The organism is Anaerosalibacter massiliensis, assembly GCF_024623155.1.
Lineage (GTDB): Bacteria > Bacillota > Clostridia > Tissierellales > Sporanaerobacteraceae > Anaerosalibacter > Anaerosalibacter massiliensis.
This window is the reverse complement of the sequence record NZ_JANJZL010000009.1, coordinates 57,672-110,197: the sequence shown is the minus strand read 5'-3', so window position 1 is coordinate 110,197 and position 52,526 is coordinate 57,672. Positions and strand designations below refer to the sequence as shown.

Below are 52,526 nucleotides of genomic sequence, written 5' to 3'. Positions count from 1 at the left end.
AACATGTGGACGAGGTATAACATGTACTGAAATTAATTCACCAACACGTTGTGCTGCAGCAGCACCAGCATCAGTTGCTGCTTTTACAGCACCTACATCTCCTCTTACCATTACTGTTACAAGACCACCACCAACATGCTCTTTACCAATTAAATAAACATTTGCTGCCTTAACCATTGCATCTGCAGCTTCAATAGAACCTACTAATCCTTTTGTTTCAATCATTCCTAATGCATCATATTTCATTTTTCTTTCCTCCTAATATTTATTTTATTATTTTAATTTTTGATACGTTATTAATGTTCATAGCATTTGCTTCCTCTATGTCAATATGGCATTCTAAAGCTGAAGTATCATTTGACCTAATAACTACATTATTGTAAATGCCACCACGTACTCCATTAACCTGAATACTCACTATCTGTCCATCATTTACACCAAAATGCTCTGCATCTTTAGGTGTCATATGAATATGTCTTTGTGCAACAATAAGACCTTCTTTTACTTGGATAGAACCCTTTGGTCCAACTAATGTAATTCCAGGTGTGCCATATAAATCACCTGACATCTTTACATGGGGAACCACACCTAACTTAAAAGAGTCTCCTGTTAATACTTCCACCTGTGTCTTACTGCGTACTGGACCAAGAATTCGAACTTTCTCAATAGCACCCTTTGGTCCACAAATTGTAACTGTTTCCTTACATGCATACTGTCCAGGCTGTGACAAATCTTTTAGCTTTGTCATCTGATACCCTTCTCCAAACAAACTGTTCAAATCTGATTGTGATAAATGTACATGGCGATTAGAAACTCCAACTGGGATTTCATATATATCTTCTTTTACTTCTGTAGAAGATATATTAGACTCAATAGCTTCCAATAAAAGCTTCATAATAGCTTCATACTTATCCATTTTAATTGGCTCCCTTCATTACAGCTACCAATTCATTCATAAGTTTCCTAAGTTTTTCATCATCAGCACAATTGTTATCAGTACAATTATCCTTTGCTACACTTTTTGCTGCATAGGATGCAGGACTTGCAAAACAAGATCCTAAATCATAATGAGATTCATGTCCACCAGAACATTGAGTTTGATTAAAGCTTGAATCATCTGAAACTAATGTACTGCAATCCTTAATTCCATATGCTACTCTCTTTATATTGATTAAATGCATTGGACTAACATTTTCAGAAACAGAACTTCCTCCCCATGTACCACAACCTAGTGTGAATGAAGGTAATAATCCTGTACTTATGCCAGTTCCTCCTTGGCTACCACCAGTGTTGACTAAAATACGAGACGCTGGCTTTCTAGCAAATTTCATCACCATATCTCTGTCTTCTGTATGAATATTCATAGTATGTCCAAGTCCATTTTGAAGAAGTTCAATACTAAGATCACATGCTTCATGCCAATCTCTCACTGTGTAGAAGGCAAGTACTGTTGTCAATTTTTCATAAGATAGTGGATAAGCATCACCAACTCCTTGTTGTTCTCCTATTAAAACCTTAGTTCCTTCTGGAATAGAAATATTAGCAGCCTCTGCAATAGCTTGAGGAGATCTACCTACAAACTTGGCATTCATACTATGTCCACCGTTTTTAAAAAGTAAAGTACAAACTTTATCAGTTTCTTCTGGTGTCATGAAATAGCCACCTTGTTTTTTGAATTCAGCTACTACCTGATCATGATTGCACTCTTCAACAATTACAGATTGTTCAGATGCACAAATAGTACCATAGTCAAATGTCTTACTTGAAATAATATCTTTAACAGATTTCTCAACATTAGCAGTTCTTTCAATATAGGCTGGAGAGTTACCAGCACCAACACCTAATGCAGGTTTTCCTGAACTATAAGCAGCTCTTACCATTCCAGGGCCTCCAGTTGCAATAATCATAGCAACTTCTTTGCATTTCATTAACTCATTTGTAGCCTGCATAGATGGTGTAGAAATACTACTTATTATATTTGCAGGAGCTCCTGCTTCTACAGCAGCATCACACATAAGCTTTATAGCTTTCAATGTACATTTCAATGCAGCTGGATGTGGTGAAAATACAATTGCGTTACGTGATTTAATTGCAATTATTGATTTAAAAATGGCAGTGGATGTTGGATTTGTAGAAGGTACAATACCCATTACCAAGCCAACTGGTTCTGCAATCTCAATTACTTTCTTCTCCACATCTTCTCCAATTACACCAATAGTCTTCATATCTTTAATTGCTTCATATACAGAAGTAGAAGCCATGTGATTTTTATAAGCCTTGTCCTCAACTTTTCCAAAACCAGTTTCTTCTACAGCCATCTCAGCTAAACAAAATTCATTTTCTTTTGCTACTCTAACCATATTACATAAAATTTTATCAATTTGCTCTTCAGTATAGTCAGCAATTTGATCTGCAGCGATTTTTCCTAAACGTGCAAGATTTCTCGCTTCTTGTACAGAACGTAAATCATAATCTATATTTTCCAAATGTATTACCCCCAATATATTTGTTATAAAGTTTTTATCATATACTGTTAAATTTCTACAACTATACTAATTATCCTTATAATATTGTTTGAATTCTTTAATCAATAGATCTTTTCCTGCATTGGCAATTTCTCTTCCTTTGATACCAAAATTCTCATATTTACGAGCTAAACTTCTAAGCTCTACTACTTTAAGTTCACCTAAAGCCTTCATAGTTTTTTCTAGACCATGTTTAAGTACTATTTTATCTACATAATTCTTATCATGTAGCTTATTTAAATCAATTTTCATAGAAGTATCTGTTTTTTCAGCTTTATTAGGAACGTCTTTAGTAGATTTAACTTCTGGTTTTTCAACTTTAGTAGAAACTTCTTTAACAGCTTCAGATTTTTTCTCCTTTTCTAATTGAGTTTTAGCTGAACCAATATCTATATCTTTCAATGGTACTGCTGATACAACTGTATTTTCTAATTCCTCATGTGGTCTAGGGATAACATGTTGTGAAACTAACAATTGACTACTTATTGTTTTAACTGCTGCACTACCAGCTTCTACGGCTGCTTTTACTGCAGCTACATCACCGGTTACAGCAATTGATACAAGGCCTCCACCTACATATGTTCTTTCCAGCAAATTTACATCTGAAGCCTTGAGCATAGCATCTGAACTTATAATAGCTGGAACAAGTCCTTCTGTTTCAATTAAACCAAGTGCTTGCATCACCTAATCCTCCTTAATTCTAACTCACAATTTAAGCCTTGTTAGATGGGTATGTAATATAAAACAATTTAACCTTGTCAGGAGAGCCCCAAACAACTCTAGACCCTGATGGTACATATATTACATCACCCGGATATGCAGTAAAAGTCTTCCCATTAATCATAATTGTCAAAGTACCTTCAATAACATAATCAATCTCTTCATAAGTTAAGTTCCGATTAAAACTAGAATCATCAATAGTTAAAAAACCAGCACTTATAGAAGAATCATCTTTATTGATTAATTCTTGGTAGAATACTTTATCATTAGGACTTCCAGTATCAAAGGTATCAAACTTTACTGAATTGCCACGAACTACCTTTAAACCTCCACAATCACTTTCAGCAACATAGGGCTTGTCAGAAAATAAATCAAGAATTTCATTTAAAAGTCCTTTATTCATCATGGTTTTAAATACTTTATAAATCATATCACTATCAATTCCACCCTCAAAATCCTTTGCTAGTTCAGAGGACTTCATTTCACAAGGATTTTTTAAATCACAGTCTTGGGATTTAGTAGAAAATTCTATTTCATAAATTTTTGCTGCATCTTTAGCTAATGGAGTAACGATAGTATCACAGTCAATATAAAATACTTTTTGACCTTGTTTTTGGGCAACCTCAACATCTTCTGCACAAATCAATTTCTTCATTTTTCACACCCTTTCATCTATAAGACCTGTTTTTTTAATATTGAACCTATTCAAAATTGCAGTCTTCGTCAATAATTCCAACAACAACTGCATCAACTGGAATATCATCATCTTCCAGCATCCTACGAGCTGATGAACCTGTGCAAATAATAACCCTATCTCCAATACCAGCACTGATGGTATCTACAACAATTAAACGCTGACCAGTACTACTACCACCAATTATTTCTGCTAGCATAAACTTTAGTCCATTGAGTGATTCTGCTTTTCTTGTTGCCCATACATTGTCAATAAGTCTTGCTACTAACATAAATCTTTCTCCTTTTTTAAACTATCTTTTATTTCATTAATAGCTGATTCAACAGATGCTGTATCGCCAAAAATTCCAATCATGATCATATTTTGTGGACAACTACCTCTAATATCTTTCACTGTAACACCAACCGCCTTTTCAGCAATATCCGCTGCACAAATCATATCTATCATCATACCTTGAACAAGACCAACTGCATCAGTAGAAATCAAATCTTTGTTATTACCTGTCCCCATCCGTCGTATAAGCATATCTAAAGTTCCTTTTGAAGGTGATTTAATAATTTGAAACTTCATATTCAATATTAATCGCCTCCCACTATATACTTTCTTGTGTACAACTAAGTGCTATACCTAAAGGAGTTACAAACATTGGATTTTGTGGCTTATAGGTAGGAATTCCTGTTTGTTTCTCTATAATTTTTTCAATGCCAGTTAAACAGCTTGTTCCTCCTACCAAAGAAATTTCTTTTACATTGTAATCTTTAATATGCTCATTGATAATAGAAGAAACTTTTTCAACTACTGGTTTCAATACAATCAACAATTCCTTGTAGTTTTCAGGATTACGCTTGTATAATTCTGCTTCTGAAAAAGGCATATTATATGCACCAGAAATAACCAAAGAAAAATGGGTACCTCCTGTTGGCTCATCTGCAATATAAACAACTTTTCCATCCTTTAAAATAGAAATTCCAGTTGTTCCGCCTCCAATATCTACAACTGCACCATCCTTAATTTTAAGAACTTTATTAGCAGCAGTAGGTTCATCAATTACATTTGTCAATTCGAATCCAGCAGCCTGAACTACATTCTTAACTGCTCCTGAGTCTAAGCCCTCTGTTCCTGGTGGAATAGCAACAGCAGCGTAAATCAACTCCGTATCTAATTTTTCTTCAAGTTCTTGTTTTAATTCTTTAACAATATTAATTGCACCAATATAATCTACAACCATACCATCACGAACTACATCAGCATATCTATAATTGCCTGCCACTGGTTTATAATTTTCATCTAAGACTGTTAAAACAACACATGCAGTACCTAAGTCAACTCCCGTATAATAAACAGAGGATTTACCTATAATAGGCTCCTTGACTACATCTTCAAAATCTTGCACAAGTTTTTCACAGAATTCATAGTTTAATTTTTCCTTTGACATTTTTCACCTCCTAAAATAGAACAAATTATTTGTGACAAAGTATTAATAATCTGATTAACCTTTCCCGTTATATCTTCACAAAGTTTTCTTTCATCTTCACTGCTTTCATATAGTTCTAATACAACTGGTTCAATTTCACGAAGACTACAACGTAGCCTATGCAAAATTATAATATCCCTACCCTTTTCTAACTGCATATGAAAATCTGTAATTTCAAAGCAGTCTCCTAAATCATGAGAAAAATTATTAGTGTTTATGCCTGTGCATTCCTTACAACAAATATCTTCAATAGGAACTCCACCATTTAAAGCATTCTTAATATTAGAAAACTGTTTACCTAAATTAATAATACTCTGTGCTAAAAAAACATCTCTACTTAAAAGTTCTTGTTCAGTAAGGAGAAATAATGCTTCTATTGACTTTATTTTGCTATAAACTTTCTTCTTTCGCCAATTATTCCTTTTTCCTGATGATGCAGATGGTTGTTCTTTATTTACAATATTTTTCTTCCTATCAGAACCATCATCAGACATTTTAATTCCTTGATCTGTTAGAAACTGACGTGCTCCCGGTGTAAGTTTTGAGCCTAGTTCTAGTTCATAAGTTGTAAAAGGTTCTTTTCTATATAAATCCCGCAAATCAATTTCGGTAATAAACTTCATCTGAATCCCCCTTTACTTTTCTTTTAAAAATAAATGTTCTTTTAAAGTTTTAATGCCTATTTCACTAGGAACACTAATCTTATAATAAGGCTCTGAAATTCCTATTTTTTTCAACTGTTGAATACAGAGATCCTCATTTTCTGCCATTAAATCAACTTTAGTTATTACGCCAATTACAGGACATTTAAATGCCTTGGCAAAACCAGGCGAATATACATCAACGCATTTCGACTGATCAACTAGAATCAAAATATGTGATGCATCTTGTGCAGTCGCAATTAGATGTTTATACATCCAAGTATTTTCTACATAAGAACCTGGAACATCTATTGTGTTTTTCCCGTAAATAATATCTTGTGTTTTTCTTAATGGCCCGTTGTAATCATTCAATGCATTGACCAATGTAGTCTTTCCACAATTTGTAGGTCCAATAACCATTATTCTTTTCTTTCTCATGTCCTCTAGCTCCTTTCTTATGTTCTTGTAATAGGAGCAGTCGTAAAGTTCATCAAGTTTTTCAATCTATCATTTATGGCAGTAAGTGCAGTTTCAACAGCCTGAACATCACCAGTTATAACTAGAGACCCTGTAAAACGGTCTAGAAATCCAATTTCAACATCTGCAACTTTTGTTGCAATATCAGCTGCAATAATAGCTGTTTCAAAGGGTGTTATTGTTAGAATTCCAATTGCTTCTTTATTATCTATTCCTAAGCGTTCATAAATATCTGGCATAGGAGAAGCAATAATATGAGCAATTGTAATCTGTTTTCCAGGCACTGACTCTTGTATAATACGTTCCATAGTCTTTCCACCAAGTTCTCCCATAAAAGATTCCTCTCAATCTATTTTCTAATCTAATAACTACTTGCTAATGCCTAATAACTTCAACTGGAAAATCATACTTTTTAATCCAACTTTCAATTCTATCTAAATCATCATTACTTAAGCTTGGATCTCCCTCTATTGGATATTCCTTACCTAATTGGTTGTACTTATTAACACCTAATTTATGATAAGGAAGCAAATCTATCCCCTTAAAGTTTTTATAATCACGGAAGGGCATTAAAAATTTAACTATACCATCAATCTCCTCTTGACTATCATTTATACCTTTTAACAAAGGCATTCTAATCTTTACATCATGTCTGCGGTGAAGAAGCTCCTTTAAATTTTCTAGAATTCTTTCATTGTGTACTCCCGTTAACTGATAGTGTCGTTCAGAATCAATATGTTTTAAATCAAAAAGGAATAAATCTGTAAATTCAGCAATATGAAGTATTGATTCCTTCTTTGCATAACCACAGGTCTCAATAGCAGTATTGATTCCTTCCTGTTTACATGCCATAAGCAAATTTGCTGCAAATTCTGGCTGCCTAGTTACTTCACCACCACCTAATGTAACACCACCACCTGAAAGATCATAAAAGCTTTTATCTTCTTCAATAATTTCCATAAGTTCAGAAATAGTCTTCATTTCGCCAACAATAGATAAAGCAGACTGAGTACAGACTTGCTCACATTTGCGACAACCCAAACAATCAATATTATGATTAACCTCATGTTTTGACTCTCTAGAAATAGTATGTATATTAACTGGGCAAACAGAAACACAAGCTCCACAATCAATACATAAATCTTTTTTAAACATAACTTGATATTTAGCTTCTAATCCTTCAGGATTTGAACACCATTTGCATCTTAATGGACATCCTTTAAAAAACACCAATGTTCTTACTCCTGGTCCATCATATATATTATATTTTTGAACATTAAAAATTAATGCTTTTCTTTCAATTACTCCTGCACTCATATTGTTCATAACATTTAATCTCCCATTTGATTCATTTTAGTATTTAAATATAATTTATACTGCACCCGCCCTCTAGCATATAAAGAACGGGCAACAGATAAATTAATTTTAAATAAATTGAATGTCATATTTATAAATGTGTCAACATAGTTCTACTAATAATCTCATCTTGAACATCTTTGCAAAGCTCAACAAAGAATGCACTATAACCTGCTACACGAACAATTAAATCACGATATTGTTCTGGATGTTTCTGTGCATCAAGTAATGTTTCGTTGTCTAAATAGTTAAACTGCATTTGTCCATTGCCAAATAAACAAGCAGTACGAAGTAGTGTAATAATACCTTCCTCACCTTGTGGTGTATCCAATAGTCCTGACATAAGCTTAAAGTTGTGAACCATACCTATATTCATATTATCGCAAGACATTTTGGAAACAGACTTAATAATAGCAGTTGGTCCTTTCACATCTGCACCTTGAGTAGGACTAATACCATCAGATAATGGTGTCCAAGCTTTACGTCCATTAGCAGATGCACCTGTCATTTGACCAAATGGTGTATTGTTGGAAATAGACAAAGTACCATGACTAAGAGTAGAATATAGAGTTCTGTGCTTACGATGTTCTGTTTCTGTAAAGTTGATCAAATCTGCAGCAATCAAGTCCGCATAGTCATCATCATTACCGTACTTAGGAGCCTTCAAACAATCATTTTTAATTTGTTCATAACCTACAAAATCAGCTTTCAATGCTTCATTTAGCTCCTGAAGAGTGTATTTCTTTTCATCAAATACTAATTTCTTAATAGCAGCCATAGAATCTACATATGTGGCCAATCCACTCCATACAACACCAGGACCAAAGTTATACATAGCTCCGCCAGCAGAAACATCCTTACCTTTTTCCATACAACCTTCATACATTATAGACATTAAAGGCTTTGGAGCTAATTCTCTATGGGCACGTTGAGAAATAACAGTAGCAACATTAGTCCATTTTGTAATATATTTAATTTCTTCCTTAACAGCTCTATCAAACTCTTCATAAGTTTTAAATCTGCTCAAATCTCCCATATCAGGACAAACTTGTTTTCCATACCATAGAGGAACTCCGTGATTTAGAACTAATTCAATACATATAGGCCATTGAGTATAAGCAGTAGAAGTCCATTGATATAGACGACCAGCTTTTTGAGGTTCTACACAGCCCATTAGACAATAGTCTCTAGCATCTTCTATAGAAACACCTTTTGCCAACATCATCTTAATATGTGCATCATCAAAATGACAAGCTGGGAATCCCATACCAGCACGGACAACATCAACAATCTTCTTTAAATATTTCTTAGGTGATTTACTATGGATACGGCATGCCAAAGATGGTTGATAAACCTTAACATGACGAACAGCATCCATAAGTAAATAAGTCAAATCATTTGTTGCATCAAGACCTTCACGAGTAACACCACCAACACACATATTGACAAATGGTTGATATCCTGCAAAGAATTTAGAACTATCTTCACTAGTGATCCACATCATTTCAGACATTTTAATCAACATACAACCAGCTAATTCAAATGCTTCATAATCAGTCATACGACCTTCTTCAATATCAGCTTTATAGAATGGATACATATATTGGTCAACACGTCCAATAGACATACCTGTTTGATTCTCTTCAACTACCAATAGAGATTCTACAGTCCAAACAGCTTGAATTGCTTCCCAGAAAGTACGAGGTTTATGTGCTGGGACATGTGCATTAACTTCAGAAATCTTTTGTAATTCTTTCTTACGCTTAGGATCAGTTTCCTTTGCAGCTAATTCAGCCGCATAGTCAGATAACCTCTTAGCGTAGATCATAACACCTTCTGTAGTATCAATAATAGATTTATAAAAATAAATTTTTTCAATATCTTCAGGATTATCATAATCCAATTTTTCTAAATGTTCCTTTGCTTCTTGTTGAATGTCTAACATGCCCTTTTTCATCAGTATTACATCATATCCAGGGTTTGAATCTCCACCACCGTTAACTGCATGGTAAGAACAATCTGAAACAAAAGATTCACCAGAAAGTTCCCAAACTCCAGCTTCACGATATTGATCTTCACAATATTCGTCAACGGATTTACCTTCCCAGAATGGAAAAAGTTCTTCACGCATAATCTTTTTATCTTCCTCAGAAATATAAAATGGATCTTGAGGACGTGTACCTATAGTATCAATTTCATCAACCATCCATCTCCATGCAATATCAGGAGAAAAAGCTCCAGCACGAGGTGCACCACAAGGAGACCCTACAATAAGCTCATCATCTTGAATTACTAAAGGTGCTGTTTCACAACAATAGCGGAAACATTTCGCACGTAATAAAATTTTAGGCATACCGGGATTTTCCTTAGCAATCTTTGTAATTGCTCTAGCACGATATGTTGTGATAGAAGGTTTCCATTTTAAATATCTTTCTTTCAACCTCTTTAAACGATCTGTCATTCCATTTGGAATTTCCTCATTTTTCATACAAGATGTTGCACAATTATTAAAACCTTGATCTGGTTCTTCTGAAATTTCTTTTGAAATGCCTTCAAACATTTTCATCAAAGTAGCTCGTTCTTCTACAGACATATTTTTAGTTGCTTCTGCAAACTTATTTGAAAACTCACGAATATCCAAATTTATAACCTCTCTTCTTTTATTATTTCAGATTTGGCTATCTGATATTTAAAACCTATTACTTGCCATACCCTATCTATAAATGTACTTTAACCAATTTCTTCGATAGCTTTTTTCAAAATACTTTGTATTAGCTTCATATCCTCTGAACTATAACCTTCCTGTGGTTTTGTCACGCTACAGAAGTCGGGTTTTTCTTCTGTAAATATTCCACGAGTAATTTCTTCTACTTTCCGCACGCCATATCCAACTTTGCGTATGTAGATAAGATTCATTGGTGAAACATTATCAGAGGTCATACCTTCACCTGCTGATCCACTGCCTAGAGTCATGGCAGGAAATAAATTAGTTGTAGCTCCCATACTGCCAAAAGAAGCTGGGGTATTAACAAGCACCCTTCCTACTGGTTTTCTCAATGCAAACTGGCGAATAACTTCTTCATCTTTTGAATAAATAACAAGAGTATGTCCATGTCTTTCACTTAGCAATAATTCAATACATTTTTCACAGGCATGCATCCAGTCATCTTCAATATAATAAGATAGTACTGGGCAAAGTTTTTCCCTTGAGTAAGGATTGGTCTCAGAAACATACTTCTGTTCTGAAATCAATAATATTGCGCTATCGGGAATACAGAAACCTGCTCTTTTAGCTAACTCCTGTGCTGATTTTCCAACCATCTCTGAATCCATGCTTCCATCGGAATGGAAAAAGAGAGAACCTATTTTTTCTGATTCTTCTTCTGTCATGAAATAGGCACCATTATTTTGCAGTTCATGTTTAACATCCGCTGCAATACAGCTATCTACAACAATAGATTGTTCTGCTGCTGACACCATTCCATTATCAAAGGTTTTACTGTCAATAATATCTCTCACCGCTTGTTTCACATCAGCTGTACGTTCTATAAATGCTGGTCCATTGCCAGCACCTCCATAAATAACAGGTTTTCCCGATTTATATGCTTCTTTAAGTAATTTAGGAACTCCTGTATTCATAATTAAAGAGGTTGCTTTATGGTTCATTAATTCAATTGCCCCGCTAGGTGTTACAGTATGCAAATGCGAAATAGCCCCTTCTGGCAATCCATACCCTTCTGCTGCACGAATCATAATATCAAGTGCCCTGCAAATTGTTTTCTTTGCTCTAGGATGTGGAGAAAAAACAATAGCATTGCCAGATTTAATTGAAATTAAAGTCTTGTATATAGTAGTAGAAACAGGACTGGTTGCAGGACATAATGCAACAATCGTCCCCACAGGTATACCTACATCCATAGTCTTGTTCTGACTATCTTCGTTAATAATACCTACGCAACGCATACCTCTAAGTTTGGTTGGTAAATACTCACAAACAAATCTATTTTTGATATATTTATCTTGCCATTTGCCATAATCAGTCTCATTACTGGACATCATAGCAAGTTCATAGGCATGCTTTCCAATTTCCTCTGCCATACGCTCAACAATCTCATCCAGTTTTTCCTGTGGAAAAGCTGCTAAAAGTTTTTGTGCCTCTCTGGCATTTTCCATAAGAATTCGTGATTCTTGGATGGAGAGCAAGTCATTGTCAATAATATTCATTTCTAACTCTCCTTTTATTTTTTATATTTATAGTATTTTTTTACAATATTGTCACGCTATATATATTAAGGGAGCAAATTCTCAAGAGAATAACGTGCAATAATTTTTTCAAGATCTGGATGTGGACTTGCAATAACAACTGAACTATAAACTTCTGCTCCCATATCTTCAACAGCTTTTACACCAGTTTCAACAGCTGTTTTACATGCTCCTACATCACCACTAACTAATACAGAAATATAGCCAGAAGCTACATTCTCATATCCAATCAATTCAACATCTGCAGATTTACACATTGCATCTGCAGCCTCCAAAACAAAGACTAGACCAAATGTTTCTATTAAACCTAATGCTGCAGAATTATACATTTGCATTTCCTCTCTCTCACTTTATTTTATGCATCAATATCATGTACTGAAACAATATCTCCAACGCTTTTAATTGGTCGTGGCATAACATTTTGTGCCGTCAATTTGCCTATTGCTGAAGCAGCAGCAGCTCCTGCTTCCACAGATGCCTTAACAGCAGCCACATCACCTTTTACCATAACTGTTACAAGAGTAGAACCTATATTTTCATATGATATGAGTTCTACATCAGCAGCTTTCAACATTTTATCTGCTGCCTCAAGTGCTGGAACCATACCTAGTGTTTCAATAAGACCTAAAGCTTCTTCTCCATAGTATCTCACTCATAGCTCCCCTCCTCTTTATAAAATGTGTGCTTTTTAAAAACCTTTTCAAACCAGTACAATCTTTTCAAATTGTTTCTCTTTAAAAATATCTATCTATTATTTAAACTCCTAGAATTTAAATAATAATCCAAATCATTAATCCTTAATATATTTATTAATTGTAGCTGCACCTTCTTCATGTGCATGATAGTAAATCCTCAATTGACCTGTTTGATCCATTTCAAATCTTGTTTCTTCAAGAAGACCATTAGCTTCAGCTGTCATTAAAGCTGCTACTACAGCATCTTTTTTAAGTGCTTTAAAATTGCCATATTCATCTTTCAAAGCTTCAATAACATCTTCTGCACATGCTTCTTTTACTGTTGTAAAGTATTTTAAAATAGCATAGTTGAGTGGCTTCATACTAATTAACCTCCTTTTTTCTGAATAAATCCATTGGATTCATTGCAATTACCAAGATACCAAGCATCATTAATATAGCAGAAATCCAAGCGATAGGAGGTAATGACCAACCATCTATACCACCAAATATTCCAAGTATTATCCAACAGAAGAATGGTCCCCAGAATGAATAAGTAGCATTACAAGCCATACCAAGAGCTGCACCACACATACTATTGCCCTTGTACCAAGTCATAAATGAAACAAATGCACAAAGACCACTTAAAGCAAACCAAATCATAGCAGGACCACTTGTGAATGCTTGACCAGCTAGAGCAAATGAAAGCTTAACGCTACCTGACATCTTGCCAAAGATAGGAACTAATATAAATAAATTTGCAAGTCCTGATGTTGCTTGGCGAATAGTAATACCTATTTCAGAGTCAATCATAGATGTACCATAACCAGCTATACAACCTTCAAAGCCCCAACCAAGAGCAGCAAAGAATGCAATACATAGACCTAGGAACATGCCGTCTGGAGCATCGTTACCAATGCTTGTACTGCCAATTAAGAAACTAGCAATAACACAAATAATAATACCGATTGTCACACGTTTACTTATTTTTTGCTTGAACAAAATCCTGCCTAAAATAGCACCGATGGCTGGACAAAGAGCAGTAATAGGAGTAACTATAGAACCGGCCATTTGAAGACCAACAACATAAGCTGTACTGGCTACAGGTCCTCCTGCAAGAGCCGCTAAGATCATCATACGACCTGGAGCAGTATTTAAACATCTTATGAAGTCTCCAAATTTACCTTTAATAGCTGCATTAATCATTGCCCAAATGGCACTACAGATATCGTTAACAGCACCACCAAGTGCGCCTAGTAAATACGCAATAGCGAAGGTAGATAAGCCAGCTGTATTAGGGCCATACCAGTCACTCCAAACCCCCTTAGTCATACCAAAAGTTAAAAATGCTGAATATAATCCATATGTAACGCCTGAAAATAAAGCTATCCTAACACCTTTTTTAAAAAATTGTTCTGATAATTTCTTTTTAGCAGCAACTGCAGATGGATCCGTTGCTCCCATTCCATCATTCATAAATAAAACTCCTTTCTCTATAAAATCAAATTTTGATGAAAACGTTTTAATACCTATTCAGAAACTTACCTTAATATATTGCTCTCAAGGACAGTATTACTGACTTTTTTTTAACAATACATTAATGCGGTATTGATTATAATATTAAATGAATTAGTTATTTTTTTATGGAATAAAGCAAAATATTTTATTGTATAATATATACGAACTTCATAATCCTTTTGTACTTTCATTACTTTTTTGTACTATTTACTTGTAAAATAATTATATAAAAATAGAACCAGTAAATTTACTGGTGAAAAAACTAAAATCATACCTTTCCTTAGCAAATATAAGAATATAAGTTCTAACCCCTTGAAATTTTACCTGCATGTATGATATACTGTAAAGGTTAGTTTGTTGATATGAGTATTTAATTAATGCAAAAGTAAATAATTTTTATAATAATCCTATCCTTATTCTCAAAACTAATTTTTAGACAGTTCTATTATTATATCCTTACTAATCTATGTAAAAAATTAGATATATTTCTTATTTTTTACTAATTATAGTATTTTAAAAAATTATATCCAAAGAGATTATAATAAAATCCTATTAAGGACAACCATTCCATAGGGTTTGAATATGTAAAAAGATATCAATTATATAGGCAGCAAAGAGGTGAGTTTTCTGTGTCTAATAATGTTAATCTAGATGATCCAGTTAAAATGTATCTGAAAGAAATAGGAAAAATTCCTCTTCTTACAAGAGATGAAGAAATTGAACTAGCAAAGAGAATGGAAGCAGGGGATGAATCTGCAAAAAAACATCTTTTAGAAGCAAACTTAAGATTAGTAGTTAGTATTGCGAAAAAATATATAGGAAGGCAGATGTCATTCTTGGACTTAATTCAAGAGGGAAATTTAGGACTTGCAAAAGCTGTTGATAAATTTGACTATAAAAAAGGCTATAAATTTAGTACCTATGCTACTTGGTGGATACGCCAGTCTATAACAAGGGCCATAGCGGATCAAGCAAGAACTATAAGAATACCGGTTCATATGATTGAAAATATAAACAAGCTTGTTAGGGTACAAAAACAACTTGTACAAGAACTAGGTAGAGAGCCTTTGCCTGAAGAAATAGCAAAAGTTATGGATATGGACGTAAACAAAGTTAGAGAAATAATGAAAATAGCTCAAGAACCTGTATCTTTAGAGACACCCATAGGAGAAGAAGAAGATAGCAATTTAGGAGATTTTATAGAAGATGAACAAATAGATACACCTGCAGAATCGGCAATATATACTATGTTAAAAGAAGAACTTCTTGATGTTTTGGAAACTTTAACTCCTAGAGAACAAGAAGTATTGATACTCAGATTTGGCTTAGGTGATGGAAGAATCAGGACTTTAGAAGAAGTAGGAAAAGAATTTAATGTTACAAGAGAAAGAATAAGGCAGATAGAAGCCAAAGCTCTAAGAAAACTTAGACATCCAAGTAGAAGCAAAAAACTAAAAGACTTTCTAGAGGAGTAATGTAATAAAAAATAGCCAAGATATATCTTGGCTATTTTTTATTTATTTATATTGAACAAGGACTGTATCCACAATCCTGACATTCTGCACAACCTCCGCTATGGATTAAAGTCCCTCCGCACATTGGACAAGTATCTGGATCCTCTTCTAATTGTTCTACTATTAACTCATCTATTTCCCTTTGTAATTCTTCAATTTTTTCTAATTTACTTAAACTAGGTTTATTTGAAATAAGTATTCCTTCTCTAGCACAACCATCTCTATAAATTGTAATGCCTTTAACACCTTTCTTCCAAGCATAAATATATAAATCTTCTACTTCTTCTACAGTAAATTCATTTGGTACATTGACAGTAGAAGATATACTAGCATCAATATATTGTTGCCAAACTGATTGTATATCTATTCTTTCCTTATAATTCAATGTTGAAGTAGTTACAAAGAAATCTGGCAATTCATCTTCTCTTGTTATATTATTTCTATCCATATATTCCTTCACTATTGGAGTAAATACTTTATAATAAGTATCCTCTTGATGCAATGATTCTGATTTCCTAGTATAGGATATTTGGAACATCGGCTCTAATCCATTGCTGCATCCAATTAAAGTAGATATACTTCCTGTAGGTGCTATAGTTAGAAGTTGGCTATTTCTAAGTCCATATTTCTTAATAAGTTCCAAAACATCTTCATTAACATTAGATAATAAAAATGGTGATTTTAATACCTTCTCAGCATTATACCTAGAATATGTTCCATGTTCTTTCGCCAATAAAGCTGATTCTCTTAAAGCCTCATTTATTAATACTTTTCCTATTTTATGAATTAATTCTATAGATTCCTCGCTACCATATTTTACTCCCAATTTAATGAACATATCTGCTAATCCCATAAGGCCTAGTCCAATCTGTCTTAATTCTCTAGACATTTCTCTTTGCTGTTCTAATGGATGTAAATTCATATTTTCATCTAATACTTCATTTAAATATATAACTCCCTCTCTTACCATTTCACCAAATCTTTGGTAGTCAAATTCAGCTTTTTCCGTAAATTCATTTTTAACAAATTCACTTAAATTAATAGAAGATAGATTGCAACTACCAAAAGGAGGTAAAGGTTCTTCTGCACAAGGATTAACTCCAGCAAATTCAAACTTTTCATCTTCACTCATCAAATGCCATGAATTAATACGATTTGTATATAATATACCTGGTTCTGCCATATTCCAATTATTTTTAGCTAATTTTCTAAATAGCTCTTTAGCATTAATCTTTTTCCTAATTTCCTCACCAGTAGCCTCTACTTTAAAATATAACTCAAAATCTTCATCCTCTACAACAGCTTTCATAAAATCATCATTTATATTAACAGATATATTAGCATAGTTTACCTTATCTAGATTGTTTTTTACATCAATAAAATCTCCAATATCAGGATGACTACAATCTAAATTGAGCATTAAAGCTCCTCTTCTGCCTTTCATACCAATTAGTCCTGTAACTAAGGAATAAAGATCCATAAATGAAACTGCCCCTGTAGTAGTGTTTGCAGCATTATTTACTTTAGCTCCTTTTGGTCTCAATTTAGATAAAGTAAGACCAACTCCACCACCATAAGAATAAGTTCTAGCCATATATTTAGCAGTGTCAAAAATAGCTTCAATATTATCTTCCACTTGAGGCATGACATAACAATTACTTAGAGTTATCTTTCTACCATATTTATCTAGTCCTCTACCTGCCAATATTCTTCCTGCTGGCATAAACTTCTTATCCTTTATGGCCTTTTTTATAAAACTATTTCCACCACTAACTCTTGTTAGAAAATCATCAAAACTTTCATTTTCAAATCTATATTTTTTCTCATAAATATCCCTTTGCAAATCTGTCATTTCCCAGCCATGTTTTCTAAGTCGAGCCCTTTCATCTCTATATAAAATGTATTTTTTAGCTACATCAGGCCTATTTTTCATTAGTTCAATTTCTACAAAATCTTGAATTTTTTCAATATGCACTATTTCTAAATTTTTAAAATCATTAAATGCCTTATCTGCAATTTCTTCAGCTAATAATTCGTCTACTCCTTTTTCCGTTTCTGACATAGCTTTGCAGATAGCATTTACTATTTTATCTCCTTCAAACTTTACAACTGCACCATTTCTTTTTTCTACTTTCAACATGAATTCCCCTCCACGTCTATATATAGTATATATTGCGATTATTAACACTACATATGTACAAGGTATCATATATTTATTTCAAAATCAAGCTGAAAATAAATAATAATTTTTAATAAATTAAACCTATCTTGTTTTCTACAGCATAAAGGATATAATTATTATATTATATACTAAGGGAGATGATTGAAATGGATAGAATAAATATTGAAAAAATAATACTTCATATTTTAGATAATTCCGTAGGAATACCTGCGTTATCTGAAGAAGAACATCCCTATAGTGGAGAGATAATGGAATTTTTAGAAATCCATATAGAAAAAGTTTTTGATGATATTAATATAAAAAAGGCTTTCTTTGATTCTGAAGAAAACCTTGTGAAAAATATATGTATAGATATTTCAAAAGACAATGACAACTTTATAGCGAAGACTAAAGAATTTGCTCAACTAATGTATAATATAATGGCTGAAAATCCCTCTATACCTTCTTGCGATTTAATTTGTGTTCTTTTTAATGGAGATGGTAGAAAGTATCTAGGCTTCTTTATATTAAATTATAAAACTTCTTACATACATTATATAGAAGAATCTGATGATAAAAGAGTTAATAAAGTAATAAAACAAAAAACAACATTACCAAATGTAAATCAAAAAATAGATGAATTTATAATAGTAGATTTAGAAGATTATTCAATACTGTTAAAGCAAAAGAAATATGAAATTAATGGTGAAAAGGAATATTATATCTCCAAATATTTATTGCACTCAAAGGATACATTATCAGACAAGGAAAAAATGGATATTGTGAATAAAGTATCTAAAAAAATAGTAAGGGACTATTGTGAAGATGATGTAACAAAAATGGCAAAAATTAAAAATGCTATAGTTGAATCTGTAGAAGAATCAGACACTATAGATATAGATCATATTAAAACAAAGGCCTTTAATGAAAATATAGAGCTTCAAAATATATATGAAGAAGAAATAGAAAAGAGAGGACTTACAGAAAAAACTATAGAGGTAAATGAACCACTATATAAGAAAATACCTAGAAAGCAAAAATTAATAATTGATGAAGATATAGAGATAAAAATACCTGTATCCTATTTAACTGGTAACGATAAAATAGAATTTATAAATAATACTGATGGAACTATATCTATTATACTCAAGAGTATCAAAGACATACAGGGAAAATAAATAAATATTAAATACAAATAAACTATTTCAAGTTCTTGAAATAGTTTATTTGTATTTAAAATAATTAAACTCTTACAATTTTCGTATATTTATTATAAACTTCAAACTGTTCATCTGTTAATTTATCATCTGTAATAATTGCATTTACCTGATTAAAATCAGCTATTTTATAAAAAGATGCTTTATCAAATTTAGTACTTTCACATAGAAAATAAATTTCATTTCCATACTCAACCATTGCCTGTTTGCTACTTGCTTCTATTGAGCCTGCCGTTGACAATCCTAATTTTAAATCTACCCCATTAGCACCTAAAAAAACTTTATCAAAATGCATCTTGCTAATTTGTTCTACAGTGGTAGTACCTTCAATCGTTTTAGCTGAATGTAAATAAATTCCTCCAAGAACTATAATACTGTAGTCTGTTTTGTCTGATAGTTGGTTTACTACACCAACAGAATTTGTAATAATACTAAGATTTTTAGCATCCAATTCCGCTGCCATTAAATATGTTAGCGTACTCGAATTTAAAGCTATGATTTCACCATCTTCAACAAGAGAAGCAGCATATTTGGCAATTGACTTTTTTTCATTAACATATTTACCCTGTTTGCTTGAGAAGTCATACTCATTTCCAATCTGCTCAACTAATATTGCTCCACCATGAGTTCTCTTAACTACTCCAGCCTTTTCTAATTCAGTCAAATCTCTTCGGATAGTTGAAGGAGATACATTAAAGGCTTCAGATAATTCTTTAATAGTAATACCCTTATTAACTCCCTTATCACTATTTATCTTATTTATTATTTTTAATAATCTTTCTTCTTTAAACATAGGCCCCATCCTTTAAATCATTTTATAAGTTTAGTTTAACAAGAAAATAAAACAAAGTCAAATTTATATGATTATTTATGCTTATATATGATAAATTATATTAGATATAATGATAATTTGTGATAGATTTTATTGACACAATACAGGAAATCGTTTATAATCAAAACATAGTTACCATAAATGAGCATAAAAGATTGGAGGAAATAAAATGTTAGTAAATAGTAAACAATTATTATTAGATGCAAAAAGAGGTGGATATGCAATACCCTCAACCAATATATTCAATTTAAATTCTTTAAAAGGTGTTTTAAAGGCTGCAGAAGAAAATCGTAGCCCATTAATTATTAGCTTGGCAGAAGTGCATACTGAATCACTATCCATTGGTGAAACTGCAAATATAGTTAACTATTATGCAAATAAAACGGATTTACCAATAGTACTACATTTTGATCATGGATTTACTCCATCTTTAGTAAAACAAGCAATAAATAAAGGTTTTACTTCCGTTATGATAGATGGTTCTAGTTTACCTTTTGATGAAAACGTAAAGATAACAAAAGAAATTGTAACATTGGCTCATGAAAAAAATGTAACAGTAGAGGCAGAAATTGGCCATGTAGGTGGTGGAGAATCCTATACTGATCCTGAAGATGATCATTCACAACTTACAACTGTAGAGGAAGCAAAACGTTTTGCAAAATTAACAAATGTAGATTCATTGGCAGTATCTATTGGTACAGCACATGGTACTTATAGAGGTACTCCTAAAATTGATTTTGAACGTTTGTCTCAAATTAATCAGGCAGTAGATATTCCTCTAGTTCTTCATGGAGGTTCAGGTTCTGGAAGTGAAAATTTACGTAAAGCTGTAGAATTAGGTATTTGTAAAGTAAATATTTTTACAGACCTTACTATTGCTGCCCATGATAAATTAGTAGATAATTTTAAAGATATAAATTATTATGATGCATGTTTACTTGCAGAAGAAGGAATTAAAGAATGTTTATTAAATTATTATTCAATTTTTAAAACGAAGAGAGGGATGTAAAATGGATTTAAAAGATGTTTTCTTTAAAGAAGGTTTTATATTTGATTTAAAAGGTAATGATAAAATAGAAGTTTTTGATGAAATGATTGAAGTTTTATACAAAAATAATAGGATTAGGGATAAAGAAAATTTTAAATATGCTATTTTAAAAAGAGAAGAAGAAGGTCCAACTGGAATTGGAAATGGAATTGCAATACCCCATGGAGTATCTGATTCTGTAAATGTTCCTACAATTATATATGGATATAAAGAAAGTGGTTTAGACTATGAATCATTAGATGATACAGATGTAAGTATGGTATTTATGATTGCTGTACCAAAAGGTTCTAATAATGAGCATTTGAAAATTTTAAGTCAATTAGCTAGAACTTTAGTTCACAAGGAAGTTGTAGAAGGTATTAGAAATGCCAAAAGTCCAGAAGAAATATTAAAAGTTTTTTAAAAGGGGGCATATAAAATGGCTAAAAAAATTGTAGCAATAACTTCTTGTCCAACTGGAATTGCACACACTTATATGGCTGCTGAAGCTTTAGAGCAAGCAGCTAAAAAAGATAATATTGAAATTAAAGTGGAAACTCAAGGGGCAAGTGGCGCTGAAAATATTTTAACAAAAGAGGATATTAGAGAAGCAGATGTGGTTATTTTTGCAGTAGATAAAAATATTGACACATCTCGTTTTGTAGGCAAACAAGCTATTACTGTTCCAGCAAATAAAGCTATTAAAGAACCTTCAGAACTTATGAAGAAAGCTCTAAATTATGAAGGAACAGAAATAGTAAAAGGAAAATCCGTAGATAATAATGAAAAAAGTATAGATTCTGCTACAGGAATATATAAACATATTATGACTGGTGTTTCTTATATGTTACCATTAGTTGTAGCAGGAGGTATCTTAATTGCTTTATCCTTTGCTTTTGGTATATATGCTTTTGAAGAAGAAGGAACTATTCCATGGGCCTTGTACCAAATTGGTGCAGGTTCAGCCTTTAGTTTAATGGTAGCTGTAATGTCTGGTTTTATAGCTCATTCTATAGGAGATAAATCAGCTTTTGCTCCAGGTATTATAGGAGGATTTATAGCTAATTCAATTGGTGCTGGATTTTTAGGCGGAATACTTGCTGGTTTAATTGCAGGATATTTAGTAGTCTTTTTAAATAAAAATATTAAACTTCCAAAATCCTTAAAAGGGTTAAAATCAATTATGATCATACCTGTATTATCTACTTTAATTATTGGATTGTTAATGTACTATGTAATAGGAAAACCAATTCACATAGCAACAGTTCATATTACAGAGTTCTTAAGCAGGTTGTCAGGTAGTGGAGCGATTATACTTGGTCTTATATTTGGGTTGTTCTATTTTGATTTAGGTGGACCAATGTCAAAAATTGTGTATACCTTTGGAGTAGGAGCTTTAGCAGAAGGAGTATATGGTCCAATGGGAGCTGCTATGGTATGTGGTATGGTTCCTCCAATTGGAATTGCATTATCTACCTTTGCTCGTCCAAAACTTTGGAATAAAGATCAGAAAGAAGCAGGTAAAGCTGCACTTTTCCTAGGATTAAGCTTTATTACAGAAGGAGCTATTCCTTTTGCGGCAGCAAATCCTAAAATAGTATTGCCTTCTTGTATGGCTGGCTCTGCAGTAGGATCTATTGTAGCACTATTATTAAATGTTGAAATAAAAGCTCCTCATGGTGGATTCTTCTTAATGTTTATACCAAATGCTATAGGTAATTTATTAGGATTTATTATTGCATTAATTGCAGGATCCTTGACTACAGCTATATTAGTTACAATACTAAAACAAATTCAATTTAAAAATAAGGAAACTGCTAATTAAAATAAATATTAAATAAAAATGGGAGGAATCTTATAATGTCTAGATTTACATTGCCAAGAGATTTATACTTTGGGGAAGATGCTTTGGAAGAGTTAAGAAATCTTAAAGGTCGTAAAAAGGCCATTATTCTTTCAGGTGGCTCTTCTATGGAGAAATTTGGTTTTCTAAATAGGGTTAGTAGTATTTTAAAAGAAACTGGATTAGAAGTTGAATATATTAAAGGTATTGAACCAGATCCATCAGTAGAAACTGTAATGAAAGGTGCAAAAGCTATGGAAGAGTTTAGCCCTGATGTTATAGTTGCTATAGGTGGAGGTTCAACTATAGACGCTAGTAAAGCTATGTGGGTGTTTTATGAACATCCTGAATTAGAATTTGATGATGTAAAAGAACCATTTAGTATTCCAAAACTTAGGAACAAAGCTATCTTTGTAGCTATTCCTTCAACTAGTGGTACTGCTACAGAAGTAACATCTGCTTCAGTAATTACAGATTATAAACAAAAAGTAAAATATCCTCTTGTAGATTTTGAAATTGTACCAGATATAGCTATTTTAGATACTAATATTCCTCAAACTATGACTCCAAAATTAGTTGCTCATACTGGAATGGATGCACTAACTCATGCTGTAGAAGCTTATGTAGCTACAAATAAATCTAGAATCTCAAATTCTGTAGCTAAAGAAGCCATTGCAACTATATATGATAATATTATTCCATCTTATAATGGTGATGCTAAAGCGAGAGGAGAAATGCACATAGCTCAATGTCTAGCAGGTATGGCTTTTAGCAATGCTGGCTTAGGTATTGCCCATAGTTTAGCTCACCAGATAGGTGTCCAGTATGGTATATCTCATGGATGCTGCAATGCTATTTTATTACCTTATATAATTGAGTTTAATGCTAAAACTTCCTTAAAAGATTTTGCAGAATTGGCAAGAATGCTAGGTTTATCAGGAGGAACTGAAAAACAATTAACTAATTCTTTAGTAAAATCTATACAAGACTTAAATGCTGAATTAAACATAGCATCTACATTAAAAGAAAATGGAGTTAAAGAAGATCTATTTAAATCTACAGTAGAATATATGGCCAAGAATGCAATAGTAGATGCAAATACACCAACAAATCCAAGAGAAGTTTCATATGAAGATATGAAGAATATATTAGAATGTGTATACTATGGAAAAGCTATTACATTTTAGAAAATAAATTAGTTTTAAAATAAAAACCTCTAATAATAACTAATACATTCCCCCTATGGTAAACAGATTAAATAAAAAAATCTTAATATCATAGGGGGAGTATTTTGATTTTAGACTACATGTTTAACTTTATTACTCTTTCTTAAAATAAAATCAACTAATGAAACAGTTCCACCAACTATAATACCAAAGTAATAATCTATAAATCGCCACAGTACCATGGCAAAGGTTATTATATTTTTAGGAAATATACTATTGTATAGAATATAAAATCCACCTTCAGCTGCACCTACAGTACCAGGTGTAGGCATAAGTGATACTGCCATATAATGTAGTGATTGGATTGCAATAATATCTAAATAACGTGCCTTAGAAAACCCAACCGCTAAGTACACGAAGTAAGTTATTGAAAAATAAAAGGTTAATTGAATAAAAGTAGCTATAATCAATATTAAAGAAGATTTCTTATCCTTTTTTATATTATCTATGCTAATCTTATAATCAGAAAGATGGGTATTTAATTTATCCTTTAATTTTTCAGTATCCTTTATTAACTTTAATTTATATCCAATAATAAAAAACTTATAGAATATCTTTCTTATTAATTCTTCATTATAAAAAAGTCCTATTATTAACAATACTGCAATAAAGTTAAACAAACATCCGGTTATTACAAAAGGTAAAGAAAGCTTTGCTCTTTGTGATAAAAAACTAAACTTAACTAAAAACATAAATATTGAATAAAATGTAACTGCAATCTGATATATTAAAAGTTTAGTTACCATTAATGAAGAAGCAGTTCCCACTTGAGCACCATCATTTACTAATGAATATACCTGAGCAGGTTGTCCACCAGTAGCAAATGGTGTAATAGCACTATAATACTGACCAATCATAGCCAGCTTAAATGCTGAACCAAAACTTCCCCCAATATTTAATGTACTTTTCATTTTATATATTATATAAGCATCACATGTCCAAAATAATACCATAGACAAAAAAGCTAATAATAAAAAAGTTTTATTTGTCTTAACTATCAATTGAGGAAAAACAGATAGATCATTATTATTTATTAATAGCCAAACTGTTAATCCTATTAAAGTTATTAATATAATATAGTTTAATGTCTTTTTCATATATTACTTTCCATACCTTCCTCTATAGTCTTAAAATAGAAATCTCTTTTTAATAGTGCTGGTATAATAGTCTCTAAAGCTTTTATAGTATTTTTAGGTGCATCTTTTTTATCATCTTTATGATTACTATCGTGCAAAACTATTATATCTCCTGATTCTACATTATCAAGAATCTTATGGACTGTGCTATCTACAGTAGCTTTAGGGTTCCAATCTTCGGTAATTATGGTCCAAAATATACTCTTTAGTCCGTTTTTACTTGAATAATACTGGGTAAACCCATTAAACACACCCCAAGGTGGTCTAAAATATTTTATCTCATAACCTAATTTATTGAAAATTGACATAGACTTTTCAAAATCCTTTTTAGTTTGCCATGGAGTAGACAGCCATGCACTTTTATGACTATAGGAATGCATAGCCAAAGTATGACCGTCCTCTACTATTCTATCAATTATTTCTTTATGTTCTTCTGCCTTTCTAGCAACTACAAAAAATGTTGCTTTAACATTATATTCTTTAAGTAAATCTAATATCTCTAATGTATAGGCAGGATTTGGTCCATCATCAAATGTTAAAAAAATGCTGTTATTACTAGAAAATTTTCTTTTTACAGAAGATGAATAATGCCTAAAATAAAGACTAGGCAAACCAGCATATAGAAATATTATAAAAGCTAACACTCCAACTATTGTATAAGCCTTCATTTAACCATCTCCTACTAAAAATTCTTCATTAACTTAATAGATTCTTTAGCCAAAACATTCATATTTATATCGTATCTAAGTTTAGCCATTCTTATTTCATATTCAATAATCTCATTTTGATTATTAATGAAATCTGTAATAATACATTTCAAACTTTCTATATTAAAAGCAATTCTACCTATTGCTTTTTCTTGGATAAACTTCATATTTTCTAACTCTTGTCCTAATTCTGGTTTATATATAATAAGAGGTAAACTAGAAGCAATAGCCTCAAATACTGTAATTCCACCTGCTTTAGTTATCAGCAAATCTGATTGTAACATCAAGGGGGCTACTTCATTGGTGTATTTAAGAGGTATAATATTTTCTAGATTCCATGCAGAAATAGATTCAAATAAATCATTATTTTTGCCTGTCAGTACTATGGCTGTAATTTTATTTAAACTATTGAGCCATTTATAAAAACCTTCATCTTCTGGTATTAACCCCATACCTCCTCCCATAATCATTAACAAAATATGTTCCTCAGGTAGGGAAATATTAAAAGAAGATTTTAGAGATTTTAAAAATTCTTTTCTCAATGGAATTCCTGTTACAACAATCCTTTCCCTCTTTATACCCATTTTTAACATTTCTTTTTCCACATCTTTAGTGGCTACAAAATATTTATCACAATTGGGAGCTATCCATTCCCATCCATTAACTACATCTGTAATGCAGGTAATCAATGGTATTGAAACATCATAAATATCCTTTATATCAGAAATATATTGGGATACTATTGGAAAAGTAGAAATAATAAGTTTAGGGTTAATATCTAGAATATAATCTTTTAGCCCGATTAAAATAGGTCTACTAAAAATTTTATTCATATTAGATCTTGGTTTTTCATTTCCTCTATAATGAAAATAGTTATATAGTTTTGGATTATTCCTAACTAAAACATTGTAACCTTTGTACATAGCTCTTGATAATTTAGGAAACAATACTTGAAATATATCTACAATTTCTATACTTATGGATGGATCTATTCTTTGTATCTGCTCCTTAATACCTAAAGAAGCCGATGCATGTCCAGCACCAAAACTAGCTGTTAAAATTAATATATCCACTTTAGAATCCATTGCTAAAAACCATTCCATAATTAAAATCTTCAATTAAATTTTCACCAAGATAAACAATATTGTCAGGACAAAATCCATTGCATGCTTTCTCCATATTTTTTTTGATATCATCTAATTTTTTAGGATCCCTCATGATAGATTTTATTAGTTCTTTTAAATTATCTATTCCATCTACATAAATAGCTAGTCCACTTTTTATTAAAAAATCAAGATTTTCCTTTTCATGACCTGGTATATAGTAAGGAACAACTATAGGAAGTTTCTTAGCTATTGCTTCAGAAACAGTTAGCCCTCCTGGTTTAGTTATGATTATATCTGAGCTTTCCATAATATCTGGAATATTTCTTGTAAATCCATAAAGTATAATCTTCTGCCTTTGTATTAAATTAGCATAATCCTTCTGTATAGACTCTCTTAGCTTTTCATTATTGCCACAAACTACTACAATACGATAATTATCATTTATATTAGTAATACCCTTCAATACCTTTTTCATATCCTTATGTCCCAAGCTTCCTGCCATTAATAATATTTGGAAGGCTTTTTTCTTAATAGGTTTTTTATCAGTTCTATTTAGAAATTCATTTTTAATAGGTATACCATATGAAAATATTTTATCTCTAGATATACCATGTCTGGCTAAAGATTCTTTTATATGATCGCTGCTCACAATATAAGCATCTACATTTTTATTTATATAAGTTTGATGAGCTTGAAAATCTGTTACTACAGAAATAAATGGTATATCTATCAATCCTTCTTCTTTCAAATATCCTATTGCTCCTATTACAAAACAATGAGTTGAAATAATCAAATCTGGCTTTTCTTCTAAAATTATATTGTATATTTTATTTTTAGAAATCTTCAAAACTAATTCAGTCATTAATTTATTAGTCTTCCTTTTATTACTAATATCATATAAATTTCCATACACCTTGGGAAATTTATCTATCAAAATTTTATAAGAGTGAAAAATGACAGATTCTAGTTTCCTATTTACCTCCCATAATGCATCTCTTTTCTTAGCTATGAAACCATGTTTAACAAATTCTTTTTCTAAACATGATGCAGCTTCATTATGACCTCCACCTATAGAAGCTGTAAATATAAGTACTTTTTTCATATATCCTCATCCTTTGCTAAATTCGGTTTAATGATTTGAAATTAATTTATGGATTTATACTATCTAAAAATTATCTATTAATTATCTATTAATTATCTATTAATTATCTATTAATTAGAACGAAATAAAATAAATTTCTACTGCATTATATATACATTATTTTTTGTATTTCTACATTTTATTATAAAACTTTAATCTTACTTTTAGCTTAATAAAATCTTACAATACGATTAAAATTTCATTTCTTTATTAAATATTATAAAAAAATAAGAGAAATCTTTAAATTGATTTCTCTTTCAGTTTCATATTATAACTTACAATTTTGTTAGGTACATAAATAATAATATAGGCTATGCAGTTTCTCCTTCATTATAATATTGAGCTTGAGAATACCATAGTTCATAATATTTCCCATCTTCATCTTTTAACAAATCTTCATGGTCCCCCCTTTGTATTATGCTTCCTTCATGAAATACTGCTATTTCATCACAAAACCTACAAGATGAAAGCCTATGGGATATATAAAAAGCAGTTTTTGTACCTACTATTTCATTAAATTTAGAATAAATCTCAAATTCTGCTATAGGATCTAATGCAGCAGTTGGTTCATCTAATATTATAATAGGTGAATCCTTGTATAAAGCCCTAGCCAATGCTATTTTTTGAGCTTCTCCTCCAGATATCTCTACTCCATCTTTATCAAAATCTTTATATAATGGCGTAGATATTCCTCTTGGCATAGTTTCCAATCTGTCAATAAAGCCAACATCTTCTATAACTTTTTCTACAAATTTTTCATCATAATCTACTGCTGCTGCTATATTTTGTCCTAATGAAAATGAAAAAAGCTTAAAATCTTGAAATACTATAGAAAATAGCCCCATATATTCTTCATAATCATATTTTTTTATATCTATACCATTTAGAAGTATCTCTCCTTCATCTGGATCGTATAATCTACAAAGAAGTTTAATAAAAGTAGTTTTTCCTGATCCATTCATTCCTACTATAGCTAAGCGTTCTCCTATATTTAACTTTACAGAAACATTTTTTAATACATATTCATCTGTTCCTGGATATTTAAAAGATACATTTCTAAATTCTATCTCATATTCATTATCATCCCTCTTTTCCACTGGTATTGTACCTTTGTACTTCTCCCCTTCTATATTTAAAAAATCTATGTACAATTGTAGATATTGATTATTGTTTATAATATTATTAATTGACGTTAAAATTTCTGTGCTTCCAGCCATAAATTGATTTATACTTCCTGTATATTGGACTATACTACCTGCTGATATACTTCCTGATATAGCTTTCAACCCTACAAAAATATATACCATCCCACCCAATAAGGAAGATATAAATGCATCTATTCCACTATATTTTGTATTCATACTTTCTATTTTTTTAAATAAGCCCTTTAAGCTCTGGATAAACCCTCCTACTTCCTCATTAAATATTTTTCTCTGATTATATAATCTTATTTCTTTGCCAGCATTATAGTCTTGAATTCTTTCATAATAGAAAGCAAGAATTCTATTAGCACTCATAATTTCACTAAAATGTTTAAAAAGTTTCTTATCTGATATAGTTTTTAGATGTAAATTAAATATAGTTCCTAGTAAAACTAATACTAAGAATCCATAGGAAAAAATTCTATTATTTATAAAATTTAAATATCCAACTCCTGTCATATCTAGTTTAAATAATCCTGCACCAATTATAATTGAAATAATAACTGTAGCTAAGCCCTTAACCAATTCTCCTAAATAGCGTACAAAAGCTATAATGCCACCACCATTCATATTTTCTGCTTCTGATATTTTTGTACGAAGAGTATGTGTTTTTGGATTTTCAATATGTTCATAATCCATATTTATTATTTTCTCATTAATTTTCATATCTTGGTTTTGAATCATTATATCTTTCAATATAGTATGTAAGTGCTCAAGACCATTAGATATAAGATGAATAATAAAATTCAATCCTATAGTTAAGCCTATTAAAAATATAATATTATTTATATCTTTTGTCTTTAACAATCTATCAATAATTTTTCCTACCATATATATATTGATAAAAGGAGCTATAGATTTGAAAACAGAATCAAATATAGTAATAGGTACTATCCAAGATTGAAGTTTATGAACTTCCATTAATCCAATTTTTAAAGTTTTTATACTATATTTAAGTTTATTCTTAGGCATAATTTTCACCACCTATATCATTCTTATAATAATATGATTGAGTGTCATACATTTTTCTATATTTACCATCCATTTTCATAAGGTCATAATGATTTCCTTCTTCTATTATTTTTTCATCTTCTATAAATACTATCCTGTCACAAAATCTAGTAGAAGATAGTCTATGGGATATAAAAATACTAGTATGATTTTCTGTTAACTCATCATATTTTTTATATATTTCATTCTCGGCTATAGGGTCTAATGCAGCAGTTGGTTCATCTAATATTATAATGGGCCCATTTTTATATAAAGCCCTAGCAAGCATTAACTTTTGCATTTCTCCTCCTGATAGTTCTATAGCTTTATCAGATATTGATTTGACTAATAGGGTTTTCTTACCCTCTGGTAAGGAGTTTATTTTTCCCATAAGTCCTGATAGATTTAAAACTTTATCTATCTTTCCATTATCAATATCTTCTTCTGGCTGTAACGCAATATTTTTTTCTATGGATATAGGCAATAAGTAAATATCTTGAAATACTACAGAAAACATTGTATAATATTCGTCCCTGTTGTAGAGAGTGCTTTTCTTACCATTAATATATATTTCACCTTTAGTTGGAGTATATAAACCACAAATAAGCTTTACTAAAGTAGTTTTCCCAGCACCATTAACTCCTACTAATGCTAATTTTTCTCCCTTTTTAATATGAAGATTTATATTTTTTATAGTATAATCTTTTGATTCAGGATATTTATAATAAAGATTTCTAAGTTCTATATCACAGGGTAATTCATAAGACTTTGGTAAATCAATTCCTATCCCTCTATTCATATTATCTTCCATCTCTAAAAATTCCCTTGAATCATTGTTCTGAAGACTAATAGCATTTAAAGAATTAAGATTTTTTACAATTCCAGAAAGCCATGTAGAGATACCAGATACTGCCCCAAAATATAGAACAAAATTTCCTATATTCATATTCTTATATAAAACTGAATATATGAGAAATCCATAGGTTATGCCATCCCTTAAAAGGATTAATATCCCATCAACAATATTAGCAAAATACCTATGGAGTATATTTTTCTTTTGGAAATATATTCTTTTTTTCAAAAGCTTATCATACATACCTTGAAACCAAGAAGACATATTATAAAGTCTCATATCCTTTGCTGATTGAAAGTCTCCTGTTTTATATCTTATATATCTAAGCTTTTTTTCTATAGGTGCTAAATTGTCTTTATTTTTATGCTCATAATTATTCACGTACTTTCCTATAAAATAATTTACAAAAGATGATATGATTATAAATATAATTATTAGAGGATGAATTGTAGATATTATACCTGTATATAGTATAAATCCTAGAATATTTGAAAAAAATTCTATACTAGTATCTATTATTTCCTCAGTAGCAGAACTATTAGAATTAGTAGCCATGCTTGCTTTTATAAATTTTTCCTGTCCTTTCGGACCATCTATATTTTCAAAATCTGTATCTATAGCTTTATCCATTTGTAAAATTGAATATTTCATTCTATGAAAAATCTTCTTGCCTAATATATTAGATGATGAAGCTTTTAATATAATATTAAGAATAATAATTCCTATAATAGGTGAAAAAAGATTTCCTATCAATTGTAAAGGAGATACTTTTTCCAAGACAGAATCAACTAATACCTTAGGTAAATAAATTTCTAATAATGGAATACACACTTTGGCGAGAACTTGTATTGCAGATAATAAAAATAATAACTTATCCCATCTCCATATATTTTTAAGTAAATAGATGGTATTTTCCCATGTTGAATATTTAGGTTTGGACTTCCTAGTATTTGTATCTATCATTTTTATCACCTCAACTATATAATACCATTAGAACTTATTTTATATATAAAAAAGCACCAGTGGTCACAATTATGACATCAATGGTGCTAAAATGGTAGAATTATTTCTGTTGCAAATACACCTTCTTCAGATTGCCTATTTATAAAACCATCATATTTACTAACTATTCTATCCACTCTTTTCAGTCCAAAACCATGATTTTTCCCTAGTTTTGTACTTATATATCTCATATTCACTTTTTTTGCTTTACCTTTTGCAGAATTAGTTATAGAAATATATAACTGGCTTTTTATTTCTCTTATGTATATCCTTATAAATCTATCATCTAGATTTTCTAGTTTGATTGCAGCCTCAATAGCATTATCCATTAGATTTCCAATGATAACACATAGATCTACTTCTGATATTTGAATATTTTCTGGTACTTTTGCCTTTGCATTAATATTTATATTTTGATTGATTGCTATAGACAATTTACTATTTAATATAGCATCTACCATTATATTTCCTGTTTTTAAAACTGTGTCTATTTCAGTTAAATCTCTATCTAAATCATTAAGATACTCCTCTATATCTTCATATTTACCCAAAGAAATATAAGCCTTCATTGTTTGTATATGATTATGATAATCATGTTTCCAACCTCTCATTTGTCTATATATATTTTCAACTTCGTTATAATGCTTTGTAATGAGATCTTCTTGATAGTTAGCAATACGTCTATCTACTAATTTAGATATTATATATTTAATTATGAAAAAAATAATGGCGATTAAAATTAAAATAATTCCAATAGTAATTAGTAGACTTTCCCTACTCATCTATTACACCTCTAAAATATTTTATAAATGCCATATTCGTTTTAGAGTACTGTCTTCTACTAATAGGAATTATATCACCATTATCTAGTTCCAATTCATTCTTGCTTATTCTTTTTATATGCTTTAGTCCAGCTATATAAGATCTATGGCATCTTATGAATATATCTTCATCTAATTCTTTTTCCATTATACTCAAACTTTTTCTAGTAATATATTTTTCATTTGTAGTATTTATTTCTAAATCATGACCGAAGGATTCAATATATATTATTTCATCCTGAACTAATCGATGAATCTCTCCTTGATCCTTTATGAGAATTATCTTCTCTAATTTTGGAACTCTTGCAACTGCCCTGTCTAAGCATTCATATAGCTTTTTCTCTTCTATTGGTTTAATTAAATAATTTATTGCTTCCACATTATAGCCTTCTCCAATATAATCAGAAAGGGCAGTGATAAATATTATATTTATAATATTATCTTTTTTTCTAATAGTTTTTGCTAGTTCAATTCCATTTTGTCCTGGCATTTGAATGTCTAATAAAAGTATGTCATATCTTTTATCCATAATCCAGTTAAAATTAAAACTTTCTGCACTATAAAATACTTCAATTCTAACCTTCATATTTCTTTCTTTTGCCCAGTTAGCTACATACTTTTCTAGGAGTTCCACATGTATTTTTTCATCTTCACATATAGCTACATTGATTATATCTAACATTTTAGTTCACCTCTATATATCGAACTATTTAGATTATATCATATTAGCTATTGACTTAACTTTTCCATAGATATGTTAAACCCCTTACTCCATATAATTATATTTAAAATAACTAATATAGCTATATTAATATATCTACCATAAGTAAGTAACGTTGCCCCATAATGGATACCCGCTAAAATAAGTAGAATTAAAAATAATGGTATAATAGCCAATCCCTTACCTTGGTTAACTGTATCAAAAGGCTCAGAGAAAGGCAAAGCTGTTTTTGACACTCTGAAACAAATTACAATAAATAATAGTATATTTAAAAAAACTATTATTAAATCTAAAAGTATACTTCCCTTAAATATAAGCATAAATATTATGCTTTGGAAAATATACATAGGAAGTAAAAAATTTGCAATAAAAGCTTTTATAGTTCCTCTAAATATATCTTTCGTACCTTTAAAAGATACTGCTTTATATATCCAAGCCCCTTTATACTTATCTGAATGCCCCATAGTCATGATCACAGTGGGAACTATAAGAGCAATAAAATATATATTGAAATATCTCTTACTAATTGCTATAGCATCCCATCCTTGGGCTTTTAAATCTGATAATAAAAATATAAATGGAAAAGCTAAAGCCAATCCTAAAGATGGGTATACTTGTAGTTTAAATTTCCTTTCTTTTTTCATCATATTGGTAGCGAACCTAAAAAAGGTTCTTTCATCTTTAGTCCTACATATTACTTTTGACAAATAATAGTTAAGCCCTTTACCTCTAACTTTCATATTTCCACTGCTATTATTAAGCTTTTGTAAATTGCTTTCAAAATAAGGAGTCAACTTTATATATATAATTATTGATAATATAGGTATTATAAATGCTAAAATTGAAAATAATACTATATGAAAATTCCGGTTATTTTTTATTATTAATTCAAAAGGTCCAGCAAACCACATAGATGGTATTAAATATTGCCACCATTTAGGAACAAAATTAATATTCATAATATCACTAAAATCAAATAATCTACCTATTAATTGATAACCTATAGATAAAGTTACTGTTAAAATTATTTGAACATAATTTATAATATCTTTAAGTTTCTCTCCATCGAAAAACTTAAGTATCAACAAATATAACAATGCAGTCAAAACTACTATGAAAAAGTCCATAAGTATTATTTCTATTAGAAATAATATAAAAAATAGAAATCCATTTTTAAATAAAGACACAATCAATGCCGGCCCTGTAAAGGAAAATGTTACATAGAACATATATATCAATATGTGTATAATCTTTGCTACATTTAAAGTTTTATCATCTACCGGCTTTGAAAGAATTATATCCTTATCTCTCAAGTCCAAAAGTACAGAAGAAAAATCTGAAACCAAAGTAGTAAACATCATAAATATCAATATTCCAAATAAAAAGCTCATTTGAAATAGATAGTTATTTTGGGAAATAACAAAGGGAATTAATATACACCCAAGTAGTATATATACAAGTAGTGATCCTACAAATCTATTTCCTTTCTTCTTTTTAGAGGAACTATTCATTGTAACTGTAGGGACTCTTCTTTCATCTAAGGTAAGTTTAACTTGGAGTATTCTTCGCATAACAAAATAATCTACTCCAAGATTCTCAAACAGTCCTTTAAGTTTATCTAGAAATTTTAATATTTTAAAGTCCTTCATACACTACACCCCTTGCACTATAGATACAATTTCTTCTGCAATATCTTTATGCTCTTTAAATCCAGTAAGTTCATTAAATATTTCTTCCAATGAACCCTCTATAGATTTTCCTTTTAATTCATCAAAACTTCCATCGGCAACAATTTGTCCATCATTAATTAAAATTATCCTATTACTTATTTTCTCAACTACCTCCATTATGTGGGAAGAATAAAATATAGTCTTTCCTTGAGATGCCAATTCAGCTAATACCTCCTTAAAAACCATAACACTATTAGCATCCATACCACTTAATGGCTCATCTAAAAATAGTATATCAGGATTATTTAATAAACTTGATATTATAAGTACTTTCTGTCGCATTCCCTTTGAATAAGAAGATATTCTGGAGTCATAAACATTTTTTAGTCCGAATAAATCCATTAATTTTTGTGCTTTTTCATCAACTTCATCATAATCAAGACCGTAAAGTTCACCTATGAAAGTTAAATATTCTCTTCCAGTTAAATTGTCATATATTTCTGCTGTTTCAGGAACATATCCTATCTTACTTTTATATTCTACATCTCCATTAGATATATCTTGTCCCAAAATCTTTATTTCTCCTTCATAATCCTCAATAAGTCCTAGCATTATTTTTACTGTAGTACTTTTGCCAGCACCATTTGGACCTATATATCCTATAATTTGTCCCTTATATACATCTAAATTTATTTCCTTTAATACTTTTTTTGTACCAAAACTTTTTTTCAATCCTCTTATGGTTATTATTGGTTCATTGAATAGTTCCATATCTTCACCTCTTTACATAAATTTTATTTATATCCTTTTATGATTATTTTTATTATATGTTATAAGATACCATTATACAATGTTAATATTTTCACTCCTATAAAAAATATATAAGTAAATGATAAATGTTTTCTAAATCGTCCACGATGTTGCTTGTTCCATTTAATTGTACATATTATTATTGATCCAAAAAAATAAAAAAATTAGGTGCAAGCTATCATCTAGCCTACACTTAATTTTTAGTTAATCTTTCTTTATTTTTACATTCGGGACAATAGCCATATATCTCAAACTTATGTCCCACAATGTCAAAGTTAGTTGTTTCTTCAAGGGAGTTTTCATAAACTCCAAGAGGACAGTGCCCTATATCTACAGTTTTATTGCAGCCCATGCACACTAAATAGTGCTCATGATCTATTCGATTTAATTCAAACATAGATGTGTTGTCTTCTACTATAGTTAGCTTTACTGCTATTTCCTTCGATATAAAAGTATTAAGTACTCTATATATAGTTGAAAGACTAATAGATTTATCTACTTTCTTAACTTTTAAGAAAATCTGTTCTGCAGTGAGAGGTGTATTTGCTTGTTTCAATACTTCAAATATAATATTCCTTTGCTTTGTGTTCTTAATCCCATGCTCTTTAAAAAATTCTTTATTATCTTTGAGCTCTTCCACTTAACTCATCACCCTTCAAGAAATGATTGTATTTCTTCTTGAACCTCTCCCACTTTCACTTCGTTTAGAAGTAGGAGATTCATACGTTATTTGGTATTTAAGTTTCGACCTAAAGTATTTAGGTAATCCTTAAACATATTTGGATTGTCCAAGAACCCATTATCCCTCCCTTGTTTTATAAGTCTAGGAGTACATTTATCATATTTTCTGATTTATTGTCAGCAATTCATCACCCACTTAAAGAAGTGGATATATTGTTGCTAAAATATGGATATAAATAAATTTAGTTAAATTTATTTATTGAAAAAAGTATAACAAAACAAATAGCATTTATAATTACAATAACTGCTCCTGTTGGAAAATTTAATATATATGATAAAAGAGTTCCTATTATCACACTTGCCACTGATATAAGCGATGCTATTAATATAGTATCTTTAAATCCTTTAGATATTTGTAATGCAGTTACTGTAGGAAAAATAATCATACTAGAAATTAGCATAGTACCTACTACACGTATGCCAAGAACAACAGTAATAGAAGTCAATATGGTTATTAAATAATTCATAGATTTAGGATTTAACCCAATAACTGTTGCAAATTCTTCATCATAGGTTATAGCAAATAAATTATTATAAAAAAATAATGTTATAAATATAACCACAGTAGATAATATTATTGAAAGTAACACATCTAATTTGCTAATTACTAGTATACTGCCAAAAAGATAAGAAAACAAATCTATATTAAATCCCTTTGCCACGCTAGTGATCAAAACACCTACTGCTACAGCAAAAGATGAAATAAGTGCTATAGCAGCATCACCATGTAAACCTGCCTTTTCATTAAGTTTTAATATTAGAAAAGATGAAAGAATCACTAGTGGAATAGATACTACTAGTGGAGATTTATTCAAAAGCAATGCAATGGCGATTGTTGCAAAACTTACATGGGCCAATCCATCACCAATCATTGAATATTTCTTCAACACAAGAAATATCCCTAAAAAAGAACAGGATATAGCAATTAATGAGCCTACTAAAATAGCCCTTAATATAAAATCAGATTGTAGTGCTTCTAAAATTAGAGAAATAACATTTTCCATTTATATGCCTCCAGTATACTAATCCTTTATGATAAATCCAAAATATTTGACCATTTCTTTAGAATGACGAAAATCTTCATAGCTACCATAAAAGACTAGTTTTTTATCTAAATATAGTATTTTACTTATATATTTCTCTATAGACAATATATCATGAGATACAAGGATTATTGTGACATTTTCCTTATTTAATTCTTTCAAAAGTTTGTAGAATTCTTCCCTTATTTCAGGATCTAAAGCACTGGTAGGTTCATCTAAAATCAATATACTAGGACTTGATACCATAGCTCTAGCCAACAATACCCTTTGTTGTTGTCCTCCAGATAAATTACCTATTTTTTTATCTTTCAAATCTCCTATTTTTAATTTGTTAAGTATTGTATCTACTCTATTATAATCCTCTTTTGAATAAAATTTAGTGCCTCTCTTTTTAGACAATAATCCGGTGATTACTATTTCCTTTACCGTTGCTGGGAATAATCTATCATTTGTAACTCCTTTTTGAGGTACATATCCTATAGAGTTTCTATCTGCAATATTTTGATGAATTTGACCTTCATAAGAATTAATAAGACCTAAAAGTATTTTGATTAATGTTGTTTTACCAGAACCATTAGGCCCTACAATACCTACATAGTCCCCCTCTTCAACTTCAAAGCTAATATTTTTTAATACTTCATTTCTACCATATTTAAAATTTAAATTATCTACAGTTATAATATTATTCATTATATACTAACCCCTGTTTCAATTTTTCTAAATTTTCTTCCATTATTTTTATATAAGATATGCCTGATTCTAATTCTTCCTTTGACACATTGTGAGCCCCATGTAATAACATCATTTCTGCCCCTGTTTGTTCTGATATAATATTAGCTACTTTTGGATCAATTAGCTCTTCATAATATATCACCTTAATTCCTGAGGACTTCATATTCTGAATTAGCTCAGTTATCCTTTGAGGTGTAGGCTCTGCATTAGGAGTAAAACCATTATAAGGAGATATATATTCTAATCCATAACGTTTAGCAAAATATCCAAATGCAAAATGTCCTCCATATATAATTTTTTTATGTTTTGTTTTCTCAAAAGTTTTAGTAAACTCTTCATCTAGTTTTTGTAATTTCTTCTTATATGATTCTCCATTTTGCCTATAAAAATCTTCATTTTTCTTATCTACTTTTACAACAGATTCCACTATACTATCTACCATCTTTTGTGCATATACAGGATCTAGCCATATATGGGGGTCTTTTCCTCCATGATGATGGTGATCATGATCTTTATCATGGTCATGGTCTTCACTATGTTCTTCTTCATGATGATCATCTTCATCTATAAGATCTATTCCTTCACTTAAATCAACAGTAACTATATTATTCTTACCAACATTCTTTATTACTTTTTCTGCCCAAGGCTCCATATATTCTCCTGTATAAACAAAAACATCGGCTTTCTTTATATTTCCAATGTCTTGAGGAGTAGGTTCATAAGAATGGGCTTCTACTCCAGGAGGAAGCAATAAACTTACTTCTCCTTTATCCTTTACAATCTCTCTTGTAAAATCATACTGGGGAAATAAAGTAGTAACTATTTTTATCTTTTCTTTTTTCTCTCCTTCTACTGATTTTCCCTTAGTTGAACTACAACCAGAAATTAAAGTTAGTATTAAAGTCAATATCAATATACTAGTAAGAACTTTTGTTTTCTTCATGAAAAGCCTCCTTAAATTTTTTAAAATTAATATCTATAATGAATTATAACGCTTATTCGCAAATGCATATCATTAGCAACTAAAACTTTTCTAAAAAAATCCCTTAACATTAATGTTAAGAGTTATTTCAACAGATTCTGTACTACAAAAACATATAAAAATCCTAATCGTTCTAATTTATCTTTTTAAAATTATATCTAATTCATTATATATAGTCAAGTAAAGTTTAATTTATTCTTGCAAAACCCTATATTTTCCTCTGTCTATACTCTGAAGGAGTCATATTCATATAGGATTTAAATACACTAGAAAATTCACTTGGATTTTCATATCTTAATTCATTTGCAATTGGTATAATAAGCATACCTATCTTTTCCAAGAGAATTTTACTTTTCTCTATCCTAAGCTTTTTAGTATATTCATATACAGTATCACCTAATATTTCTTTAAATCCTTCTTGTAATTTACAAACAGTGATGCCTAATTCCCTAGCTAAATTATTAACAGAATGTAGAGATTGTAAATTTTTTAATAGTGTATTTTCTTCTTTATGTACAATATTGATTATCACTATCATTTAACTTAAATTTTTTGTCAACATTTTTCTATCTCTATTATTAAGAAATAAAATGATCTTACTTCCATTTTGCCCCATTATCTAAATTTTAAACATTCTTTTTATTTTATTATTTAAAAATCCTGCTACAAACACAACAGGATTTTTAAATAAATTGTATCATGATGTGGTAATTCTTCTAATTTATCATAACCTAATGCCTTTGCCACATTGTTTATACACTCGTCTCTATTAAATTCAGTAGTCATTTTATTCATACTTTCAAGCGCTGTTATGTTTTTCATGAGCATACTAAATAAAATTATATCTGACCCATATTCTATATAGCTTTGATGTCTATTGTCTTTAACCCCTTTTAAGATTGAATTCATATCTTTAAAGAAATGCTTTTTAATTTTAATAAATTCCTTGAAAAAATTTATTTTTCTTTGCTTTTCTCTTTTTTTCTTTTCTTGTTACTTTTTTCATTAAAATCCCCCTAAGATGTAGTATTATAAACATATTTACCTCTCTATTATAACATTTTTTACTACATCTTTTGGGGATATTATCTCGAAAAATATTTAATCTTTAGAGCTGTTTTATTTAGTAATTGCAGATTGTACTTCTTCTACCATTTTCATAGTCCCTGTGAAACCACCAGAGGACACATACCACACTTGGGCATCTAAATATATAATTCTATCGTTTTTATATGCTTTTGTAGATTTGATTAAATCATTATCTAATACTTGTTCAGCAGAAGTTTCTCCTCCAACTACAACCCCTCTATCTACTACAAAAAGATAATCTGGGTTTTGTTCTACTATATATTCAAAGGTTATTTTTTGTCCATGAGTTGAAGATTCTATATTTTTATCTACTGGAGTTAATCCAAATTCTTTGTGTAAAATACCAAATCTTGACCCTTCTCCATAAGCACTAATATCTCCATCATTAGCCATAATTAACAAAGAATTTTCATCACTTTTTTCTGCCTCTTTCTTTAAGTCATTTATAGCACTTTCTACCTTTTCTATTTCAGCTTTTACTAAATCTTCTTCTTCATAAATTTGTCCTAATATCTCCATATTATCTTTAAAAGAACCTATATAATCCTCACCATCTATAGCTAAGTATACTGTTGGAGCTATTTCTTTAAATTCATCATATAATTTCGCTTGTCTTCCTGATATAATAATTAAATCTGGGTTAAGTTCATATATCTTTTCAAAATTTGGTTCTTTTAAAGAACCTACATCTTCATATTTATCTTCTTTATATTTGTCTAAATATGTTGGAATTGACTTCTTTGGTAACCCTATTATATCTTTACCCATTTTATCAAGAGCATCTAAAACACCATAGTCAAATACAATTACTTTTTCTGGCTTTTTATCTAAAGTGGTTTCATCTAACTCATGTTTAATCGTAATAGATTTATCTATACTCTTTCCTTCACTATTATCTTTACTAACTTCTTTATTTCCTTCTTGTAATGGTTTAGTATTACATGCTGTTACAGCTAAAGCAGATATTATCACCATTAATAATAAAATTAAACCTTTGTTTTTTTTCATTATTTACACCTCATTATTTAAATATTTTTTATTAAAAATATGCACATATCTTATTGCTTTCTATATCTTGTATCCTAAAATCTAAATCATATATTTGTTTCAAAACCTTTTCATCAATAATCTGATTAGTTTTATCATTTTTTACTATTTTCCCATTTTTTAAAGCTACTATATAGTCTGAATACCAAGAAGCAAAATTAATATCATGTATGACTATAATAACGGTTTTCCCTAGCTTATCTACCAAACCCCTTAATATTTTCATTATTTCTACAGAATGTTTCATATCTAAATTATTAAGTGGTTCGTCTAAAAGTATATATTCCGTATCTTGAGCAAGAACCATTGCTATATATGCTCGTTGCCTTTGCCCACCACTTAATTCTTCTAAATACTTATGCTGCATACTTCTAAGCTGCATATATTCTATGGCTTTATCAACATACTTTATATCTTCCCTATTTATTTTCCCTTGACTATAAGGAAATCTTCCAAAGCTAACAAGTTCTCTAACTGTCAATCTTATATTTATATAATTTGATTGTTTCAATATAGATATTGTTTTTGCAAGTTCATTATCATCCCATTCTCCTATTTCTTTTCCTTCTATAAAAATTTCTCCACTAGTTTTGGGAATAAGTCGACTTATCATAGATAATAATGTGCTTTTACCTGCCCCATTAGGCCCAATAAAAGAAGTGATTTTCCCTTTCATTATTTTCATAGATAAATTATCCACAACATTTTTATCCCCATATTGCTTTACTATTTCTTTTACTTCAATCATATCTTATTCTCCTTTATTAAAAGATATATAAAATAAAGACCTCCAATAAAATTTATTATTACACTTATAGGTGTACTAAAATTAAACACTCGTTCAACTAATAACTGGCCTCCAAGTAAAGCAACTATACTTATTAAACCAGATACTGCCATTAGATATCTATGTTTAAATGTACTTAAAAATTCCCGAGCAAGATTCACTACTAATAATCCTAAAAATGTTATTGGCCCAACTAAAGCTGTAGATACTGAAATTAATAAGGACACAACTATTAACATTCGTTTTACGATATCATCATAATTAATGCCCAAATTAATAGACTGCTCTTTCCCTAAGGATAAAACGTCTAGGATTTCAGTATATTTATAAGTATATATAGTTAGAATAAATACTAACAAACTACTTATCCATAAAACTTTAACATTTATATTATTAAAACTTGCAAACATAATATCCTGTACATGTAAAAACTCATTAGGATCTATTAACATTTGCATAAAAGAAGATAAACTTTGGAACAAACTTCCTAATATTAATCCAGCTAGTAAAAGAAAAAGAATATCATTTTGATTTTTTTTAAATAAAAACTTATATACTAATGCTGAAAAAAATATCATTAAACTACCTGATAAAATAAAATTTAAATTATTATTCGTCACTATTATATGGCCAGAGCCAAGAACAAAAATGATAAAAGTCTGAATAAAAATGTATAAAGAATCCAGTCCTAATATACTAGGAGTTAATATACGATTATTAGTAATAGTTTGAAACACCATTGAAGAAAAAGCTATAGAAACTCCTGTTATTATAATTGCAATTACTTTTGGTATTCGCTTAGAGAGAAAATAATATTTATTGTTACTATTTAATCCTGAGAATATAAAAATTAGTATTAATATTGTTGATATAATAATGAAAAAGCTTATTTTTCTTTTATTATCCATTAATTCCCCTCCTCACTAATAAGTGAAGAAATATGAAACTTCCTATTACTCCAACTGTGAGGCTAATGGAAATCTCATAAGGGTATATAATTATGCGACCCAATATGTCACAAAACAAAAGAAATACTGCACCAAGTAAAGCTGTATAACCTATGGTTTCTTTCATATTATCTCCATGAAATAGTTTGACTATATTAGGTATTATAATCCCTAAAAAAGGTATTCTTCCAACTGTAATTATAACTACGGCTGAAATCAAAGCTACTATAATAACCCCTAGATTTACAATTCTGTCATAATTAAGTCCTAGATTTGCCGAAAAATCTTCTCCCATTCCTGCAACAGTAAATTTGTTAGCATATAAAAAGCTAATAAATACAAGAGGGATACTTATATATAGAAGTTCATACCTACCTTTAATTACCATAGAAAAATCCCCCTGTAACCACGAAGAAATATTTTGTACCAAATCAAATCTGTAAGCAATAAAAGTAGTTATTGAATCTATAATATTTCCAAGCATAATACCTACAATAGGTATGAAGATAGTATTTTTAAATTTTACTTTCTTTAAAATTTGCATAAATAATAAAGTTCCTGCTACTGCAAAAATAAAAGAAATAATCATTTTTTGAAATGAGCTAGATGAAGTAAACAATATTAAAGACACTAATATCCCAAGTTTAGCAGAATCTACCGTTGCTGCCGTTGTCGGAGACACAAATTTATTTTGACTTATCTGTTGCATAATTAATCCACTTATGCTCATGCCCATTCCAGCTACAATTATACTTACTAAACGAGGTATTCGACTTAAAACTACTATCTGGACTTCTTTTTCATTCAATTGCAAAATATCTGATAAACTTATTTCTTTAACTCCAAAAAATATTGAGGCTAACGATAGTATTACTAATATTAAAACTAAATAAGATTTTTTCATATAAACTCCTTAGTATATGTACAAATAATTTGACATATCTTTTCTTTATTGCTATTATTAAAAATAATTCTAAATGATAAAGATTATCATTATCAATAATATCATCTTTTAATTATCTCTTGTTTGACAATATTTATGTTTTTATAATTATCTTTAGGTTATTTTAAAGGGGGGGATTCAGTTGCCCATTAAAAAATATATTAATAAAATTCTTGAAAAGTTTTTTCTATGTACCCATATACCAATTCAAGCTTTTGAACATAATGGCAGTTTAATTAATACAGTTGGATTTAATGAAAAATTCAAAAAAATATTTAATGATAATAAAGTTTACAATAAAATAAAAATTCAAACATTGGCTAATAAAAATAATTCTCTAGTAACCATACATTGTTTAAATAATATTTACTTTACAGCTTACTGTATTCACCCTAAGAGTATGGAAAATATTCTTTTTATTTTAGGACCTTATTCTTCCTGTAAAGAAAATAAGATGGGTATTGTATATAAACCCACCGACTCAATTAAATACTCAATTTTTCTTCTTCGTAAAATAATAGACGACAATATATATGATCTTGAAAAACAATCCATAGACAAAAACATTTATAGTTTACATGTAAAAAAAGCTATTGATTATATTAGTTTAAATTATGATGAACCAATAACATTAAGTGATATCTCTAACTATCTTGGAATCAATAAATCATATTTTTCTTCTATTTTTAAAAAAGAAACAGGTAAAACTTTCACCCAAATGTTAAACAAAATTAGAATCGAAAAAAGTAAAGAGTTATTACTCGAAACTGATTTATCTGCATTAGATATCGCTCTTTCAGTTGGCTTTAACAATCAAAACTATTATAATATAGTCTTCAAAAAAATTACGAATGAAACACCTATGGAGTTTAGACACAACCTTAGAAATTATTAAATCCCTTTCTTTTTATCTTACTATTTTTAAAACTGTATGACATTATTTTATCAAGCCTTTTGTTTTACCTTATTAAAATATAATCCCATTAGTAAAAAGACTATAGCAAATAATAATTGCATAGATATCTCATATTTCATATCTAAAAAAGAATTAACTGTCATTTCATTTATTTTTACAAAATAATAAGTTGGGAAAAACTTTGCTATTTTAAGGACATTTTCTCCTAGAACCTCTTGGGGCACCATTACTCCAGACATAAACGAAGTACCTAGAGATAGCACAGTAGACATTGCATTTATAATAAACTTATTTCTTGTTATATTATTAATTAAAAATGTAAGACATAAAATTGAAAATGAAAAAACAACTACATTTATCACATATTTCTCAAAGTTAACCTCTCCAATATATTTACCTTTTAAGACTATGCTTCCTAAAATAAAGATTAGTGTAATCATACCTGCTACAGTTAGCTGCCCCAAATAGATTTCTTTGTTAAACTGTAAAAATTTCTTTGAAGATATTTTCATCCTACTTCCAATATTTTCATCCGTAAAATCAGTCATTACCAAACCTATTGCCGCAATATAAATGGCCATAATTACATAGCTAGTAAAGTTATAATAATACTTAAACCAATCAACAACACCTCGATTGTTCTCTTTATTATCAGACTCTACTAACTCTACCTCTGTTTTTTTATCTAATGCTAGCTTTACATCCTTTAAATCATATTCTCCATTTTCATAGGTAGCATTGATAAAGGTAAGGAATTTATTGATCTGGTTTTCAATCTGTAAAGATTCTGTTTTTCTATCATCATTATAAATCTGAATAGAATTTTCCTTATTAATTACCTTTTCATCAAAATCTTCAGGAATTATTATTATAGCATCTGCTATCCCTAAAAAAATCTGTTCCTTTATATATTCTTCATCTAACTTAGTATCAATTATATTATTCTTTTCCTTTAAATAATCCTTTAAACTATTTGATAATTCACTATTGCTGTTATCTATTATTCCTATATCTAGCCTAGTTTCTATGAAATTAGATTCTCTTTGTACATTACCAGAACCATTTAGTATTGATAGAATTAAAAATATAATTGTATAAGAAAGAATAACTCCTTTGTTTCTCAATGCTATTTTAATAAAATGCTTAAATACTGTCATAGTTTTTCCTCCTTAAAAATATATAGGATGTGAAAATTAAAACTATACAATAAATAGATAAAATTAATATTCCTTCTCCAACACTTTTTGTACTTTCTAAAAGATTTATCCTATATAAATTATTAGTAATTATAGAAATTGGATTTATTCTGCTTAAAATAGGTGCATTTTCATCAATCATAACTTTAATCTCAGGGTTCATCATTCCTGATAGGAATGATAAAGCCAATGTTATAGCTATAGCTATTAAAGTTTTTACATTGCTACTTTTTTTATTAGAAGCACCTATGAACACCCCAAGGGCTACTCCAAACAAATTTCCCATTATTAATAAAATAGCACTATATTTTATTTCATTAAATAAATTAATCTTCAAAGCATATTTTATAAAAATAATTAGTATACCATTTGCAAATAAGTTTAGAAATAATGCAACTATAACCCCTGCTAATAAGAACTTAGACTTTCTTAGTGGAGTAATATTGAGCCTTTCACCAATATTAGATAAATTGGCTTGGATTAAACTCACCGTTTCAATACCAGCAAAAATTCCATAAGTGGAAACCATTGCAATTAGTGAATAAAAAATAATAACTAAAGAATTTGCCTTTTGATTTCTGTCTAATATATAATCTGCTTCAAAATCGTAGTTTTCAATTGGCCTGTTCAGTTTTTCCATTTGTTTTATTTGCTCTACTACTTCTTTTATTATTGTTTGATTTATCCCAGATTCTTTAACTTTTATATTTAAATCCCTATCTATAAATCCATCTATTTCTTCATTATCTAGCTTTTTAACTATCTCATCTTGGGTAATTTCATGAATATTTAAAAAATCAATTTCTTCTAATATATATACAATGGGATTTTCACTATCTACTCCTACATTTATATTTTCTAGTTCACTATTCAAAACTTCACTAAGAGCTGTATAGAAAAAAATTGCCATAATTAATGGATATATTAAACTCCAAAATGAAAAACCAAAATCCCTAAATAAGTTTTTCCCTTGATATATACAATTTCTAAATATATTTTTCATATCAATCCCTAAGCTCCTTTCCTGTTAACTCCAAGAACACATCATTTAATGAAGGTAATTGGCTGTGAAGCTTTGTATAAGTTAGATTGTTTTCTTTTATAAATTCTAAAAGATTAGCTAAATTGTTAATACCATTTTCAAATTTTATAATGTAATACTCATCATCTTTCTCTACATCAATTACATGAGGTATATTTTTCATTTTATTAATAGTTTCATCCTCAATATTTAAAAAGCCAACTATTATCTTTTCTGATGTAGTTATCATAGCTTTTAGTTCTTCCTTTGTTCCTGAAACTAAGCTTTTTCCATTATCCATTATAATGATCCTTTTACAAAGCATTTCTATCTCTTCTAGATAATGGGTTGTATATATAATAGTGCTACCTTCTTTATTTAACTTTTTTATTCCATCTAATATAAAATTTCTACTTTGGGCATCTACTGCAACAGTAGGCTCGTCTAGAAAAATAAGCCTAGGCTTATGAGCTATTCCACAAGCAATATTCAATCTTCTTTTTAGCCCTCCACTTAACTTCTTGGGATAAAATTTTTCATATTTCTTAAGTCCTACAAATTCTATAGCTTCTTCTACATATTGTTCTCTTAGATTTTTATCCTCTATATATAGTCCACAAAAATAATCTATGTTTTCTTTCACTGTCAATTTTTCAAACACTGAAACTTCTTGAGGTACTAATCCTATTTGTTTTTTAATATCATAAGAATCAGGAGTCATCTTCTTTCCCAATACTTCTATTTCTCCCTTGTCAAAATTTAGTAGAGAAAGTATACAATTTATAGCTGTAGTTTTTCCACAGCCATTAGGCCCTAAAAGCCCTAGAATTTCTCCTTCTTCTACTTCCATATTAAAATGGTCAAGAGCAATTAATTCTTTATATCTTTTCACCAAATTATTCACCTTTACTATCATCTTTACCACTCCTATACTTCATCTTAATCTTATTATATAGTTTTAAAACCTTCTATTGTAGTGTATAGAGTTATAATAGGATATGACATTTGTCATATATTAAATTGTGTTTTCCAATGAATATTAGTATAATTAAAATATGAAATCATTCTAAAAACTTTGATAGGAGATATGTATGAGGCGTTTTTTTGAAAAATCTTTTATTATACTATTTTGCCTATATAATACTTATAAATTAAATACAAGTAAAGATTTGGTTATCTATTTCCTTATAAGTCTAACTATTTCTTTAACTCTAGATTTATTAAACAATGGGAAAATAAAAACTATTATTTACTTTTCCTTTATACTACTATGTTTTTATCATAAATTATTTATTTTCTATTTTCCTTTGATTTTATATAATATGTGCTTAGATTTTAAAGCATATACTGTATTTATTTTGCCTTTAATTTTTATGAATTTTTCCACAACGAATTTACTTGCATCTATTGGCTCAATCTATCTTTCAATTATGGCTAGAAAGTATAATATTGTTCTGTATGAAAATAAAATAGTAAGGGATGAATTAAAAGAAGATACCCTTTATTTAGAAAAATATAATAAACAATTAAAAATAGATAAGGAAAAAAATATTCATATTGCTATACTTACAGAAAGAAATCGAATTGCAAGGGAACTTCATGATTCTATAGGGCATTCCATAAGTAGTAGTATATTGCAAATAGAGGCATTAAAAGTAATTTCAACCGACAGTCATGTAATAAAAAACTTAGATCTTCTTCAAAACACCTTAAGGAATGGAATGGATGACATCAGGAAAAGTATACATAACTTATATAGTGAATCATTAGATCTTAAAAATCAAATTGAAAAACTATGTATTGAAATACCTACAATTGATACTGAACTTATATACAAAATTGAAGATGAATTAGGATATGACTTAAAACTTGATATATTATCTATTGTAAAAGAAGCTATTACCAATTGTGCTAAACACTCCAATGCTACAAAATTAAAGATAAGCTTATTAAGTCAACCTAAGTTTCATTCTATAACAATAAAAGATAATGGAAGTAAATTTGATAAAAAAAGTTCTCTTAAAAATAAAGGTATAGGTTTTCTTTCTATGAATGAAATTGCCAATAAGTATAATGGTTTTTTCAATTATGTCTTTGATGATGGATTTAAAATACATATAACTTTAATGAAAGGATAATTTATATGAATATTATAATTGTAGATGATGATCCATTAGTAGTAGAATCTTTAAAAACAATTATAAATGCTAGTGGAATAGATATACTAGCAATAGGCTATGATGGCTTTCAAGCTGTAGAACTTTATAATAAGTATAAACCAGATCTAATCCTTATGGATATAAGAATGAAAAAAAGAAATGGTATAGATACTGCTAAAAAAATTTTAGAAATAGATCCTCATACTAAAATTTTACTACTCACTACTTTTCAGGACAATGAATATATTGCATCAGCCCTTTCACTAGGCTGTAAAGGATATATATTAAAGCAAAATATTAAAGGTATTATTCCTGCAATAAATGCAGTCCATTCTGGAAATTTAGTTTTTGATTCAAAAATTATATCAAATATTCAAACTTATTCTGAAAAAGATATTGATATAAAACTATCTGATAGAGAATTTGACATTCTACTCCTAGTAGCAGAAGGATTAAATAATAGAGAAATTGCAAAAAAACTCTTCTTAAGTGAAGGAACTGTTAGAAACTATATCTCCACTATGCTTGAAAAACTCTCCTTAAGGGATAGAACCCAACTTGCGATTTACTATTATAAAAAGAAATTTGGAGTAGAAGGATAAACCATTGGGACATCAGACGGCGTAAAAAGTACTTTGTAAAGAATTCAATATGCAATATATAATTAAGCTACTCTATACATTATATTGTATTTTCGATTTGTCAAGTAATAGTTTTTGCACAGTCACGTCCCAGTGGCTTATAAAGCCATAAACTTTCTTATTCTATTATTTTCAAAACTATTAAAAAATTGTTCTTTTCTACCTTCCTGAACAATTTGTCCATCTTCCATAAATATAATTTTATCGGCAATTCTCTTTGCAAAAGCCATATCATGAGTTATAATTAAAATACTCATATTGTTCTCTACTAAATTTTCTATTATATTTGATATTCCTTCCCTTAACTCTGGATCTAAAGCAGAAGTTGGCTCATCTAAACACATAATCTTAGGATTTAATGCACAAGCCCTAGCAATAGCTACTCTTTGTTTTTGACCTCCTGAGAGCTCAAAAGGATAAGAGTCTATCTTATCTTCAAGTCCCATAGTATTTAACAGTTCCAACGCTCTATCCCTTGCTTTATTTTTAGATGCTCCAAAAACGTTTATAGGGGCCTCTATTATATTTTCTATTACTGACATATGAGGAAAAAGATTATAATTTTGAAAAACTAAACCTATCTTTTTTCTTATAAATCTCATTTCCTCAGAACCAGCATAAACACTCTTATTGTTATAATCTTTACATAAATAAGAACCATCTATTCTAATTGTACCACTATCACATTTTTCCAAACTATTTATACATCTAAGAATTGTAGTTTTACCTGCTCCAGATGGCCCTATAATAGCTAAAATTTCTCCCATTTCTAATGTAAAGCTTATATCTTTTAATACTTGTTTTTTCCCCAAATTTTTATTTAAACCCTCTACCTTCAAAATCATTCTTCTCCCCCTATTCATAATAAGAATACCTTCTCTCTATTTTGTTGAAAACTGCTGTAAGTATAGCTGTTAAAAATAGATATATTATTCCTACTAAAGCTAATGGAATTAATGAAACATCTCTATTTGAAGCAATTTTTCCAGCTCTTAATAATTCTCCAATTCCTACTACATATACTAGAGAAGTGTCCTTTACAAGAGTAACAACTTCATTAGCAATAGAAGGTAATACTATTTTGAACATTTGAGGTAATACTATCCTTATAAATGTTTTATATGGAGTTAATCCTAAAACTTTAGCTGCCTCATATTGTCCTTTATCAATAGACTCCATTCCCCCTCTAAATATTTCTCCAAAATATGCACCATAATTTAAAACAAAAGCTATAAATACAGCTATGAATCTATCAAAAGTTATTCCTACTATAGGTAGCCCAAAAAATATAAATACTATCTGTAGCATTAAAGGTGTACCTCGCATTACCCATATATAAAATTCCGTTATCTTAGATAAAGGTTTTATTTTTGACAACCTTCCTATGGAAACAATAATTCCTAATGGAATAGAGAATATGAGAGTTAGAAAAAATATTTCTAAGGTTATAATAATTCCATCAACCATAGATGGCAATAAAGTATATATATATTTAATCATAATATCATCCTTTTACTTTAATTGTTTTCTCCAAACCATTTTTCATAAACTTTATTATAACTTCCATCCTTTTTCATTTTATTTAAAGTATTATTAATCTCTTCTAGCAATTTTTTATCTTCTTTTCTAATACCTATACCATATTCTTCTTCTCCAAAATCATCTTCAATTATTTTATAATCTCTAGGATCTTTCTGTTTAATATAGTATCTTGCAAGGACTTCATCTGATACAACTGCATCTACTCTTTTGGCTTCCAAATCCATAATTGCCTCATTATTTGTATCAAATAGCACCGGTTCTCCACCTTCAAAAGTTGCTACTACTTCAGGTTCTTTATTTATAGCTTCAAGAGTGCTAGAACCATTTTGAACTGCTACTTTCCTTCCTTTTAAATCATCCTTATTGCTTATACTGGAATCTGCCAATGTAATTATTATCTGCTTGTTTTCTAGATAGGC

At 29.6% G+C, this 52,526-nt stretch carries 55 protein-coding genes (1 of these 55 only partly in view); 9 read left to right on the top strand and 46 right to left on the bottom strand.

Features of this window, described 5'->3' with window-relative positions; all coding sequences use genetic code 11:
* From NSA23_RS12470 to NSA23_RS12385, 18 genes are all read right to left on the bottom strand, one after another.
* The coding region (locus NSA23_RS12470) for a BMC domain-containing protein (RefSeq protein ID WP_257490589.1) at nt 1-246 on the bottom strand (246 nt) is incomplete at its 3' end.
* A gap of 19 nt (nt 247-265) precedes the next feature.
* Nucleotides 266-916, bottom strand: coding sequence for a phosphate propanoyltransferase (locus NSA23_RS12465; RefSeq protein WP_042678834.1), 651 nt, complete (start codon nt 914-916; stop codon nt 266-268).
* A 1-nt stretch (nt 917) separates the two neighbouring features.
* Nucleotides 918-2,486, bottom strand: a complete 1,569-nt coding sequence (locus tag NSA23_RS12460) for an acetaldehyde dehydrogenase (acetylating) (protein ID WP_042678835.1) — start codon at nt 2,484-2,486, stop codon at nt 918-920.
* A 66-nt stretch (nt 2,487-2,552) separates the two neighbouring features.
* Nucleotides 2,553-3,206: a BMC domain-containing protein gene (locus NSA23_RS16790; protein ID WP_042678836.1), complete on the bottom strand. Its 654-nt coding sequence runs from the start codon at nt 3,204-3,206 to the stop codon at nt 2,553-2,555.
* Between the two features lie 31 nt (nt 3,207-3,237).
* On the bottom strand, nt 3,238-3,900 hold the full coding sequence (locus tag NSA23_RS12450; protein WP_042678837.1) for a cupin domain-containing protein: 663 nt from the start codon (nt 3,898-3,900) through the stop codon (nt 3,238-3,240).
* Between the two features lie 46 nt (nt 3,901-3,946).
* Nucleotides 3,947-4,210: a EutN/CcmL family microcompartment protein gene (locus NSA23_RS12445; RefSeq protein ID WP_042678838.1), complete on the bottom strand. Its 264-nt coding sequence runs from the start codon at nt 4,208-4,210 to the stop codon at nt 3,947-3,949.
* Complete coding sequence (locus NSA23_RS12440) at nt 4,204-4,509, bottom strand: BMC domain-containing protein (RefSeq protein WP_042678944.1); 306 nt, start codon at nt 4,507-4,509, stop codon at nt 4,204-4,206. The genes NSA23_RS12445 and NSA23_RS12440 overlap by 7 nt, the downstream gene beginning before the upstream one ends.
* Nucleotides 4,510-4,531: 22 nt before the next feature.
* Nucleotides 4,532-5,374 (bottom strand): ethanolamine utilization protein EutJ, encoded by an 843-nt coding sequence (gene eutJ, locus NSA23_RS12435; RefSeq protein WP_042678839.1) that lies wholly within the window; start codon nt 5,372-5,374, stop codon nt 4,532-4,534.
* A complete protein-coding gene (locus NSA23_RS12430) occupies nt 5,356-6,036 on the bottom strand; it encodes a hypothetical protein (protein ID WP_042678840.1) in 681 nt (226 codons plus the stop codon). Before NSA23_RS12430 ends, eutJ begins: the two co-directional genes overlap by 19 nt.
* A 12-nt stretch (nt 6,037-6,048) precedes the next feature.
* Nucleotides 6,049-6,492: a EutP/PduV family microcompartment system protein gene (locus NSA23_RS12425; RefSeq protein ID WP_042678841.1), complete on the bottom strand. Its 444-nt coding sequence runs from the start codon at nt 6,490-6,492 to the stop codon at nt 6,049-6,051.
* 17 nt (nt 6,493-6,509) lie between these two features.
* Nucleotides 6,510-6,863: a BMC domain-containing protein gene (locus tag NSA23_RS12420; protein ID WP_257490588.1), complete on the bottom strand. Its 354-nt coding sequence runs from the start codon at nt 6,861-6,863 to the stop codon at nt 6,510-6,512.
* A 43-nt stretch (nt 6,864-6,906) separates the two neighbouring features.
* Nucleotides 6,907-7,857 (bottom strand): choline TMA-lyase-activating enzyme, encoded by a 951-nt coding sequence (gene cutD, locus NSA23_RS12415; RefSeq protein WP_042678843.1) that lies wholly within the window; start codon nt 7,855-7,857, stop codon nt 6,907-6,909.
* A 121-nt stretch (nt 7,858-7,978) separates the two neighbouring features.
* Nucleotides 7,979-10,528 carry a choline trimethylamine-lyase gene (gene cutC / locus NSA23_RS12410; protein ID WP_042678844.1) on the bottom strand — a complete coding sequence of 850 codons (2,550 nt, stop codon included), beginning with the start codon at nt 10,526-10,528 and terminating at the stop codon, nt 7,979-7,981.
* Nucleotides 10,529-10,617: 89 nt separating this feature from the next.
* Entirely contained in the window at nt 10,618-12,111 is a 1,494-nt protein-coding gene (locus NSA23_RS12405; RefSeq protein WP_050069690.1) for an aldehyde dehydrogenase family protein, read from the bottom strand.
* A 65-nt stretch (nt 12,112-12,176) separates the two neighbouring features.
* Nucleotides 12,177-12,479, bottom strand: a complete 303-nt coding sequence (locus tag NSA23_RS12400) for a BMC domain-containing protein (RefSeq protein ID WP_042678845.1) — start codon at nt 12,477-12,479, stop codon at nt 12,177-12,179.
* A 26-nt stretch (nt 12,480-12,505) separates the two neighbouring features.
* Entirely contained in the window at nt 12,506-12,802 is a 297-nt protein-coding gene (locus NSA23_RS12395; RefSeq protein WP_042678846.1) for a BMC domain-containing protein, read from the bottom strand.
* A gap of 138 nt (nt 12,803-12,940) precedes the next feature.
* The gene (locus NSA23_RS12390) at nt 12,941-13,207 is read right to left on the bottom strand and encodes a hypothetical protein (protein WP_042678847.1); all 267 of its coding nucleotides are present in this window, start codon (nt 13,205-13,207) and stop codon (nt 12,941-12,943) included.
* A 1-nt stretch (nt 13,208) separates the two neighbouring features.
* Nucleotides 13,209-14,300 (bottom strand): membrane protein, encoded by a 1,092-nt coding sequence (locus NSA23_RS12385; RefSeq protein ID WP_042678848.1) that lies wholly within the window; start codon nt 14,298-14,300, stop codon nt 13,209-13,211.
* A gap of 707 nt (nt 14,301-15,007) precedes the next feature.
* Here NSA23_RS12385 and rpoD point away from each other — a divergent pair.
* Nucleotides 15,008-15,817, top strand: coding sequence for an RNA polymerase sigma factor RpoD (gene rpoD / locus NSA23_RS12380; RefSeq protein WP_276537075.1), 810 nt, complete (start codon nt 15,008-15,010; stop codon nt 15,815-15,817).
* Nucleotides 15,818-15,863: 46 nt separating this feature from the next.
* On the opposite strand, the gene NSA23_RS12375 is transcribed toward rpoD, so the two are convergent.
* Nucleotides 15,864-17,996, bottom strand: coding sequence for an adenosylcobalamin-dependent ribonucleoside-diphosphate reductase (locus tag NSA23_RS12375; protein WP_042678849.1), 2,133 nt, complete (start codon nt 17,994-17,996; stop codon nt 15,864-15,866).
* 188 nt (nt 17,997-18,184) lie between these two features.
* Between NSA23_RS12375 and NSA23_RS12370 the strand changes: the two genes are divergently transcribed.
* Entirely contained in the window at nt 18,185-19,195 is a 1,011-nt protein-coding gene (locus tag NSA23_RS12370) for a nucleoid-associated protein (RefSeq protein WP_042678850.1), read from the top strand.
* A 64-nt stretch (nt 19,196-19,259) separates the two neighbouring features.
* Here the strand turns inward: NSA23_RS12370 and NSA23_RS12365 are convergent, their stop codons facing one another.
* A complete protein-coding gene (locus tag NSA23_RS12365) occupies nt 19,260-20,027 on the bottom strand; it encodes a DeoR/GlpR family DNA-binding transcription regulator (RefSeq protein WP_042678851.1) in 768 nt (255 codons plus the stop codon).
* 208 nt (nt 20,028-20,235) lie between these two features.
* Here NSA23_RS12365 and NSA23_RS12360 point away from each other — a divergent pair, with 208 nt between their 5' ends.
* Genes NSA23_RS12360 through NSA23_RS12345 form a run of 4 tightly spaced genes read left to right on the top strand, consistent with a single transcriptional unit; the run spans nt 20,236 to nt 24,123 of the window.
* Entirely contained in the window at nt 20,236-21,075 is an 840-nt protein-coding gene (locus NSA23_RS12360; RefSeq protein WP_042678852.1) for a class II fructose-bisphosphate aldolase, read from the top strand.
* Between the two features lies 1 nt (nt 21,076).
* Nucleotides 21,077-21,517 carry a PTS sugar transporter subunit IIA gene (locus tag NSA23_RS12355; RefSeq protein ID WP_042678853.1) on the top strand — a complete coding sequence of 147 codons (441 nt, stop codon included), beginning with the start codon at nt 21,077-21,079 and terminating at the stop codon, nt 21,515-21,517.
* Between the two features lie 15 nt (nt 21,518-21,532).
* Nucleotides 21,533-22,918 carry a PTS fructose transporter subunit IIC gene (locus NSA23_RS12350; protein WP_042678854.1) on the top strand — a complete coding sequence of 462 codons (1,386 nt, stop codon included), beginning with the start codon at nt 21,533-21,535 and terminating at the stop codon, nt 22,916-22,918.
* 35 nt (nt 22,919-22,953) lie between these two features.
* Nucleotides 22,954-24,123 (top strand): iron-containing alcohol dehydrogenase, encoded by a 1,170-nt coding sequence (locus NSA23_RS12345; protein ID WP_042678855.1) that lies wholly within the window; start codon nt 22,954-22,956, stop codon nt 24,121-24,123.
* Nucleotides 24,124-24,233: 110 nt separating this feature from the next.
* Here NSA23_RS12345 and NSA23_RS12340 read toward each other — a convergent pair whose 3' ends face one another.
* The 20 genes from NSA23_RS12340 to NSA23_RS12245 all read right to left on the bottom strand — a co-directional run bounded on the left by NSA23_RS12340 (nt 24,234) and on the right by NSA23_RS12245 (nt 44,593).
* The gene (locus NSA23_RS12340) at nt 24,234-25,259 is read right to left on the bottom strand and encodes a lysylphosphatidylglycerol synthase transmembrane domain-containing protein (protein ID WP_042678856.1); all 1,026 of its coding nucleotides are present in this window, start codon (nt 25,257-25,259) and stop codon (nt 24,234-24,236) included.
* Nucleotides 25,256-25,966, bottom strand: coding sequence for a polysaccharide deacetylase family protein (locus NSA23_RS12335; RefSeq protein WP_042678857.1), 711 nt, complete (start codon nt 25,964-25,966; stop codon nt 25,256-25,258). Before NSA23_RS12335 ends, NSA23_RS12340 begins: the two co-directional genes overlap by 4 nt.
* 14 nt (nt 25,967-25,980) lie before the next feature.
* Nucleotides 25,981-27,108, bottom strand: a complete 1,128-nt coding sequence (locus NSA23_RS12330) for an MGDG synthase family glycosyltransferase (RefSeq protein WP_147524963.1) — start codon at nt 27,106-27,108, stop codon at nt 25,981-25,983.
* Nucleotides 27,080-28,213 (bottom strand): MGDG synthase family glycosyltransferase, encoded by a 1,134-nt coding sequence (locus NSA23_RS12325; protein ID WP_257490587.1) that lies wholly within the window; start codon nt 28,211-28,213, stop codon nt 27,080-27,082. The genes NSA23_RS12330 and NSA23_RS12325 overlap by 29 nt, the downstream gene beginning before the upstream one ends.
* A gap of 350 nt (nt 28,214-28,563) precedes the next feature.
* A complete protein-coding gene (locus NSA23_RS12320; protein WP_257490586.1) occupies nt 28,564-30,426 on the bottom strand; it encodes an ABC transporter ATP-binding protein in 1,863 nt (620 codons plus the stop codon).
* Nucleotides 30,419-32,260, bottom strand: a complete 1,842-nt coding sequence (locus NSA23_RS12315) for an ABC transporter ATP-binding protein (RefSeq protein ID WP_257490585.1) — start codon at nt 32,258-32,260, stop codon at nt 30,419-30,421. Before NSA23_RS12315 ends, NSA23_RS12320 begins: the two co-directional genes overlap by 8 nt.
* A gap of 86 nt (nt 32,261-32,346) precedes the next feature.
* Nucleotides 32,347-33,081: a sensor histidine kinase gene (locus NSA23_RS12310; protein ID WP_042678862.1), complete on the bottom strand. Its 735-nt coding sequence runs from the start codon at nt 33,079-33,081 to the stop codon at nt 32,347-32,349.
* Nucleotides 33,074-33,802 carry a LytR/AlgR family response regulator transcription factor gene (locus tag NSA23_RS12305; protein ID WP_050069691.1) on the bottom strand — a complete coding sequence of 243 codons (729 nt, stop codon included), beginning with the start codon at nt 33,800-33,802 and terminating at the stop codon, nt 33,074-33,076. The genes NSA23_RS12310 and NSA23_RS12305 overlap by 8 nt, the downstream gene beginning before the upstream one ends.
* 47 nt (nt 33,803-33,849) lie before the next feature.
* Nucleotides 33,850-35,490 (bottom strand): hypothetical protein, encoded by a 1,641-nt coding sequence (locus tag NSA23_RS12300; RefSeq protein WP_042678863.1) that lies wholly within the window; start codon nt 35,488-35,490, stop codon nt 33,850-33,852.
* A 3-nt stretch (nt 35,491-35,493) separates the two neighbouring features.
* Entirely contained in the window at nt 35,494-36,282 is a 789-nt protein-coding gene (locus NSA23_RS12295) for an ABC transporter ATP-binding protein (RefSeq protein WP_042678864.1), read from the bottom strand.
* A gap of 232 nt (nt 36,283-36,514) precedes the next feature.
* Nucleotides 36,515-36,961 carry a Fur family transcriptional regulator gene (locus NSA23_RS12290; protein ID WP_042678865.1) on the bottom strand — a complete coding sequence of 149 codons (447 nt, stop codon included), beginning with the start codon at nt 36,959-36,961 and terminating at the stop codon, nt 36,515-36,517.
* A 283-nt stretch (nt 36,962-37,244) separates the two neighbouring features.
* Nucleotides 37,245-38,066 (bottom strand): metal ABC transporter permease, encoded by an 822-nt coding sequence (locus NSA23_RS12285; protein WP_042678866.1) that lies wholly within the window; start codon nt 38,064-38,066, stop codon nt 37,245-37,247.
* Between the two features lie 18 nt (nt 38,067-38,084).
* Nucleotides 38,085-38,795 (bottom strand): metal ABC transporter ATP-binding protein, encoded by a 711-nt coding sequence (locus NSA23_RS12280; RefSeq protein WP_042678867.1) that lies wholly within the window; start codon nt 38,793-38,795, stop codon nt 38,085-38,087.
* The gene (locus NSA23_RS12275; protein ID WP_042678868.1) at nt 38,788-39,780 is read right to left on the bottom strand and encodes a metal ABC transporter solute-binding protein, Zn/Mn family; all 993 of its coding nucleotides are present in this window, start codon (nt 39,778-39,780) and stop codon (nt 38,788-38,790) included. Before NSA23_RS12275 ends, NSA23_RS12280 begins: the two co-directional genes overlap by 8 nt.
* Before the next feature lie 247 nt (nt 39,781-40,027).
* On the bottom strand, nt 40,028-40,357 hold the full coding sequence (locus tag NSA23_RS12270; RefSeq protein ID WP_050069692.1) for a helix-turn-helix domain-containing protein: 330 nt from the start codon (nt 40,355-40,357) through the stop codon (nt 40,028-40,030).
* A gap of 125 nt (nt 40,358-40,482) precedes the next feature.
* Nucleotides 40,483-40,728 (bottom strand): DDE transposase family protein, encoded by a 246-nt coding sequence (locus tag NSA23_RS12265; protein WP_042678869.1) that lies wholly within the window; start codon nt 40,726-40,728, stop codon nt 40,483-40,485.
* Nucleotides 40,729-40,938: 210 nt separating this feature from the next.
* Entirely contained in the window at nt 40,939-41,916 is a 978-nt protein-coding gene (locus NSA23_RS12260) for a siderophore ABC transporter substrate-binding protein (protein ID WP_042678870.1), read from the bottom strand.
* Nucleotides 41,917-41,947: 31 nt separating this feature from the next.
* Nucleotides 41,948-42,703 carry an iron ABC transporter ATP-binding protein gene (locus NSA23_RS12255; protein ID WP_042678871.1) on the bottom strand — a complete coding sequence of 252 codons (756 nt, stop codon included), beginning with the start codon at nt 42,701-42,703 and terminating at the stop codon, nt 41,948-41,950.
* Nucleotides 42,700-43,650 carry an iron chelate uptake ABC transporter family permease subunit gene (locus tag NSA23_RS12250; RefSeq protein WP_042678872.1) on the bottom strand — a complete coding sequence of 317 codons (951 nt, stop codon included), beginning with the start codon at nt 43,648-43,650 and terminating at the stop codon, nt 42,700-42,702. The genes NSA23_RS12255 and NSA23_RS12250 overlap by 4 nt, the downstream gene beginning before the upstream one ends.
* Entirely contained in the window at nt 43,643-44,593 is a 951-nt protein-coding gene (locus NSA23_RS12245; RefSeq protein ID WP_042678873.1) for an ABC transporter permease, read from the bottom strand. Before NSA23_RS12245 ends, NSA23_RS12250 begins: the two co-directional genes overlap by 8 nt.
* A gap of 181 nt (nt 44,594-44,774) precedes the next feature.
* Between NSA23_RS12245 and NSA23_RS12240 the strand changes: the two genes are divergently transcribed.
* Nucleotides 44,775-45,527 carry a helix-turn-helix transcriptional regulator gene (locus NSA23_RS12240; RefSeq protein ID WP_042678874.1) on the top strand — a complete coding sequence of 251 codons (753 nt, stop codon included), beginning with the start codon at nt 44,775-44,777 and terminating at the stop codon, nt 45,525-45,527.
* Between the two features lie 50 nt (nt 45,528-45,577).
* Here NSA23_RS12240 and NSA23_RS12235 read toward each other — a convergent pair whose 3' ends face one another.
* Genes NSA23_RS12235 through NSA23_RS12225 form a run of 3 tightly spaced genes read right to left on the bottom strand, consistent with a single transcriptional unit; the run spans nt 45,578 to nt 48,681 of the window.
* Complete coding sequence (locus NSA23_RS12235; protein ID WP_042678875.1) at nt 45,578-46,705, bottom strand: ABC transporter permease; 1,128 nt, start codon at nt 46,703-46,705, stop codon at nt 45,578-45,580.
* The gene (locus NSA23_RS12230) at nt 46,692-47,747 is read right to left on the bottom strand and encodes an ABC transporter permease (protein WP_042678876.1); all 1,056 of its coding nucleotides are present in this window, start codon (nt 47,745-47,747) and stop codon (nt 46,692-46,694) included. Before NSA23_RS12230 ends, NSA23_RS12235 begins: the two co-directional genes overlap by 14 nt.
* A 1-nt stretch (nt 47,748) precedes the next feature.
* Complete coding sequence (locus NSA23_RS12225) at nt 47,749-48,681, bottom strand: ABC transporter ATP-binding protein (RefSeq protein ID WP_042678877.1); 933 nt, start codon at nt 48,679-48,681, stop codon at nt 47,749-47,751.
* Between the two features lie 457 nt (nt 48,682-49,138).
* Between NSA23_RS12225 and NSA23_RS12220 the strand changes: the two genes are divergently transcribed.
* Entirely contained in the window at nt 49,139-49,903 is a 765-nt protein-coding gene (locus tag NSA23_RS12220; protein ID WP_257490584.1) for a sensor histidine kinase, read from the top strand.
* A gap of 5 nt (nt 49,904-49,908) precedes the next feature.
* Nucleotides 49,909-50,526, top strand: coding sequence for a response regulator transcription factor (locus tag NSA23_RS12215; protein WP_042678878.1), 618 nt, complete (start codon nt 49,909-49,911; stop codon nt 50,524-50,526).
* 137 nt (nt 50,527-50,663) lie between these two features.
* Here NSA23_RS12215 and NSA23_RS12210 read toward each other — a convergent pair whose 3' ends face one another.
* The 3 genes in view from NSA23_RS12210 to NSA23_RS12200 are tightly spaced (at most 17 nt apart) and all read right to left on the bottom strand, a layout consistent with a single transcriptional unit that may run on beyond the window.
* Nucleotides 50,664-51,410 carry an amino acid ABC transporter ATP-binding protein gene (locus NSA23_RS12210; RefSeq protein WP_042678879.1) on the bottom strand — a complete coding sequence of 249 codons (747 nt, stop codon included), beginning with the start codon at nt 51,408-51,410 and terminating at the stop codon, nt 50,664-50,666.
* 10 nt (nt 51,411-51,420) lie between these two features.
* Nucleotides 51,421-52,065 carry an amino acid ABC transporter permease gene (locus NSA23_RS12205; protein ID WP_081915148.1) on the bottom strand — a complete coding sequence of 215 codons (645 nt, stop codon included), beginning with the start codon at nt 52,063-52,065 and terminating at the stop codon, nt 51,421-51,423.
* A gap of 17 nt (nt 52,066-52,082) precedes the next feature.
* Nucleotides 52,083-52,526 carry the 3' portion of an amino acid ABC transporter substrate-binding protein gene (locus tag NSA23_RS12200; protein WP_042678881.1) on the bottom strand. The gene runs 369 nt beyond the window's last position, so only the last 444 of its 813 coding nucleotides appear in the window; the start codon falls outside the window, past its right edge; the stop codon is at nt 52,083-52,085.

What these genes read in the sequence shown, in the direction of transcription:
- NSA23_RS12280 (WP_042678867.1), bottom strand. Translation starts at nt 38,795, where the DNA reads ATGAATAATATTATAACTGTAGATAATTTAAATTTTAAATATGGTAGA.
- NSA23_RS12370 (WP_042678850.1), top strand. Translation starts at nt 18,185, where the DNA reads ATGGATAGAATAAATATTGAAAAAATAATACTTCATATTTTAGATAAT.
- NSA23_RS12300 (WP_042678863.1), bottom strand. Translation starts at nt 35,490, where the DNA reads ATGAAGGACTTTAAAATATTAAAATTTCTAGATAAACTTAAAGGACTG.
- NSA23_RS12265 (WP_042678869.1), bottom strand. Translation starts at nt 40,728, where the DNA reads ATGAATTCAATCTTAAAAGGGGTTAAAGACAATAGACATCAAAGCTAT.
- NSA23_RS12340 (WP_042678856.1), bottom strand. Translation starts at nt 25,259, where the DNA reads ATGAAAAAGACATTAAACTATATTATATTAATAACTTTAATAGGATTA.
- NSA23_RS12250 (WP_042678872.1), bottom strand. Translation starts at nt 43,650, where the DNA reads ATGGATAATAAAAGAAAAATAAGCTTTTTCATTATTATATCAACAATA.
- NSA23_RS12210 (WP_042678879.1), bottom strand. Translation starts at nt 51,410, where the DNA reads ATGATTTTGAAGGTAGAGGGTTTAAATAAAAATTTGGGGAAAAAACAA.
- NSA23_RS12315 (WP_257490585.1), bottom strand. Translation starts at nt 32,260, where the DNA reads ATGATAGATACAAATACTAGGAAGTCCAAACCTAAATATTCAACATGG.
- NSA23_RS12325 (WP_257490587.1), bottom strand. Translation starts at nt 28,213, where the DNA reads ATGAAAAAAGTACTTATATTTACAGCTTCTATAGGTGGAGGTCATAAT.
- NSA23_RS12390 (WP_042678847.1), bottom strand. Translation starts at nt 13,207, where the DNA reads ATGAAGCCACTCAACTATGCTATTTTAAAATACTTTACAACAGTAAAA.
- NSA23_RS12305 (WP_050069691.1), bottom strand. Translation starts at nt 33,802, where the DNA reads ATGTTAGATATAATCAATGTAGCTATATGTGAAGATGAAAAAATACAT.
- NSA23_RS12235 (WP_042678875.1), bottom strand. Translation starts at nt 46,705, where the DNA reads ATGACAGTATTTAAGCATTTTATTAAAATAGCATTGAGAAACAAAGGA.
- NSA23_RS12260 (WP_042678870.1), bottom strand. Translation starts at nt 41,916, where the DNA reads ATGAAAAAAAACAAAGGTTTAATTTTATTATTAATGGTGATAATATCT.
- NSA23_RS12270 (WP_050069692.1), bottom strand. Translation starts at nt 40,357, where the DNA reads ATGATAGTGATAATCAATATTGTACATAAAGAAGAAAATACACTATTA.
- NSA23_RS12365 (WP_042678851.1), bottom strand. Translation starts at nt 20,027, where the DNA reads ATGTTTAAAGAAGAAAGATTATTAAAAATAATAAATAAGATAAATAGT.
- NSA23_RS12285 (WP_042678866.1), bottom strand. Translation starts at nt 38,066, where the DNA reads ATGGAAAATGTTATTTCTCTAATTTTAGAAGCACTACAATCTGATTTT.
- cutD (WP_042678843.1), bottom strand. Translation starts at nt 7,857, where the DNA reads ATGAACAATATGAGTGCAGGAGTAATTGAAAGAAAAGCATTAATTTTT.
- NSA23_RS12350 (WP_042678854.1), top strand. Translation starts at nt 21,533, where the DNA reads ATGGCTAAAAAAATTGTAGCAATAACTTCTTGTCCAACTGGAATTGCA.
- NSA23_RS12430 (WP_042678840.1), bottom strand. Translation starts at nt 6,036, where the DNA reads ATGAAGTTTATTACCGAAATTGATTTGCGGGATTTATATAGAAAAGAA.
- NSA23_RS12440 (WP_042678944.1), bottom strand. Translation starts at nt 4,509, where the DNA reads ATGAAGTTTCAAATTATTAAATCACCTTCAAAAGGAACTTTAGATATG.
- NSA23_RS12385 (WP_042678848.1), bottom strand. Translation starts at nt 14,300, where the DNA reads ATGAATGATGGAATGGGAGCAACGGATCCATCTGCAGTTGCTGCTAAA.
- NSA23_RS12335 (WP_042678857.1), bottom strand. Translation starts at nt 25,966, where the DNA reads ATGAAGGCTTATACAATAGTTGGAGTGTTAGCTTTTATAATATTTCTA.
- NSA23_RS12295 (WP_042678864.1), bottom strand. Translation starts at nt 36,282, where the DNA reads ATGGAACTATTCAATGAACCAATAATAACCATAAGAGGATTGAAAAAA.
- NSA23_RS12320 (WP_257490586.1), bottom strand. Translation starts at nt 30,426, where the DNA reads ATGCCTAAGAATAAACTTAAATATAGTATAAAAACTTTAAAAATTGGA.
- NSA23_RS12225 (WP_042678877.1), bottom strand. Translation starts at nt 48,681, where the DNA reads ATGATAGTAAAGGTGAATAATTTGGTGAAAAGATATAAAGAATTAATT.
- NSA23_RS12345 (WP_042678855.1), top strand. Translation starts at nt 22,954, where the DNA reads ATGTCTAGATTTACATTGCCAAGAGATTTATACTTTGGGGAAGATGCT.
- NSA23_RS12255 (WP_042678871.1), bottom strand. Translation starts at nt 42,703, where the DNA reads ATGATTGAAGTAAAAGAAATAGTAAAGCAATATGGGGATAAAAATGTT.
- NSA23_RS12330 (WP_147524963.1), bottom strand. Translation starts at nt 27,108, where the DNA reads ATGGAATGGTTTTTAGCAATGGATTCTAAAGTGGATATATTAATTTTA.
- NSA23_RS12425 (WP_042678841.1), bottom strand. Translation starts at nt 6,492, where the DNA reads ATGAGAAAGAAAAGAATAATGGTTATTGGACCTACAAATTGTGGAAAG.
- NSA23_RS12420 (WP_257490588.1), bottom strand. Translation starts at nt 6,863, where the DNA reads ATGGGAGAACTTGGTGGAAAGACTATGGAACGTATTATACAAGAGTCA.
- NSA23_RS12405 (WP_050069690.1), bottom strand. Translation starts at nt 12,111, where the DNA reads ATGAATATTATTGACAATGACTTGCTCTCCATCCAAGAATCACGAATT.
- NSA23_RS12230 (WP_042678876.1), bottom strand. Translation starts at nt 47,747, where the DNA reads ATGAAAAATATATTTAGAAATTGTATATATCAAGGGAAAAACTTATTT.
- NSA23_RS12450 (WP_042678837.1), bottom strand. Translation starts at nt 3,900, where the DNA reads ATGAAGAAATTGATTTGTGCAGAAGATGTTGAGGTTGCCCAAAAACAA.
- NSA23_RS16790 (WP_042678836.1), bottom strand. Translation starts at nt 3,206, where the DNA reads ATGCAAGCACTTGGTTTAATTGAAACAGAAGGACTTGTTCCAGCTATT.
- NSA23_RS12400 (WP_042678845.1), bottom strand. Translation starts at nt 12,479, where the DNA reads ATGTATAATTCTGCAGCATTAGGTTTAATAGAAACATTTGGTCTAGTC.
- NSA23_RS12245 (WP_042678873.1), bottom strand. Translation starts at nt 44,593, where the DNA reads ATGAAAAAATCTTATTTAGTTTTAATATTAGTAATACTATCGTTAGCC.
- NSA23_RS12465 (WP_042678834.1), bottom strand. Translation starts at nt 916, where the DNA reads ATGGATAAGTATGAAGCTATTATGAAGCTTTTATTGGAAGCTATTGAG.
- NSA23_RS12220 (WP_257490584.1), top strand. Translation starts at nt 49,139, where the DNA reads ATGAATTTTTCCACAACGAATTTACTTGCATCTATTGGCTCAATCTAT.
- NSA23_RS12375 (WP_042678849.1), bottom strand. Translation starts at nt 17,996, where the DNA reads ATGTTGAAAGTAGAAAAAAGAAATGGTGCAGTTGTAAAGTTTGAAGGA.
- NSA23_RS12445 (WP_042678838.1), bottom strand. Translation starts at nt 4,210, where the DNA reads ATGTTAGTAGCAAGACTTATTGACAATGTATGGGCAACAAGAAAAGCA.
- NSA23_RS12360 (WP_042678852.1), top strand. Translation starts at nt 20,236, where the DNA reads ATGTTAGTAAATAGTAAACAATTATTATTAGATGCAAAAAGAGGTGGA.
- NSA23_RS12275 (WP_042678868.1), bottom strand. Translation starts at nt 39,780, where the DNA reads ATGAAGAAAACAAAAGTTCTTACTAGTATATTGATATTGACTTTAATA.
- rpoD (WP_276537075.1), top strand. Translation starts at nt 15,008, where the DNA reads ATGTATCTGAAAGAAATAGGAAAAATTCCTCTTCTTACAAGAGATGAA.
- NSA23_RS12310 (WP_042678862.1), bottom strand. Translation starts at nt 33,081, where the DNA reads ATGAGTAGGGAAAGTCTACTAATTACTATTGGAATTATTTTAATTTTA.
- NSA23_RS12355 (WP_042678853.1), top strand. Translation starts at nt 21,077, where the DNA reads ATGGATTTAAAAGATGTTTTCTTTAAAGAAGGTTTTATATTTGATTTA.
- NSA23_RS12205 (WP_081915148.1), bottom strand. Translation starts at nt 52,065, where the DNA reads ATGATTAAATATATATATACTTTATTGCCATCTATGGTTGATGGAATT.
- NSA23_RS12215 (WP_042678878.1), top strand. Translation starts at nt 49,909, where the DNA reads ATGAATATTATAATTGTAGATGATGATCCATTAGTAGTAGAATCTTTA.
- eutJ (WP_042678839.1), bottom strand. Translation starts at nt 5,374, where the DNA reads ATGTCAAAGGAAAAATTAAACTATGAATTCTGTGAAAAACTTGTGCAA.